This window comes from Microbacterium testaceum StLB037, from assembly GCF_008763945.1.
Taxonomy (GTDB): Bacteria; Actinomycetota; Actinomycetes; order Actinomycetales; family Microbacteriaceae; genus Microbacterium; species Microbacterium testaceum_G.
Window position 1 is genome coordinate 1590637 of record NZ_VTQH01000001.1, and the last position, 55854, is coordinate 1646490.

Consider the following 55854-nt stretch of genomic DNA (forward strand, 5'->3'; position numbering starts at 1 on the left):
GCGACGCCGATCGCGAGCACGCACGAGGCGAGTAGCACGAGCAGCGAGAGCACGGGCTCCCACCACTGCGCGTCGCCGAGGTACATGCGCAGCGGCATCCCCACCGGGGCCGAGAACGGCACGTACGACATGATCGTCAGCACGACGGGGTTGTCGTTGAAGAAGATCACCAAGAAGTACGGCGCCATGATCAGCATCGTGATCGGCGTCGTGGTGGCCCCGATGTCCTCCTGTCGCGAGACCATCGCGGCGGCCGCGGCGAACAGCGCCGCCAGCAGGACGAATCCGAACAGGAAGAAGATCGCGAACCAGGCGATAGGGGCGCCGAGCGCATCGAGTACCCCGGCCTGACCGGTGACTGCGAGTCCCACCACAGCGACGGCGGCGAGCAGCACGATCTGGGCCATCGCGAGGATCGTGTTGCCGAGCACCTTGCCCGCGAGCAACGCCCGCACCGGGATCGCCGAGATGAGGATCTCGACCACGCGCGTCTGCTTCTCCTCCACCACGCTCTGCGCGATCGTCCCGCCGAAGGTGGTCGCCGCGATCAGGAAAACGATGCCGAAGGCCAGCGCGATGAAGTACCGCAGCACGTCAGCGGCGTTCGAGCCGGGTTCGAGCCGGTCGACCGGTGGGGTGTCGCTCAGCATCTGCAGGAGCGTCGAGGGGACGCTGTCCTTCACCACGACGGTGAAATCGAACGACGACTCCGACGATCCCGAGACCAGGGCGGCATCCACCGTCCCCTCTGCCACGAGGGCACGAGCGGCGTCATCGCTGTCGGCGACCGTCACCTCGAGCCCCTCGAGACCCGACACATCGGCCTGCGTCTGAGAGGTGACGGCGACCGGGATGCCGCTGGAGCTGGCATTCGAGGCCGCGAAACCGCCCCAGAGCACCGAGGCGAGGGCGGCGACGATGAGGATCGCGGTCGAGATGACGAAGGCCTTGCTGCGCAGCTTCGAGCCGATCTCGCGCTCGGCGACCAGCCAGATGCTGCGCAGCTCGCCGGGTGCGGGGTGCGGCGTCGTCTTCCGCGAGGGGGCCGGCGCGGTCGTCAGGGTGCTCACTGGATGACCTCCTTGAAGATCTCGGCCAGGGTGGGCCGCTGGGGGGAGAAGCCGGCCACGTCGCCGCGTTCGACCGCCGCGCGCAGGACGCGCTGGGCGGTGGCGTCGTCGTCGGCGTCGAAGAGGGCGTATCCGCCGTCGAAGTCGATCACCCGTACGCCGGGCTCGTCACGAAGCCATCCGGTGTCTCCCCGCGAGACCAGCTCGTAGCGGTGGGACGCGTGCTCGGCGCGAAGGCCCTCGCGGCTGCCGGCCGCGCGGATCGTTCCGTCGGCGATGATGACGAGGTCGTCGCAGAGGCGCTCGACAACGTCGAGCTGGTGCGACGAGAACAGCACCGCCGCGCCCTCCGCCGCCTTCTCCTGCAGGACGCCGGCGACCACATCGACCGCCAAGGGGTCCAGGCCCGAGAACGGCTCGTCGAGGATCAGCACCTCGGGCTCGTGCACGAGAGAGGCGGCGATCTGCGCGCGCTGCTGGTTGCCGAGCGACAGCGTCTCGATGAGGTCGCCGAGGCGCTCGCCGAGACCGAGCCGTTCGAGCAGCGCCGTCGCCTTCGCGTTCGCCTCGGCCTTGCCGAAGCCGTGCAGTCGGGCGAGGTAGGCGATGTGCTCGGCCACCTTCATCTTGGGATACAGCCCGCGCTCCTCGGGCATGTAGCCGAAGCGGCGCCGGTCGGCGGTGGTGACGGCGGCACCGTTCAGCTCGACGGTGCCGGCGTCCGTGCCGAGCACCCCGAGCGCGATGCGCATGGTCGTCGTCTTCCCGGCGCCGTTACCGCCGACGAAGCCGGTCAGTCGCCCGGGGGCGACGTCGAAGCCCACGCCGTCGAGCACGCGGCGTCCGCCGTAGCTCTTGGTGATGCCGTCCAGATGGAGCACGATGCATCCCTTCCTCTCGATGTCTCCCACGCTAGGGATCGAGATGTCGCGCCGCCTCCGCCCCGTGACGGTTCTGCGGCTCCACCCTGAGGGGGAGGGGGGGCGTCAGGCCAGTCCGTGCCGGTGCGCGAGCACGACGGCCTGCACACGGTCGCGCGCGCCGAGCTTCTGCAGGATGTTCGACACGTGCGTCTTCACCGTGGCCTCGCCGATGAACAGGCGCGCGGCGATCTCGGCATTGCTCAGGGCCTCGGCCACCAGGCGTAGCACTTCGCTCTCGCGCTCGGTGAGCGGCTCGGTGAGACGCAGCGGTTCGATCGTGGCGGCGGGGGCGGATGCCGGCACCTCGGCGTCACGCGAGGCGAAGCGCTCGATCACCCGGCGCGTGACCTCGGGGGCGAGCAGCGCGTCCCCGGCGCCGACGATGCGCACGGCGGAGACGAGCTCTTCGGGGCCCGCGTTCTTGAGGAGGAAGCCGCTGGCCCCGGCGGCCAGCGCCGAGAAGAGGTAGTCGTCACGGTCGAAGGTCGTCACGACGAGCACCGCCGCGTCGGACTCGGGGTCCTCGGACAGGCGGCGGGTGGCTTCGAGGCCGTCCATGTCGGGCATCTGCACGTCCATGCAGATGACGTCCGGCCGCAGACGCGCCGCCGCGGTGAGGGCTTCGACCCCGGATGCCGCTTCGCCCACGACCTCGATGTCGGGCTCGAGCGACAGGATCGTGCGGAATCCCGCCCGCATCATGGCGTGGTCGTCGACGAGCAGGACGCGCAGCTCAGACATGCGCCACCTCCGCCGTCGCCAGCGGCACGCGAACGCGCACGAGGTAGCCGCCGCGTGAGCGTGGTCCGATGTCGATCGTCCCCCCGGACACGGCCGCGCGCTCGCGCATGCCGAGCTGTCCGAGACCCGGCACCGACGAACCGCGGCGTCCGGTGTTCGCGACCTCGAGTTCTACGGCATCCGTCTCGAATCGGAGGCGCACGTCGGCGGTGGCGTCGGGGCCCGCGTGGCGACGCGCATTCGTCAACGCCTCCTGGGCGATGCGGTACAGGTTGACCTGCACGAGCGGCGGGGGATCGCAGGCGGGGTCGCCGACGACGGTGAAGGTGGTGGGCAGACCCGCGGCGGTGGCGTCGTCGACAAGGGATCGGATCGAGCTGAGTCCGTGGGTGGTGGGCGCCGTGTCGGGGGCCGCATCGCCGTCGGGCGTCCGCAGGGTCTCGAGCAACTGGCGCAGTTCGTGCAGCGAGGTGCGCGCGGAGCTCTCGACACCTGCCAGCGTCTCGCGAGCGGCGTCGGGGTCGCGGGCCAGCAGTGATCGGGCCACCCCCGCCTGCACGCCCATGAGCGAGACGTGATGGGCCACGACGTCGTGCAGCTCGCGCGCGATGCGGACGCGGTCGAGGGCGACGGCCTGCGCCGCGGTCACCTCGCGCTCGGACTCGAGCTCGGCCGTGCGCTCCTCGAGGGCGGCGCGCTCGCGCATCTGCTGGTACGAGCGATCGCCGAAGTAGTACGCCCCGCCGAAGAAGAGCGCGTTGATGCCGAGCGTCAGCAGTTGCGCCGCGACGAAGGGCGAGAAGGCGCCGACGCGCGAGAAGGCACCCTCGGTCACGCCGTCGACCGGCTGCGTGGCGTCTTGGAACATGACCACGAACAGCCAGACGAACATGCCGACGATGATGGCCACGCGGACGATGGTCGCCCGGCGACGACTCGTCTCCCAGGCGCCGACGGTGTACAGCGCGATGAACATGGCGATGTTGCCGGCGTACACCTCGGGGATGCGGAAGGTCACGGCCAGGAAGTACGCGAGGGAGACGAGGACGGCGGTGACCGAGGGCCACCGCCGGCGCAGCGCGATGGGAGCGGCGAGCACGAACACGTACGCCACGGCGATGGCCAGCGAGTTCTGCTGATCGCCGTAGATCCCCGCGACCGACGACAGCACCGCGCTGAGCAGGCCGCCCAGCAGCAGCACGACCGCGAGCACGATGTCGTTCCGTTGCTGCGCGCGCGTGATCCGTGGCATCCCTCCACGCTAGAGGCGACCACCGACACCTGCATCCCCCGTGAGGCGGAGTCAAGAGGAGCAGGAATACAGGTTCGACCGTGATGCTTGCACGTGAATGAATCAGGGCGCCCGGCGCCCCCGTCGTCTGGAAAGAGGATCACCGTGACCGAGATCGGCTACATCGTCGGCAGCATCTCCAGCACCTCCATCAACCGTCGCCTGGCCAAGGCGCTCGAGAAGGTCGCGCCCGAGGGTGTGACGCTCAAGGAGGTCCCCATCGCAGACCTCCCGTTCTACTCGCCCGACTACGACGGCGACTTCCCCCAGGTCGCGCGCGACTTCAAGAAGGCGATCGAGGACTCCGACGCGATGTTCATCGTGACCCCCGAGTACAGCCGCTCCATTCCCGGCGTGCTCAAGAACGCCCTCGACTGGTCGGCCCGTCCCTACGGCGAGGCGTCGTTCAACGACAAGCCCACCGCCGTCATCGGCACCTCGCAGGGCGGCATCGCCACGGCCGCGGGTCAGCAGCACCTGCGCTCCGTGCTCCTGCACTACAACGCCCTCGTCCTCGGCCAGCCCGAGGGCTACATCCAGTCGACCCCCGGCCTGTTCGAAGAGGACGGCACCGTCACCGACGAGGGAACGGCCGACTTCCTGCGCTCGATCATCGAGGCGCTCGTGACCCTGGCGAAGCGCACCGCTCCCGCCGAGGTTCCCGCGGCCTGAGGCACGTTCGCGACGGGGTCGGGGGTTCGCCCTCGACTCCGTCGTCGTACGTACGAGGCGGCCCGAGTCCCTGAGCCCGTCGAAGGGGCCGCACGCTGCGGTCCCGGTGGCTTCGACAGGCTTACCCCCCCCTCCCGCCTCGGCCGTCGCCCCCGAGCCGCGACACCTCCACCGCGCGTAGGGTTCCGTCATGGCATCCGCCGACGATCTCGCCGCGCAGCTCTACGTCCGCGCCGTCGCGCGGGGTCAGGCCGTCGTGCGGTGCGACGCATCGACTCCGGTCGCCGACATCCGAGAGAGCGTGCGCGCGCGGGCGAAGGCCGACGGCATCCGGGTGCGGACGGGGATGATGCAGGACGTCCTGGTCGTGGCCCGTGCCGACGCCGATCTCTGGAGCGACGACACCCCGACGATGCGCGCCAAGCTCACCGCGCCGGCCGCGGTCGGCGTGGTCGCCTGACGCCGCGCGTCAGTAGCCCAGCGCTTCGGCCTTGCGACGCAACAGCGCCGCCTCGCGTTCGTTTCGCGTGAGGTCGGCGGCCGTCAGGAGCTCCGCCTGCGCCTCGACCGAACGCCCCAGCCGCGACAGCAGCTCTCCGCGCACCGACGGGATGAGGTGCGATCCCCGTAGGGCTCCGGTCGCCGCGAGGGCATCGACCGCCGCGAGACCCTCGAGGGCTCCGGATGCCATGGCCACCGCGACCGCGCGATTCAGCGTGACGACCGGATTGGGGCCGAGCCGACCCAGCTCGTCGTAGAGCTGCACGATGCGCGCCCAGTCGGTAGCCTCCACACTCGGTGCCTCGGCATGACAGAGGGCGATCGCGGCCTGCAGCTGGTACGGCCCGCGGCCGCGGCCGAGCGCCTCCGCCCTCCCGAGCAGAGCCCTGCCGCGCGCGATCGCCGACCGATCCCAGCGGCGGCGGTCCTGGTCGGCCAACAGCACGGCATCGCCGTTCGCGTCGACGCGCACGGCGAACCGCGACGCCTGCAGCTCCATGAGCGCCGACAGCCCGAGCACCTCCGGCTCGCGGGGGAGCAGACGCCCGAGCACCCGCCCCAGCCGCACGGCCTCGTGCGCGAGCTCGGTGCGCAGCACCGCGTCGCCGGTGCTCGCGACGTAGCCCTCGGTGAAGATCAGGTAGACCACCGCGAGCACGGCGGTGCGTCGGGCGGGCCACTCCGACGGCTCCGGCACCTCGAACGGAACTCCGGCCGCACTCAGCGCCTTCTTCGCGCGCACGATCCGCTGCTGCATCGTGGGGACCGGAACGAGGAAGAGCCGCGCGATCGCCTCCGTGTCGAGACCGCCGACGACCTTGAGGGTCAGCGCGACCTGCGCGTCGCGCGACAGCACCGGGTGGCACGCCGTGAACACCAGGCGCAGCACGTCGTCGTCGATGGGCTGCCACGCGGCATCCGTCACCTCATCCAGATCGGCGCCGATCAGGTGATACTTCTCGCCCCGCACCCGCTCGCGACGCCACCCGTCGATCGCGCGGCGCTTGGCGACGGCGGTGAGCCACGCCCCCGGATTGTGCGGGACGCCCTCGCGGGGCCACTGCGCGAGCGCCTCGAGCAGAGCGTCTTGAGCGAGATCCTCGGCGGTGGGCAGATCACCGACCACGCGCGCGAGCGTCGCGACGATCCGGGCGCCTTCGATGCGCCAGATCGCCGCGACGCGTCGCGTGAGATCGTCGGTCACGTGGGGTCAGCGCGCAGCCTGCTCCTCGCGCCAGCCCTCTTCCTTCTGGATGTACTCGTTGTCGGCGAAGGCCGCGAAGTCGGTCTCGTCGGTCACCCGGCGCACCTCGAGCGTGTTGCCCGCGATGAGCGGCGCGCGCCGCGCCCACTCGACGGCCTCGTCCTTGCTCGACACCTCGATGATCCAGAAGCCGTTGAACAGCTCGTGAGTCTCGCCGTAGGGACCGTCGGTGACGACCGGCTCCTCGCCGCCGAACTCGACGACGAAGTTCTGGCTCATGTCCTCGGCGAGGCCGTCGCCGGCGACGAGCACCCCCGCGGTCATCATGGCCTCGTTGTACGCGCCCATCTCGTTGATGACCTGCTCGAACGGGATCTTCTTGTACTCCGCGTACGCCTCGTCGGTGCCGCGCATGATCAGCATGTACTTCATCGTCGTCTTCTCTCGTCGGTGCTTCGGGGAACCGTTCCCCTACTATCGCGTCGAACGACGCACGACGGAATCGACAGGAAGCGAGAAAAGGTTTCCGGATGCCGCTGCCCCGGCGTTCAGCCGAAGATCATGGGCAGATCGTCATCGTCGTCGTCGCCCGAGAGGTCGAGGTCGGCGACGACGGGCACGTGGTCGCTGGGGACCTCGCCCTTGCGCTCGTTGCGGTGGATCTCCGCGCCGTGCACCGCGTCGGCGAAGGCCGGCGAACCGAGGATGAAGTCGATGCGCAGCCCCTCATTGCGCGGGAAACGGAGCTGCTTGTAGTCCCAGTAGGTGTAGCCGGTGGGGATCAGCGGACGCACGACGTCGGTGAGGCCCGCCGACTCGAAGGCGCGGAACGCCTCGCGCTCGGGAGGCGAGACGTGCGTGGTCGCACCCTCGACGACCGTGGGGTCGCCGTTGTCGTCGTCGGTCGGGGCGATGTTGAAGTCGCCGGTCAGCGCGAGCGGCAGATCGGGGCTCTTCTCGAGGGTGTCGGCCGTGTACTGGCGCAGCTTGTCGAGCCAGTCGAGCTTGTAGACGTAGTGCGGGTCGTCGAGCCCGCGCCCGTTGGGCACGTAGAGGCTCCACACGCGCACGCCGTTGACGGTCGCCCCGATCGCGCGGGCTTCCTGCGGCAGGTCGGGGCCCTCTTTGCCCTTCTCGAACCCGGGCATGCCGGGGAAGCCGATCTCGACGTCTTCGAGGGGCTCACGGCTCGCGATGGCGACGCCGTTCCATTGGTTCAGGCCATGCGCGGCGACGTGGTACCCGGCTTCTTCGAACGCCGCGTACGGGAACTGCTCCGTCTTGCACTTGATCTCCTGCATCGCCAGCACGTCGATGTGCTCGCGCACGCAGAATTCGACGGTGCGGGTGACGCGGGCACGGATGGAGTTGACGTTCCAGGTGGCCAGGCGCATGGCATCCAGCCTACTTTCGGCCGCCGATATCGGCGGCCAGCGGACCGCGTGCACAACTGCGGATGCCCTGTGCGACGCGCCGGCCCGGCCGCCCGTGGCGCGGCGTGTCCGCAGATCGGCCCGCCGTTGTGCTCGGCGCGGTGGCGCGCGAGGGCCGAGCACTAAACTCGGGGCCGTGACCACCGCCTCTACGCCCGAGCTCGAAGCCGACCGCCAGGCCCTCATCGGCCTCATCAAGGATGAGGCGGTGTTCCACGGCGACTTCACCCTCTCGAGCGGTAAGAAGGCGACGTACTACGTCGACATGCGCAAGCTCACGCTCGACCACCGTGCCGCGCCCGCGATCGGTCGGCTGGTGCTCGACCTGGTGAAAGACCTCGACGGTGTCGTCGCCGTCGGCGGACTCACGCTCGGCGCCGACCCCATCGCGAACGCGGTCATGCACGAGTCGGTGCACGCCGGAACGCCGCTCGATGCCTTCGTCGTCCGCAAGGAGCCCAAGGACCACGGCCGCGGCCGCCAGATCGAGGGCGCCGACGTGAAGGGCAAGCGCGTCGTCGTCGTCGAAGACACCTCGACCACGGGCCAGTCGGCGCTCAAGGCCGTCGAGGCCCTGCGCCGCGAGGGCGCCGAGGTCGTCGCCGTCGCCGTCATCGTCGACCGCAAGACCGGAGCGCAGGCCGCGATCGAAGCCGAGGGACTGCAATGGCTGGGGTCGATCGACCTCGACGACCTCGGACTCGCTCCGCAGTAGGCGCGACGCGCCGCCAGAACAGGCGGGTGCGTCAAGAACAGGCCGTTTCCTGGCGAATCGCCCTGCTGCCGTCACTTGCCCTGTTCTCGCGACGGGCGCTCGCGCGGGCCCCGGGCGCGACTCGCGTCACCAGAACAGGCGGGTGCGTCGAGAACAGGCCGTTTCCCCGCGAATCGCCCTGTTGCCGTCACATGCCCTGTTCTCGTGACGGGCGCTCGCGCGGGCGCCGGGCGAAACCCGCGCCGCCAGAACAGGCTGGTGCGCTGAGAACAGGCCGTTTCCGCGCGAATCGCCCTGTTGCGGTGAGATGCCCTGTTCTCGTGACGGGCGCTCGCGCGGGCGCCGGGCGCGACTCGCGTCACCAGAACAGGCTGGTGCGCTGAGAACAGGCCGTTTCCGCGCGAATCGCCCTGTTGCGGTGAGATGCCCTGTTCTCGTGACGGGCGCTCGCGCGGGCGCCGGGCGCGACTCGCGTCACCAGAACAGGCGGGTGCGCTGAGAACAGGCCGTTTCCCCGCGAATCGCCCTGTTGCCGTCACATGCCCTGTTCTCGTGACGGACAGGGGATGGATGCCGAGTCCTCGTCGCCCCGAACGGTGCGACAGCCGTGCTCAGGGCGTGCCGTCTCCCGGCCCGTCGAACGGATCGCGCCGATCCCCACCACCGCGTCGGGACCGCCGCCACTGCACGATGAACGCCACGAGCGTGCCCGCCGTGATCAGGAAGGCGACGATGAGCCAGAGCGTGCGGTCGTCCATGATGTCTCCTCGTGGTCACAGACCCGCTTCGAGACCCTCTTCGCCGTCGGCGAGGTCGGTCTCGAGGGGCTCCTGGCGTACCAGCTCGGCGACCGAGCCCAGGATCTCGTCGGGGCGGAAGGGGTAGCGCTCGATCTCGCGCTGGTCGCTGATGCCGGTCATCACGAGCACGGTGTGCAGCCCCGCCTCGATGCCCGCGACGATGTCGGTGTCCATGCGGTCGCCGATCATGCCGGTGTTCTCGCTGTGCGCCCCGATGCGGTTCAGCGCGGATCGGAACATCATGGGATTCGGCTTGCCCACGATGTAGGGCTCTTTGCCGGTGGCCTTGGTGATGAGGGCGGCGATGGCCCCGGTCGCGGGAAGCACACCCTCGGTCGAGGGGCCCGTGGCATCCGGATTCGTCGCGATGAAGCGCGCGCCTCCGCGGATGAAGCGGATCGCCTTGGTGATCGCCTCGAAGGAGTAGTTGCGGGTCTCGCCCACGACGACGTAGTCGGGGGCGGTCTCGGTCATGATGAAGCCCGCCTCGTGCAGGGCGGTGGTCAACCCCGCCTCGCCGATGACGAAGGCGGAGCCGCCGGGCATCTGCGACTTCAGGAAGTCGGCCGTGGCCAGTGCGGAGGTCCAGATCGAGGCCCCGGGGACGACGAGACCGGATGCCCGCAGCCGCGCACTCAGATCGCGCGGGGTGTAGATCGAGTTGTTCGTCAGAACGAGGAACGGCGTGCCCTCGGCGCGCCACTGCGCGAGCAGCTCGGATGCTCCGGCGATGGGGGTGTTCTCGTGGACGAGAACGCCGTCCATGTCGGTCAACCAGCACTCGATGTCGCCTCGGGTCCGCATGCGGCCAGCCTAGACCCGACCTCGGACAGGGCCCCGGATCCTGCGGCGGAAACGAGCGCGGGCGGGCCCGACCGAGGTCGTGGCCCGCCCGTTTCGCGGATGCCGACTTACTTGAAGGTGTCCTTCACGTTCTCGCCGGCCTTCTTCGCGTCGGCCTTGGCCTGATCGGCCTTGCCCTCGGCGGCGAGCTTGTCGTTGTCGGTCGCGTTGCCGATCGCTTCCTTCGCCTTGCCCACGATGTCCTGAGCGGCGTTCTTGATCTTGTCGTCGAGACCCATGATCTGACTCCTTCTTGTCGTGTCGGCGTCGGCGGCGGGAGTATCTCGTCGCGACGGAGCGGGTAGCTCACCGATGAGACGCACGCCACGGCCGAATCGTCACGCGGCGTCGCGGAAAACTTTCCGGCGGGCGGTATTCCGTTCGCGGAATGCACCCGTGACGGACGGCCTCGATCTCGTTAGGGTCGAAGGGTGACGCGAACCGAATGGGATCCCGAGAACCTCCCGAACCTCTCCGGGCGCTCCTACCTCGTCACCGGTGCCACGCGCGGGCTCGGCTTCTTCGCGTGCGAGCAACTGGCCGCCGCCGGGGCCCACGTGCTGCTCACCGGCCGCAACCCCAACAAGATGTCCGCGGCCAAGGCCGCCATCACGCGGTCGACTCCGGATGCCAGCATCGAGACGCTGCTGCTCGACACCAGCAACATGGGCTCGGTGCGCGCCGCCGCCGCCACGGCCCGGGCTCGCGGGCGCCTCGACGGACTGCTGCTGAACGCGGGCATCGTCCACCCGCCGAAGGAGCGCGAGACCGCCGGAGGCCACGAGCTCGTGTTCGCCACGAACGTGCTCGGGCACTTCGCCCTCGCCGGTGAGCTGCTCAAGCCCCTGGCCGCCGCCCACGGTCGAATGGTCTGGGTGGGCAGCATGTCGACCTCGCTCTGGCGGCACGTGCCCACCGATCCCGAGCTGCGCGAGGGGTACTCGCCGTGGCGCGCGTACGTGCAGTCGAAGGCGGCCACGACCGCCCTGGCCCTCGAGGCGCAGAAGCGTCTGCTCGCCCACGGGGTTCCGGTGCAGAGCCTCGTGGCTCACCCCGGCTACTCCACGAGCGGTCGCACGCGCGGCGTGCGCGGAGTCAACGAGCCGAGCCGGCTCACTCGCTTCCTCGACAACCTGCAGGCGCCGATCACGCAGTCGAAGGAGCAGGGCGCCTGGGCGCTCGTCCGCGCACTCGTCGACCCGTACGCCGAAGGCGGGTCGATGTACGGACCCGCGCTCGTTGCCCGCGGGGCCCCGCGCGTGGCGACTCCCGCCCGCCGCACGCGCGGCAGCGAGCTCGGCGCCGACCTCTGGCGCGCCTGCGAGACGGCGACCCACGTGCGCTGGCCCTTCGATCGGGCTCGGCGCGCGGCATCCTGAATCCGCTCCCGCGAGGAAGACCTCGCGGGAGTAGGCCGCCGTCATCCGGCGGCGGGTCTCAGCGCGTGAGCCAGACCGAGCTGCCCGCTCCCGCCGGCAACGTGACCTCGACGCCGTCCGCGCGCACGACCTCGTCGCTCAGCACCTCGAGCTCGTGCCCGACGTCGATGCCGCTCTCGACCAGCGCCCGCAGCAGCTGGGGGTCGCGGTCGCTCACGCGCAGAACGCGTCCGGCATGGCCCGCCGTCGCCTCGGCGAGCAGCACGAAGGGTTCGCGGTGCACCGAGCCGTCGGCATCCGGGATCGCATCTCCGTGGGGATCGAACCGCGGGCGCCCGAGCCGCTCGTCGATGCCCTCGAGCAGCCGATCGCTCAGCGAGTGCTCGAGCACCTCGGCCTCATCGTGCACCTCGTCCCACGAGTAGTCGAACTCGCGCACGAGCCACGTCTCGATGAGGCGGTGGCGGCGGATCACGCCGGCGGCACGGCGTCCCCCCGCGGCGGTCAGCGACACGGGGCCGTACGGTCGGTGCGTCACGAGCCCCTGAGCGGCGAGCTTCTTGACCATCTCGGTCACGCTCGAGGGAGCGAGGCCGAGAACGCCCGCGAGTTGCGACGGCGTGATCGGGCTGTCCTGCCACTCGGTGTGGTGGTAGATCGCCTTGAGATAGTCGTCGGCCACGGGCGATTCCACAGCGCCAGCCTAACCGCCGGTGAACACCAGCCACAGGAGCAGGGCGTTGAGGGCGATGAGGAAGACGGATGCCAGCACCCCGGCCGCCGTGGTCAGCCCGCTATTGCGATAGTCGCCGAGCACGTCGCGACGCCGGGTCAGGGCCACGAGAGGGACGAGCGCGACCGGGATGCCGAACGACAGCACCACCTGGCTGAGCACGAGAGCGAGGGTCGGATCGATCCCGAGGCCGAGGATCACCAGGGCGGGGACGAGGGTCACGAGCCGGCGGGCCAGCAGGGGGATGCGCGCGTGCAGCAGGCCCTGCATGATCTCCGCTCCCGCATAGGCGCCGACGGAGGTCGAGGCCAGGCCGCTCGCGAGCAGACCGACCGCGAAGAGCGTGGCGACGAGGGGGCCGAGACCCGCGCGCAGGGCCGCGTACGCGCCCTCGAGGCTGTCGGTGCCGTCGACTCCGGCGAGGTTCGCGGCGGCGAGCAGCAGGATGGCGAGGTTCACCGTCCCGGCGACGGCGAGGGCGATCGTGACGTCCCAGCGGGTCGCCCGGAGCAGGCGCGGGGTCGAGATGCCCCGCGCGTCGGCGAGGGTGTCGGCGCGTCGCTGGGCGGTCGCCGACTCCGGTGCGTGGGCGTGCGCCGCAGCGATGGCGCCCGAGGTGCCGGCGGGGTCACCGGTGGGCGCGAAACGGTCGCGGGCGAGAGCGGAGTGCGCGTAGATCGCGTGCGGCATGATCGTCGCCCCCAGGATCGAGGCCGCGAGCAGCACAGAGGTGCTGCCCTCGAACCGCGGCACGAGGCCCGCGATCACTCCGGCCGGCTCGGGCGGGGCGAAGAAGAGACCGAAGCTGAACCCCACCGCGATGATCAGTAGCAGCCCGATCAGCACGGTCTCGAACGCCCGCGCTCCGCGTCGCGTCTGGACGAGTAGGAGGCCCATCGAGACGACACCCGTGATGGCGCCTCCCCACACCAGGGGGACGCCGAAGAGCAGGTGCAGGGCGACGGCCCCGCCGATGACCTCGGCGACGTCGGTGGCCATCGCGACGAGCTCCGCCTGCAGCCAGTAGGCGCGGCGCGCCCAGGGCCGACGGATGCGGCGGCCGAGCACCTGGGGCAGGCTCTCGCCCGTGACGATGCCGAGCTTGGCCGAGAGGTACTGGATCAGCCAGGCCATGACGTTTCCGAGCACCACGACCCACACGAGCAGGTAGCCGAAGGTGGCACCCGCGGTCATGTTGCTCGCGACGTTGCCCGGATCCAGGTAGGCGACGCCGGCGACCATGGCGGGCCCCAGCAGCCAGAGAGCGCGTCCCGGCGCGTGGCGACGATCCACGACCTCCATGGTTTTCGGCATCCCGAAACCGTAGCAATCTTTCGGCCTGCCGAAAAGTGGCATCCGGTCGCCGACATCGCACGATTCGCACGAGGCCACGCGTTGCCGACGCGCCGCAGCGCGTGCGATCGGGCGGATCGTGTGTTGTCGCGGCGAACGCCGGTCGTGGGGCGCGCACGGGGCGCGAGGCGACGCGCGGGTAGCCTGAGGCGGTGACGGATGCCCAGAACCCCACGCCGTCGCCGGGCGAGACGACCCAACCCCGACCGACCGGCTCCGCGCCCGCGCAGGACGACCCCACCCCCGCCGCCACCCACGGCGTCGGTCCTTGGCCCGGGGGACCGGACGAGTGGCCCGACGACCCGCGCTACGACCGCGAGCTGCTCGAGAACGGCGATACCCGCAACGTCGTCGACGACTACCGCTACTGGAGCATGGACGCGATCGTCGCGGACCTCGACGAGAAGCGGCACCCGTTCCACGTCGCGATCGAGAACTGGCAGCACGACCTGAACATCGGCTCCATCGTGCGCAGCGCCAACGCGTTCCTCGCGGCCGAGGTGCACATCGTGGGCAAGCGCCGCTGGAACCGGCGCGGGGCCATGGTCACCGACCGCTACCAGCACGTCCGCCACCACGAAGACGTCGCCGCCTTCACCGCCTGGGCGCGAGAGGCGGGACTTCCCGTGATCGCCGTCGACAATGTCGAGGGGTCCGTGCCGGTGGATCGCGCCGAGCTTCCCGAAGCGTGCGTCCTGCTGTTCGGTCAGGAAGGGCCGGGGCTGTCGCCGGAGGCGATCGAGGCGGCCACGGGCGTGGTCGAGATCACGCAGTACGGCTCCACCCGCTCGATCAACGCCGCGTCGGCTGCCGCCGTGATCATGTACGAGTGGTGCCGCCGCTGGGCGTGACCCACCTCGGGCTTCGGGGCCGAGCCGACCGTGGCGCGTCACGGGCCGGCGCCGATCGCGCCGCCGATCCCGTCTCGCGGGAGCGCTCGTCGCGTCAGGTCGGGTCGCCCGCGCTCATCCACGCCTGCCCGCGCACGCGCAGACCGAGGGTGAGCGCTCGCGCCACCATGTAGACGCCGAAGAAGGCCGCGGCCAACCACGCCAGCCCCCCCGCCCCGCCGCCCGCGAACAGCGCCACCAGCACGAGCGCCGGAGCGTAGGGCACGAGGTTCAGCAGCCCCGCGAGGGCGAGATAGCGCGCATCGCCGGCCCCGATCAGCACCCCGTCGAGCACGAAGACGAACCCGGCCAGCGGCTGCGCCACGGCGAGCACGAGCAACGCCGGCTGGATGAGCGCGGCGATCTCGGCATCCCCCGTGAAGATCAGTCCGATCACGCCCGAGGCGGCGGCCAGAACCGCGCCCACCGCGACGCCGAACCAGATGCCCCAGGCGCTCGTCCGCGTGAGGACTCGTCCGACCGTGTCGTTGTCGGCCGCACCCAGGGCGCTGCCGATCAGCGCCTGGGCGGCGATCGCGAGGGCGTCGAGGGCGAAGGCGGCCGTCGAGAAGATCGTGAACGCGATCTGCCATCCGGCGAGCTCGGCCGAGCCGAGCCCCGTCGCCACGGCGACCGTCGCGAGGAACGCCGCGCGCAGGCTGACCGTGCGCAGGAACAGCCACCCGCCCGAGCGGACGGTGCCGCCGAGGCTCTCGCGCGAGAAGCCGAGGGATGCCGTGTGCACCCGCGCCAGTCGCTTGGCGACGAGGACGTAGGCGCCGACCATTCCCCACTGCGCCACGACCGTGCCGATCGCCGAACCCGCGATCCCCCAGCCGAAGCCGTAGATGAACAGGGCGTTCAGCAACGCGTTGGCGCCGAAGCCGAGACCGGCGATCCACAGCGGGGTGACGGTGTTCTGCATTCCGCGCAGCAGGCCCGTGGCAGCGAAGACCACGAGCATCGCGGGCAGGCCCCACATCGAGATCGCGAGGTAGGTGCGCGCGTTCTCGGCGACGTCGGGGGCGGCGCCGAAGAGGTCGACGATGCCGGGGGTCGCGAGCGAACCGGCCGCGGCCAGCAGTGCGCCCAGGCACAGTGCGAGCCACATGCCGTCGATCCCGACGCGTACCGCGCGGCCGTACTCGCCGGCGCCGTAGCGTCGCGCGACCGCGGGCGTCGTCGAATAGGCGAGGAAGACCATGAGTCCGACGATCGTCTGCAGCACCGCCCCGGCGATGCCGAGGCCGGCGAGGGGAGCGACGCCCAGGTGCCCCACCATCGCGGCGTCGACGATGAGGAAGAGCGGTTCCGCGATCAACGCCCCCAGCGCCGGGAGGGCGAGCCGCAGGATGGAGCGGTTCAGCGTCGCGGGCGCAGGGGTAGTCACGGTCCGAGCCTAGGGTGGGCCACCGACACCGCCCGAGCGGCGCACCCGCGGCGGGCTGGCCCTGTTTCGAGCCCGTGTGGATGTGAGGCACATATCCTGTCTCCATGACCGACATCCCCCGCTCCGGTCTCGCGCTCGACGAGCTCAGCGACGAGATCCGCCCGCAGGACGATCTGTTCCGCCACGTGAACGGCAGCTGGCTGGAGCGCACCGAGATCCCCGACGACAAGGCCCGTTGGGGCTCGTTCCACCTCATCGCCGAGCAGGCCGAGGCGGACGTGCGCTCCATCGTCCAGGAGTCGCAGGACGCCGAGCCGGGCAGCGAAGCCCGCAAGATCGGCGACCTGTTCGCAAGCTTCATGGACACCGACCGCATCGAGGCCGCGGGCCGCGAGCCGCTCGCGCCGCAGCTCGACCGCGTCGACGGCGTCACTGACATCCCCTCCCTGCTCCGGCTCATCGGCGAGCTCGAGCGCGACGGGATCAGCGGACTGCTGACGCTGTTCGTCGAGCCCGACCCGGGCGACCCGACCCGCTACGTTCCCGTCGTCTACCAGGGCGGCATCTCGTTGCCCGACGAGAGCTACTACCGGCTCGAGAACTTCGAAGAGACGCGCACCGCCTACCGCGCGCACATCGAGCGCATCCTCGAGCTCGCCGGAGTCGCCGAGGCCGCGGCATCCGCGGATCGCACCTTCGGCCTCGAGACCGACATCGCCCGGCATCACTGGTCGCGCGAAGACAGCCGCGACTCGGTGAAGACCTACAACCTGAAGTCGTGGGACGACACCGTCGCCCTCGCGGGCGTCGACCTCGAGCCGTGGCGTGCGGGGGTCGCCCCGGGCCATGAGGACGCGCTCGCCGAGGCCGTCGTCTACCAGCCGAGCTTCGTCGAGTCGCTCGGTGCCCTGCTCGTCGAGGAGCGCCTCGACGACTGGAAGGCGTGGCTGCGCTTCAAGATCGTGCACGCGGCCGCCGCCTTCCTGTCCGAGGCGTTCGTCGCCGAGAACTTCGCGTTCTACGGCACGCAGCTCACCGGCGTGCCCGTCAACCGCGAGCGCTGGAAGCGCGGCGTGAGCCTCGTCGAGGCGGCGCTGGGCGAGGCGATCGGCAAGGTCTACGTCGAGCGGCACTTCCAGCCCGCGGCCAAGGAGGCGATGGACGGCCTCGTCGCCAACCTCATCGAGGCGTACCGCCGCTCCATTCAGGGGCTGTCGTGGATGACCGACGAGACGCGCGAGCGCGCCCTCGCCAAGCTCGACACCTTCGTTCCGAAGATCGGCTACCCGGTCCGGTGGAAGGACTACTCCGAGCTCGAGATCACCGCCGACGACCTCGTCGGAAACGTCCGTCGCGCGCACGTGTGGGAGCACGACCGCCAGCTCGCCAAGGTCGGCCAGCCGATCGACCGCGACGAGTGGTACATGACGCCGCAGACGGTCAACGCGTACTACAACCCGCTCATGAACGAGATCGTGTTCCCCGCCGCGATCCTGCAGTACCCCTTCTTCGACGCCGACCGCGACGCCGCCGCCAACTACGGCGGGATCGGAGCGGTCATCGGTCACGAGATCGGCCACGGCTTCGACGACCAGGGCAGCCGCTTCGACGCCGACGGGTCGCTGCGGGACTGGTGGACGGATGCCGATCGCTCGGCGTTCGAGGAGCGCACCAAGGCCCTGATCGCCCAGTACGAGGCGCTCGTCCCCCAGGGGCTGAGCGAGGAGCACCACGTCAACGGCGCGTTGACGATCGGCGAGAACATCGGCGACCTCGGCGGTCTCGGGATCGCGATCGCCGCCTACCGCCTCTTCCTCGAGAGCCAGGGCGAGAGCGATCTCGACGGGCCGGTCGTGGACGGGTACACCGGCATCCAGCGGCTCCTGCTCAGCTGGGCGCAGATCTGGCAGCAGAAGGGTCGGGATGCCGAGACCATCCGCCTGCTCACGATCGACCCGCACTCGCCGAACGAGTTCCGTTGCAACCAGATCGTGCGTAACATCGACGCGTTCTACGACGCGTTCGAGGTCACCGAGGGCGATGCCCTCTGGCTCGACGCCGACAAGCGCGTCACCATCTGGTGAGGCTCTGTTTGTTGCTCTTCTGACGCGGAAGGAGCCACGCTCGTGGGCATGCCCCCGGTTCCCGAGCCCAGCACGCCCGACCCCGTCGGCGGGCCGGTGGAGTCGTCTCGACGCGACGCCCCGGCCCTCCGCGGGGCGGGGCGCAAGGGTCCGAAACGCCTGCCCCGCCGCGCGGCTGCGGGTCGTCGGTCGTTCACGGCGACCCTGCGCTCGCTCGACGAGCTCGCCGCGTCGGGGGCGAAGGTGTCGGTGCGCATCGACGACCTCGACGGGGGTTCGACCGAGGTTCTCGCGGGCGACGATTTCCTCACGCTTCCGGTCGGCGGACTGGGCGTGGTTCCGCTGCTCATCGAGGCGGCGGCCGCCTTCGAGTCGGGCCGCCTCGACCCTCTCGAGATCGTCGATCGCGCGTCCGTGCACGGCGCGGCCCACGGCGGGGTGTGGCAGCACCTGAAGGCTCCCGCCCTGCCCCTGACCGATGTCGCGATGCTCGCGGCTTCGTCGGGCGATGCCCTCGCCGTCAACGCTTTGCTGCATCGGGTCGGCCTGCAGTCGGTGCGCGCTCGCGTCGAGCAGCTGGGGTTGCGCCGCACGGCCCTGCTCGACCGCTTTCGCGACGACCGCGGACCCGACGACGCCCCGCACCTCGCGCTGTCGACGGCGCGCGAGATGGCGAAGGTCTTCGCGGGGCTCGTGAACTCCACGATCGTCTCGCCCGGGGTGAGCGCCCAGGTGGCCGAGTGGCTGAGCCTCAACCACGACCTCTCGCTCGTGGCATCCGCCACCGGTCTCGATCCCTTCGCGCACGAGAACGACCAGCACGGGCTGCTCTTCATCAACAAGACGGGGCGGGCCGCGGGCGTGCGTGCCGAGGCGGGCGTGCTCGGCGGACCCCGCGCGGGGATCTCGTACGCGCTGATCGTGAACTTCGACGATCTCTCGATCGCGCACCGCCTGCGCGCGCACGACGCCTTCCGCGTGCTCGGCGTCGAGCTGATGGAGTACGTGTACTGAGGCCCGGACCGGGAATGGTGCCGCACCCGACGCCGGAGCGCAATCCCTCCTTTCGAGCCCCGACCCGCTGGGACGCTGGTGGCCTCGAAACGAAAGAAGGGACCGAAGCCATGTCGGACACCACTCCCACCAACGACCCGTTCGCCGCCTCGAGCGGACCCGAGGGGCACTCCATCACCGATTGGACCGACCTCGGTCGCGAGATGTGGTCGTACCTGACCGGTCGCGGCGCCGCCGTCAATTACTCGTTCGTCGACATGACCGTCGAGGTGCCGCGCGACATCGGCCCTGACGCGCCCCGCGCGACCTGGAAGCTCAACGGCACGCTCCGCGTCACCACGAGCGACGACACCGCGGCCGGGTCCGACCCGTACCGCGGCAACTGAGGGCAGGCGCCATCATGGTGCGCCTCGACATCGACCTCGCCTTCTCCGAGACGGAGGAGGGGGCGGATGCCGGCACCCCGCCGTTCGAGGGGACGATCACCGCCGCGGGCACCGAGGTGCGCATCGTCGTCAGCGACCCCTCGCGGTTGCCCGGCAACGGTCGACGGACGCTGGCCGAACTGTCCACGGTCGCCGAGGCCCTGGCATCCCGAGGCATCTCGGTGAAGCTCGAGGGACCGGACGGGCCGATCCTGCAGCTCGGCGCGGTCAAGAGCGGTGCGCTGCAGCGGGTCATCACGGGGTCGAAGCACATCCGGCTCGGCTCGGTCTCGGCGGTGGCGCCCCTGCTGGTGCGTCGCAACGGCGATCGGACGCTCACCTTCCCCATCCCGCCCGAGACGCCGCTGCCCCTCGTGCCGACCGTCAACCGCACGGTGCGACGGCGCATCACGACGACGCACTACACGCCCGGATCCGGTCGTCCGCGCCTGATCTTCGCCGTCGGCGACTCGTCGTGGGACGGCTCGCGACCGCGCGAGTTCGACCTGCTACCGACGAAGACGACGATCGGCTCGGGTTCCGACGTCGATCTGCGGCTTCCCGGTCTCGCGCCGTTGCACGCCGAGATCCGGCACGAGGGCGACGACGAGTACGTGCTGTACGGCTTCGACCAGGTCGGCGGTGGCGGTGCCCGCGAGCAGGGCCCCGGCCGCGATCGCGGAGGACGCATCCTCCGCACCGGCGCGCGTATCGAGCTGGGCGACTGGCGCCTGGCGTACTTCCGCGCCGAGTTCGCCGACCACGGCCGCCCCTACGGCGGTCGTCAGGGCGGCGAGTTCTCGGATCAGCGCAAGCAGCCGCCGCGCGGCGGCACCGGCCCGCTCAGTCGCGCGACCGACCCGGAGTGATCCCGCGCGCGTGAGGGGTCGTCTTCTGCCGCCTGGCGTGACCGCAGGCGACAAGAAACGACCCCTCACATCTGCGCGCGGGCGTCTCGCCCCCCCTGTGACGCCGAGACTCGTGCCCGGCATTATCACGGGCGCCGGGCTGGCCGCGGCGGCCGGGGCCCCGGCATCCGGGATCTAGAAGACGATCGTGTGGTTGCCGTGGCGGATGATGCGGTCTTCGGCGTGCCACAGCACGGCGCGCGAGAGCACCTGGCGCTCGACGTCGGCGCCGCGGCGGGCGAGCTCGGCCGAGGAGTCGGCGTGGGTCACGCGCACGGTGTCCTGCTCGATGATCGGACCCTCGTCGAGGTCGCTCGTGACGTAGTGCGAGGTCGCGCCGATGAGCTTGACGCCGCGCTGCTTGGCCTTCTTGTACGGCTCGGCGCCGATGAAGGCCGGCAGGAACGAGTGGTGGATGTTGATCACCGGCACGCCGATGTTCTCGAGGAATTCCGGCGAGAGGATCTGCATGTAGCGCGCCAGCACGATGAAGTCGACGTTGCCGACCAGCAGTTCGAGGATTCGAGCCTCGGATGCCGACTTGTCGGGCCCCGGCGTCGACGGGACGTGGAAGAAGGGAACGCCGAACGAGCGCACGTCTTCGGCGGCGGTGGTGTGGTTCGACACGACCATCGGGATGCTGACGGGCAGGTCGCCGCGGCGGTGACGCCACAGCAGGTCGAGCAGGCAGTGGTCCTGCTTCGAGGCGAGGATCGCCATGCGCTTGGGGGTCGAGAGGTCGGTGAGCGTCCACTCGAGCTCGAAGCCGTCGCCGAGGGTCCTGGCGAGGTCGGCCTCGATCTCGGGGAACGCCGCCGAGAGGTCGGGGCGGTGGAAGACCACGCGCTGGAAGTACGCCCCGCCGCGCGGATCGTCGGAGTACTGGTCGAAGGCGACGATGTTGCCGCCCTGACGCGCGATGAGCGCCGAGACCGCGGCGATGATGCCGGGGGTGTCACTGCCGTGCACGATGAGACAGGCGTGATCGGGCTGCAGGTGGGGGCTCGCGGAGACCATCGGACCATTATTCCGTGCGCGGGTGGCGTCTCCGACCACGCGGGGCGTCGTTTCGGGGCGTCGTCGGTGGCCCCGGGGCCACTTCGGTCGCCCCGGGGCCACGTCAGCCGCCCCGCCGCCGGCCGACCACGCGCGGGGGACCGAGCCCGGCGCCACCCCCGCGCCGATGTCGGTGGCCGGGGATAGCCTGGAACGCGTGACCAGCACCCTCCGCCTCGACCGGCCGGGGTGGCGCACCTGGACGCTGTGGGGCGTGGGCGTGCTCGCCTATGTCGTGTCGATCATCAACCGCACCTCGCTCTCGGCGGTGGGCGTCGATGCCGCCGTGCGCTTTGGCGCCGACGCCTCCGCGCTGTCGATGTTCGCCGTCATCCAGCTCTTCGTCTACGGCGCGATGCAGATCCCCGTGGGTCTCCTTCTCGACCGCTTCGGCGCGCGGCCGATGATCGCGATCGGCATGGTGCTGATGGCCGTGGGCCAGCTCGTCATGGCATTCGCGGATGCCGTGGGGATCGGCATCCTGGCCCGTGTCCTCATCGGCGCGGGAGACGCGGCGATCTTCCCGAGCGTGCTGCGCGTGATCGCGACGTGGTTCCCCGCGCAGCGGGCTCCCGTGCTCGTGCAGCTGACCGGGATCATCGGCCAGCTGGGGCAGATCGTCGCCGTGGTCCCGCTCGCCGCCCTCCTGCACGCCACGAGCTGGAGCGTCGCTTTCGGCAGCGTCGCGGGCCTCGGCCTGCTGTTCGCGGTGCTGACCTTCCTCATCATCCGCAACCGTCCCCCCGAACGCCGGTCCGATCCGGTCGACACCTCGGTCGACACGCAGACCGGCGCGATCCGCGTCGTGCGGTCGTCGCCCGACCTCCGGCAGGGGTTCCGCGAGTCGTGGGCGCACCCCGGCACGCGCCTCGGGTTCTGGTCTCACTTCGCCACGCCCTTCGCGGGGACAGCGTTCATGCTGCTGTGGGGCTTCCCGTTCCTCACCGCGGGCGAGGGGCTCGAACCGGCCACCGCGTCGCTCGTGATGACCTCTCTCGTGCTGTTCAGCATCCTCAGCGGTCCGGTGATCGGGGCGCTGTCGAGTCGGCATCCCACCCGTCGCTCGCGCTGGCTCGTGCTGCCGACCGTCGTGTTCCAGGCCGTGGTGTGGATCGTCGTGATCGTCTGGCCCGGGCCCGCACCGGTGTGGCTTCTCGTCGTGCTCATGTTCGCGCTGTCGACCGGGGGACCGGCGTCGATGATCGCGTTCGACCACGCGCGCACCTTCACCCCCAGCCATCGCCTCAGTACCGCCACCGGCATCGTCAACGGCGGCGGCTTCCTCGCCGCGCTCCTGGCCATCCTGTTCATCGGCATCGCGATGGACGTGCAGGGGGCGGGCAGCCCCGAGACGTACTCGCTCGACGCCTTCCGCATCGCCTTCCTGACCCAGGTGCCACTGTGGCTCGTCGGTGGGATCGCGATCGTCGTCGAGCGTGGGCGCACCATCCGCCATGTCGGGGGCGTGCTGCCGCGCTGACGACCCGACGCGGCGGTGCGAGACTCGAGAGCATGAGCGAGATCGACATCCGCACCCTCGACACCGTCGAGGCCATCCACGAGGCCGCGGGTGTGCTGGACCGGGTGTGGGGTGAGCACGGGACCATGCCGGCGAACATCCTGCGCGCGCTCGAGCACGCCGGAAACTACGTCGTGGGCCTGTTCGACGGCGACGAGATCATCGGCGCCTCGGCCGCGTTCTTCGGCCCGCCGGCCGAGCGGTCGATGCACTCCCACATCACGGGCATCGTCCCCGGATACCAGGGCCGCGGCCTCGGGAGACAGCTCAAGAACCACCAGCGTGAGTGGGCGCTCGAGCGCGGCGTCGGCCGCATCACCTGGACCTTCGACCCGCTCGTCGGCCGCAACGCCCACTTCAATCTCGCGGTGCTGGGCGGGCGCGTCATCGACTACCTCGTGAACCAGTACGGCGAGATGGCCGACGCCGTCAATCGCGGCGACGAGTCCGACCGGCTCCTGGTGTCGTGGGCACTGGCCGAGCCTCCCGCGCCCACCCCGACGGATGCCGAGATCTCGGCCGTCGTACCGGTGCCGGACGACATCGAGGGTCTGCGGTCGACCGACCCGGCGGCAGCCGCCGAGTGGCGTCGGCGCGTGCGCGACGAGCTGCGGGGGCACCTGGCATCCGGTCGCCGGATCGGCGGCTTCGACCGGCGCGGCTACCTCATCGTCGGCTGAGCGAGGGGTCGCGGGGGCGTCACTGTTCGGTGATCGGGGTGTCCTTCTCGGCTGCCGGGTCGCCCGGGCCGGGGCCCGGTCGCACGGCCGCGTCATCGCGCACGTCGATGCGCGTCACGCCGTCGTGCTCCGAGACGTCGAAGCGCGGGGCCGCGTCTTCCTCCGTCGCCTTCGGGGCACTCGTCAGCTGGTCGTGGCGGTTCTCGTCGAAGCTCTTCTCGTCGCTCATCGCGCTCACTCCTCGCCGGCCGAACGCCAGGCGTCCGACTCCATGTGCGAGCCCGCCTGCGGGCCCATGTGCAGCATTCCGCCGTCGACGACCCAGCTCGCGCCGGTGACGTACGCGCTCGCGGGGGAGGCGAGGAAGCGGATGACGTCGGCGACCTCGTCGGGCTTGCCCGGACGACCCAGCGGGATGCCGGGGCGGTGGGTGCGCTCGGCATCCTCGGCCGACATGTCGTTGATGGGGGTGGCGATCTCGCCGGGAGCGACAGCGTTGGCGGTGATGCCGTACTGACCGAGCTCGAGCGCCATGGTCTTGATGAGTCCACCGACGCCGTGCTTGGCGGCGACGTAGGGGGCCGAGCCGACGCGGGGCTGGTGCTCGTGCACGCTCGACACCACGATGAGCCGTCCGCCGCTACCGGCCTTCACCATGCGTCGGGCCGCGGTGTGCAGGGCGAGGAACGCGCCGTCGAGGTTCAGCGAGATGTCGGTGCGCCAGGTGTCGAAGTCGAGGTCGAGGAAGCTCCCGCCGATCCCGCCGCCGGCGTTGTTCACGAACACGTCGAGGCCGCCGAGCTCGTCGGCCATGGCGTTCACGGCATCCGGGACCTTGTCGAACTCCGTCGCATCGAACTGCGCGACGACCGCGCGCACGCCGCGCTCGCGGACGGCTGCGGCGGTCTCTTCGGCACCGTCCTTGTCGGAGTGGTAGGTCACCGCGACATTCATCCCGGCGTCGGCGAGGGCAAGGGCGGTGGCCGCGCCGATGCCCGAGTCGGAGCCGGTGACGATCGCGTTGCGGGGGGTGAAGTCGTCGCTCATGCGGCCGACGCTACGCGCGGCGGCCCCGCGTGCCCGGTCCCTTGCCACCGCGCGCGGCGGGCGTTACGGTCGCGGACGCTGCCCGCTAGCCTGCCGTCATGTCGCTGATCCGCCCCGCCGCGCCCGTGACCCTCGATGCCGTCGAACTGCGCGTGCTGCACATGCCGCTCGTGTCGCCCTTCACCACCTCGTTCGGCACCGAGACGGTGCGTGAGGTGATCATCGTGACCGCCGAGACGCCCGACGGCCGCGGCTGGGGAGAAGTGGTGACGCAGTCCGAGCCGTCGTATTCCAGCGAGTACACGCAGGGCGCGTGGGACGTGCTGACCCGCTTCCTCGCTCCGGCGCTGCTGGCGCGTCGGACCGTCGTGCCCGAGGAAGTGGCCGGAGCGCTGCACCACGTCGTCGGTCACCGCATGGCGAAGGCCGGTCTCGAGCTCGCGGTGATCGACGCGGCCCTGCGCGCCGAGAACCGCAGCTTCGGTGAGTACCTCGGTGCAGAGAAGGACAGGGTGCCCTCAGGCGTCTCGGTCGGTATCCAGAGCGACCCTCAGGCGCTCGTCGCGGCCGTCGGCGGCTACCTCGACGAGGGGTACGTGCGCATCAAGATCAAGATCAAGCCCGGTCGCGACATCGACGACACGGCCGCCGTGCGCGCGGCCTTCGGCGGCATCCCGCTGCAGGTCGACGCCAACTCCGCCTACACGCTTCAGGATGCCGACACCCTCGCCGAACTGGACCACTTCGACCTGCTGCTCATCGAGCAACCCCTGCAGGAGGACGACCTGGTCGATCACGCGACCCTCGCGAAGCGCCTGTCGACGCCCGTCTGCCTCGACGAGTCGATCGTGAGCGACAAGGCCGCCGCCGACGCCCTGGCCCTGGGGGCGGCGGCGATCCTGAACATCAAAGCCGGCCGCGTCGGCGGCTATCTCGAGGCCGTCGCGATCCACGACCGCGCGCTCGCGGCGGGCGTTCCCGTCTGGTGCGGCGGCATGCTCGAGACGGGGATCGGCCGTGCCGCCAACGCCGCTCTGGCCGCGCTGCCGGGTTTCACGCTGCCGGGCGACATCTCGGCATCCGCCCGCTTCTACGATCGCGACATCGTCGCCGAACCGGCCGTGCTGGAGGACGGGTACGTGCGCGTGCCGACCGGCCCGGGCCTGGGCGTCGAGATCGATGCGGCGGCCCTGGACGCCTTCACCGTGCACCGGGAACGCCTCACGCGGTGAGGCCCGGCGGCGCTCGATAAACTGGATGCCGCGCACTCGCGCTCGATCCCCATAACTTTCCCGACCATTGGAGCCACCGTGGCCGAACAGTCCCGCCTCGACAAGGTCATCGCCCTCGCCCGCCATCGCGGGTTCGTCTTCCAGGCCGGTGAGATCTACGGCGGTTCGCGCTCCGCGTGGGACTACGGCCCCCTCGGCACCGAGCTCAAGGAGAACATCCGTCGGCAGTGGTGGCAGACCTTCGTCCGCGGGCGCGGCGACATGGTGGGGCTCGACTCGAGCATCATCCTGCCCAAGCGCGTGTGGGAGGCCTCGGGTCACGTCGCCACCTTCACCGACCCGCTGGTCGAGTGCCTCAGCTGCCACAAGCGTTTCCGCGCCGACACCCTCATCGAGGACTTCGAGGCCCGCAAGAACCGCAAGGCCGAGAACGGCCTCGCCGACATCCCCTGCCCCAACTGCGGTACCAAGGGCCAGTACACCGAGCCCAAGTCGTTCTCGGGCCTGGTCAAGACCTACCTCGGTGTCGTCGACGACGAGTCGGGCCTGTACTTCCTGCGCCCCGAGACCGCGCAGGGCATCTTCGTGAACTTCTCGAACGTGCTCACGGCATCCCGTCGCAAGCCCCCGTTCGGCGTCGGTCAGGTCGGCAAGGCGTTCCGCAACGAGATCACCCCGGGCAACTTCATCTTCCGCACGCGCGAGTTCGAGCAGATGGAGATCGAGTACTTCACCCCTCCGGCCGAGGCGAACGAGTGGTTCGAGCACTGGGTCGAGGCGTGCTGGAACTGGTTCATCGAGCTCGGTATCGACCCCGAGAACATGAAGCGCTTCGACGTGCCCGAAGACGACCGTGCGCACTACTCCGCCGGCACGATCGACGTCGAGTACCGCTTCGGCTTCCCGGGCAAGGAGTGGGGCGAGCTCATGGGCGTCGCCAACCGCACCGACTACGACCTCAAGAGCCACTCCGAGGCGTCGGGCCAGTCGCTCACGTTCTTCGACCAGGCCTCGGGTGAGAAGTACACGCCCTACGTCATCGAACCCTCGTTCGGCCTGACGCGCGCGATGATGGCCTTCCTCGTCGACGCGTACCGCGAAGAAGAGGTGCCCAACGCCAAGGGCGGCACCGACACCCGCACGGTGCTCAAGCTCGACCCGCGCCTCGCACCCGTCAAGGTCGCCGTGCTCCCGCTCTCGCGCAACGAGCGCCTGTCGCCGCTGGCCCGCGAGGTCGCCGACACGCTGCGTGCGGCCGGCTGGAACATCGACTTCGACGACGCCGGCGCGATCGGCCGCCGCTACCGCCGCCAGGACGAGATCGGCACCCCGTTCTGCGTCACGGTCGACTTCGACTCGCTCGACGACAACGCCGTGACCGTGCGCGACCGCGACACCATGGGCCAGGAGCGCATCGGCCTCGACGCGCTGCAGGGCTACCTCGCGGAGCGCCTGCGCGGAGCCTGACCCGCTGGATCGAGAGACCGGATGCCGTGGCCCGAGGCCGTGGCATCCGGTCTTCGTCGTTCCGAGAGGCGTGACAGCGCCGTGACAGCGCGGCCTCGCCCGTGACAGCGGCGCGGCAGAGCCCGCGGCGCATGCTGTCGTCATGACCACTTCATCCACCCGCTCTCCCGCGGTCCGCGCCGAGGGGCTCGTCAAGACGTTCGGCTCGAACCGCGCCGTCGACGGCGTCGATCTCGTCGTCGAAGCCGGCACGGTCTACGGCGTGCTCGGCCCCAACGGCGCCGGCAAGACCACCACCATCAGCATGCTCACCACGCTGCTGCGCCCCGACGGGGGCCGCGCCGAGATCTTCGGCCACGACGTCGCCCGCGAGCCGCACGTCGTCCGTCAGCTCATCGGCCTCACCGGGCAGTTCGCCTCGGTCGACGAGAAGCTCTCGGCGACCGAGAACCTCATGATCTTCGGCCGGCTGCTGGGCCTGTCGCGCGGTGACGCCCGCCGCAAGGCGAGCGAGCTCCTCGAGGAGTTCGGCCTGACCGAGGCCGCCGCTCGTCCTCTGGCCAAGTTCTCCGGTGGCATGCGTCGCCGGCTCGACCTCGCCGCCTCGCTCATCGCCCAGCCGCCGCTCATCTTCCTCGACGAGCCGACCACCGGTCTCGACCCCCGGACCCGCGGACAGATGTGGGACACGATCCGCCGGCTCGTGGCATCCGGATCCACCGTCGTCCTCACCACGCAGTACCTCGACGAGGCCGACCAGCTCGCCGACCGCATCGCCGTGATCGACCGCGGTCGCGTGGTGGCCGAGGGCACCGCGCTCGAGCTGAAGGCCTCGGTCGGTCAGGCGTCGCTGGTGCTGCGCCTGCAACCGGGTTCCGACCTCGACGTCGCTCGGACGACCGTCGGACGGGTGCTCGACACCACCGCGATCGTCTCTCCCGAGGCCGCGCGTCTGACGGTGCCGATGTCGGATCCCGACCGGGTCACCGATCTGCTCGTGGCCTTCCGCGAGGCGGGGGTGCACCTGAGCGAGTTCAGCGTCCAGCAGCCCACCCTCGACGAGGTCTTCCTCACTCTCACCGGCTCGGGCGTCCCGAGCGACGACATCCCGGCGTCCGACGGCGCCGACACCCTGGAAGGAGTCCGCTCATGAGCGCCCTCACCCTGGAACGCGACCTGCCCCGCACCGCGAGCCTGACCCAGACGCTGCAGAACACCCTGACCATGGCGGGCCGCGGCCTCGTCAAGATCCGCCGCACGCCCGAGCAGCTCATCGACGTCACTCTGCAGCCGATCCTGTTCACCCTGATGTTCACCTACATCTTCGGGGGAGCGATCGCGGGCGACGTGCAGAACTACCTGCCGATCATCATCCCCGGCATCCTCGTGCAGACCGTCATCACCACCTCGGTCGTGACCGGCACGCAGCTGCGCGAAGACATGGACAAAGGCGTGTTCGACCGGTTCCGGTCGCTGCCGATCGCGCGCATCGCGCCGCTGTCGGGGGCTCTTCTGGCCGACACCGTCCGCTACGCCATCGCGACGACCCTGACCTTCACGATGGGCTACATCATGGGCTTCCGTCCCGAGGGTGGCCTGGGCGCGGTGATCACCGCGGGCGTGCTCGTGATCGTGTGTTCGTGGGCGATCAGCTGGATCTTCGCGTTCTTCGGGGTCATCGCCCGCAGCGCCTCGAGCGTTCAGGGGATCTCGATGCTGGTGCTGTTCCCCCTCACCTTCGTCTCGAACGCCTTCGTGCCGGCGAACACGATGCCCTCGTGGTTGCAGTGGTTCGTCGACATCAACCCGGTGTCGCACCTCGTGACCGCCGTGCGCGATCTGGTCAACAACGGCACGATCGGCTCGGACGCGGTCATCTCGCTCCTGGGCGCCGCGGTGATCGTCGCGGTCTTCGCCCCGCTGACGGTGCGCGCCTACATGCGCAAGGCCTAGTCGAGCAGGGCCAGGAGGGTCTCGGCATCCACGTCCGTAAGGGCGGGACGGATGCCGGAAGCGGGCGTCGGGTTCCCCTCGGCGCCCGCTTCCCCGTGCGCGCGGACCCACACGAAGAACGGGTCGAGCTCGTCGGCGGCCCCCCGGACGGCGTTCGCGCGCGCCAGGGCCTCCGCCGCGCGATCCGGGCGTCCTGCGGCCGCGTTCCACCCGGCCACCGTGAGCAGCACCGTCGCGATGATCGGGTGATCGCGGGAGTCGGAGGCGCGGGCGAGCCCGATGCGCAACGACTCGCGGGCCTCGTCGATCCGCCCGAGCAGCAGGAGCGACTGCGCCCGCTGCGCGTCGATCCAGGCGAGGAACTGATCCGGGATGCCGGGCTGGCCGGCCAACTCGATGCGCTCGACCTCGCGCAGGGCGGCGGCTCCGTCGCCGGCGGCGATCTCGACCTGGGCGGCGGTCATGCGCGCCTGGCCGAGGGAGCGGACCGACCCGTCCGCGGTGGCGGCGCGGTCGATCTCCGCCGCTCGGCTCCGTGCCTCGTCGAGTCGCCCGAGTCGCAGCAGGATGCCGACGGCCTGGGCCTCTTGCTGGAGGAGATCGGGCACGGAGGTGAGGCCGCGGATCGCCGCGCCGGAGCGGTCGGTGACGGCGAGGGCGTCGTCCAGTCGACCGGCCAGCACGAGCCATTCCGAGCGGAGCTGGCTGGCGAAGCCCGTGCCCCAGGGGTCGCCGATCCGCTCGAACATCTCGAGCGCGAGCGCGCTCTCCGCGCCGAAGGCGGCCATGTCGCCGGAGTTCTGCGCGGCCCCGGCTCGCAGGGCGTGCAGGATCGCGCGTGCCCATGGGGGAGCGGCGGCGAACTCGTGGTCGGTGACGTCGACGTGCCAGGTGCGGGCTGCCTCGCCCTCTCCGGTCTGCAGCACGGTCTCGGCCAGCCGGAGGAGGGGGGCGATGAGACCGGTGACGTCCGAGGGGAAGAGGGCCGCGGCGGTCTCGAGTTCGACGCGGCGGGCGGCGAAGCGGCTCGGAGTCACGGCCGACGTTCTTCCGTGCTCCGGGAAGGCCTCGGCGAACAGCGCCACCGCCTCGATCACGACGCGCGCTTCGTCGTCGAGCGGGGCGTCGGGGTCGGCGAACTCGCCCACCCCGCGACGCAGGTCGTCACTGCGTTCGCGCACCGCCCACGGCCACAGCAGACTCCTCAGCAGCCGCACCCCGCCGCGACGATCGTCCGCATCGGCGCGCGTGCGCAGGGCTGCGGCGAGGTTCTCGTCATTGGCGTCGAACCAGGCCAGAGCGTCGCGCAGGCCCGGACCGCGCACGGTCTGCTCGCGCTCGGCGGCCAGATCGCTGAGCACGTCCGCGGCCCGGGCGCGGAAGTCGGCCTCCCGTCCGTCGGTCCGGAGGCGGTCGCGGCCGTACTCGCGCACGGTCTCGAGCATTCGGAAGCGTCCCTCTCGCCGCACGAGCAGCGAGCGGTCGACGAGGGCGTCGAAGGTGTCGGCATCCACGTCGAAGCGACGGGCGATCGCGCTCGCGTCGTCCGCTCCGATGCCGTCGGGGAAGACGGCGGCGGCGCACAAGGCCGACCGCTCGCCCTCGGTCAGGGTGTCCCAGCTCCAGTCGATCAGGGCGCGGAGGGTGCGGTGCCGCTCCGAGCTGAGCCGCGGCCCGTTCGACAGCAGGGCGAAACGGTCGTCGAGGCCGCGGTCGATCTCGACGAGGGTCAGGGTGCGCGTGCGGGCGGCGGCCAGCTCGATCGCCAGGGGCAACCCGTCGAGGCGCCGCACGATGCGTTCGGCCGTGGAGCGCTCGTCCTCGTCGGGAACGCGTCCGCGAGCGGAGCGCACGCGCTGGGCGAAGAGCGCGTCGGCATCGGCGGGCGGGAGCGGCCCGAGATCGACGAAGGCCTCGCCCGGGATGCCGAGCGGTTCACGACTGGTCGCCAGAACCCGCGCGGCGGGACTCATTCCGAGCAGCGTGAGCGCCGCCTCGGCCGCCTCGCCGACGACGTGCTCGCAGTTGTCGAGCACGATGACGACCGAGCGCCCGGCGATGGCCTGGGCCACGCGTTCCGGCCCCGACAGAGGTGTGGTCGAGGATTCCGGCAGCCGCAGGCGCCGACCGACCGCGCCCGCGATCGCGGTCCAGACGTCGCCCGGCGCCGCGGGAGCCAGCTCCACCACGATCGAGTCCGCCACCGCTCGAGCGGTCTCGACCGCGAGGGTGGTCTTACCGGCGCCGCCGGGACCGAGCACGGTGACGAGCCGATCCGTCGTGAGACGTTCGCGAATGGCGTCGAGTTCGTCCCCGCGCCCGACCAGGGGGTTCAGAGCCGCCGGATAGAGCGGAGAGGCCGGCGCGAGGGGCTCGCTCGCCACGATCCGCTCGGCGTGCGCGCGGTCTTCGAGCAGATCGCGCACGAGCCAATCGAAGCCGTCGTGTGGCACCCAGACCTCTCCCGTCCACAGCGCGAGGGCCTCTCGCGCGCTCGCGGCGTCGCGTGTTTCGCGGGCACGGGCGACGAGGTCTTGGAACAGGGCGATGTCGACATCGGTCCGCTCCAGCTCGAGCCGGTAACCGCCCGGCGTCGACGAGATCGCGCCCGCCGGCAGCGAGCGGCGCAGGCGCGAAACGAGCGATTGCAGCGCGGCGCGGGGGTCGTCGGGGGTGTCGAGACCCCAGACGTCCTCGGCCAGCGCCCGGTACCCCACGGTCGTGCCGGCGTCGACGGCGAGCCGCAGGAGCAGAGCCTGCTGACCGCGCCCGGATACGATCCCCGGCACGGTCGCAGCGCCCCCGTCCTGAGACACGGCCAGGCCACCGAAGAACCGCACGCGCACGATACCCACCCTAGGCCGCGGGGTGCCGCGCTCCGGCGGGTTTCGCGCCCCGCTCCGGTCGCTCCGCCTGTGGAGGAGGGTCGTCGGTGGATAACCCGGCACACCGCCCGCTCTTCGCTAGCCTGGATCGACGACCGACGCCGAGGGGGCACGATGACGGAAGTCGACGGTGGGGCAGACCTGTCCGGACTCGCATGGCCGCCGGACCCGGGGGCACTCGTCGACACGTCGCGCTGCCCCTCGTGCTTCGCGACCATCACGGTCTCGCCGTGCGCCTCGTGCGGACTGGATCTCACCGACGCGCGCACCGCACACGTGCTCGCACTCTCGCAGCGGATCGTCGCCCTCGTCGACGAACGCGCCGACATCCTCTTTCGGGTGCACCGCGACGCCGAGGCCGCTGCCGCGACAGTTCTCGCAGAAGACGAGGGGATGCCGGACCCCCCGGCGCCCGAGCTCCACCCGGTGCTGCCGCGCCCGGTGTCGGCATCTCCGCCGGTGACGCCCCCTCCGACCGACGACGTCCCCGCGACGCCTGTGTCCTCGCCCGGCGCGGCCGCCGCCGTGCCCGCGGCTTCCGTCGACGTGGCGTTCGCGCCGCCGTCCGGGCCGGCGATTTCCCGGGGTCCGCTCGCCCCGGCGGAGGTGGTCGCGCCGGCGTCCGAGAGCGTGCCCCCGGTCGGGCCGTCCGCGTCCGTTCCGGCGGAGCCCTCGGCGCCGCGCCGCTCGAGCGTCCAGGTCTTCCTCCTGTCGGTCGGCGTGGTGCTTCTCGCCGTCGCGGCGGCCTTCTTCCTCACCGTCGCCTGGATCAGCGGCGGCCTCGTGCTGCGCTCCGTCATCATCGGGCTCGTCACCGCGGGGGTCATCGCCACCGCGTCGTTCCTGCGCCGACGCGGTCTCGGGGCCACGGCCGAGGGCATCGCTCTGCTCGGCATCGCCTTCGTCGCCCTCGACGTGTGGGCCGTCCGCGCCAATGATCTGGGCGGGGCGGCGAGCGTCGAACCGAGCGTCTACTGGGGCGCCACGACGGTGGCCGCGGGCGCCGCGTTCGTCGGCTGGGCGCGGCTGTCGCGCCTGCGCGCCCCGCTGTCGGCTGCGGTCGTGGCGCTCGCCGTCGGGCCCGCGATGCTGGTCGCCGGACTCTTCACGCACGATGCGGCCCTCGGCTGGTACGCCTGGGGGCTCGTCCTACTGCTCCTCGCGCTCGCGGCCCCGCTCGCACCGGCACTCGCGGGGCCTCCGCGTCCGCGGCTGACGATCGAGATCGCGGTCGTCCGGGGTGTGGCCGGTCTCGGTGCGATGGTCGCACTGACCGCCGCCCTGATCGTCGACCCGGGTTCCGCGGCGACCCCGGCGGTCTTCGGGGCCGTGCTCGCCGCCGTTCTCGCCCTGCACTCCTGGTCGTTCGCGCGCCGGGGGGACGCGGCTCTCGCCCCGACGGCCGCGGTGGCGGCGGTCCTCGTCCTCGGGGTGGGAGTCGCCGCCACGATGGTCCGTGCGGCCGACGCCACCCTGTCGGTCACCGTGCCGGTGCTCGTCGCGTCCGCGCTCGCGCTCGCGCTCGACGTCGCCGCGAATCGGACGCGTCCCGGCCTCGGGCGGACGACCGTGGTCGTCGCGTCCCTGGCAGCCGGGTGCGTCGCGGCCGTCGCGGCGATCCTCCCGCTGATCGGCGCTCTGGCGGCGTTCGGGAGGGTGCTTCAGCGGGCGGTCGGCGTCTTCGGTCGCTCGGCCGTCGAGATCGATGTCCCGGATGCCACCAGCACCTCCGCCGTGATCGCGCTCGCGGCCATCGTCGTTCTCGCCGTCGTCGTCTGGCACCGGTCGGGGTCGTGGGCTCAGCGTCGCACGCCGTGGCTCATCGCGGCAGCGGCCGTCGCCCTGCTCGCGGGCCCGCAGCTGAGAGTCGTGATCGTCGTGGTCGCGTGGTACCTCGCCCTGGCCGTCGTCGCCGTTCTCGTCCTGAGGCGCCGACGCGGCGACATCGCCCTCGCCGCCGTCGGAGGCTCCCTGGCCCTGGGCGCGGGGTGGCTGCTGTCGTTCTCCTCGCCGCTCGCGTGGGCGGTGGCGACCCTCGTGGTCGCAGGCGTCCTCGCCGCCGCGGCCGGAGCGCACCCGGGTCTGCGGGTGCCGTCGACGGCCGGGGTCGTGGTGTTCGTCTCGGGGAGCGCCGCGCTCGCGCCCGGGGCTTTGCGCGCGGGCGCCAATCTCACCGTCGTCGGAGCCACCGCGCTGACGGTTCCTCTCGCGGTGGCATCCCTGTGTCTTCTCCTCATCGTCGCCGCCGTGTCTCGACGGCTGGGCCTCGATGACGGGCAGCGAAGCGCCGGGGCGGTCGCCGCCCTGGCGGTGATCGTGGTGGCCGCGGTCCCTGCCCTCTGGTTCCGTGCGGGTGCCGCGACCGACGTCTGGATGCTCGCGGCGGCGCTGGTCTCGGCCGGCGCGTCGACTGTCGTGCTCACTCCGCGGTACCGGTCGTGGCGTGTCGCCCGACCCTTCGCGGCGGTCATGGCACCGCTGCTCGTGGCGGGGGCGGCCGGTGCCGTGCTCCGGCTGATCGATGCTGCGCCGGAGGTGACGGCACCCGTCTTCGCTGCGGTCGCTCTGGTCGTCGCGGCGCTTGCGCTCCGCCTTCTCGGTGTCGACCCGTCCATCCGGGCCTGCGTCGACGCGGGTACGGCGCTCGTGGCGGCACTGGCCGTCACCGTCCCGTCGCAGGGCGACCGGTGGGTCCCCCTTCTCGTCGTGGCCGTCACGGTCGTTCTGTGGGCGAGCGACACCGACGGTCTCTTCCGCTCGAGCAGTCCGCGCCGGCACCTCATCTGGCTCGCGCTCGTGATGGGCACCCTCGCCCTGTGGACGCGCCTGTTCTGGCAGCAGACCGACACGGTCGAGCTCTTCACCGTGCCGGTGGGTGTCGCGCTGCTCGCCATCGCTGCGGGACACGAGCGGGCTCGGCGCACGGTCGAGGGGCGTTCCGCCGCCGTTCCGGCGGTGATCGCTGCGGCGGGGGTCACCGTCGCGCTCGCGGCCTCCGCCCTGTCCGCTTCCGACGACCTCGTGCGCGTCGTCGTGGTCGCCGTGGTGTCGGTCGCCGTGCTCGTGACGGGGGCGTGGGTGCGCCCCTCGCGGACTCCCGACGAACTCCCCGTCGCCGTCGCCGCGGCCGGTGCCCTGTCGCTCGTGCTGCTCACGGCGGCGCGGCTCGTCCACGGCGCGAGGCAGGGCGGCGTCGGTGTCGCCGATCTCGTCGTGGTGGTCTCCGCTGTCGCGATCGGAGCGGCTGCGCTCGGCGTCGCTCGACGGCGGGCGGCCTGGGGGCCGGCGGCGGCGCGCACCTCCGTCATCGGTGCCACCGCGCTCCTCGCGCTCGGTTCGACCGTGCTCGTCGCCGCTGACGGGGGTCCGATCGTGCGCATGGTGGCCGCGATCGTCGTCCTCGGCGCGCTGGGCGTCGCCGCCCTCCGCGGGCATCACACCCTGCTCGAGACCCCGTTCGCGATCACCGCGCTTTCGGGAGCGGGCCTGGTCGCCGTCGTGGGAGTCGGTGCGGACGTCCGTCCCGTCGAGTGGGCCACCGTGCCGCTCGCGCTCGTGCTCATCGCCGCCTCGATCCTCGACCGCCGCCGCCCGGGCGCGAAAGCGTCGGTTCTCTTCGCCGCCGGCGGTCTCGCGGTGGGACTCCTGCCCTCGGCGGTGCTCGCCGATGCGTCGCTGCCGCGGGCTCTCGCCGTCACGGTCGCGGCGATCTCTGCGCTGGTGGTCGCCGCGGTTCTGCTGAGGGGCTCGCTCGCCCCCCTGGTGGTACCCGTCACCGTGGTCGCGTCCGTGGGGCTGGTCGTCGCCGCGTCGCTGCGCGCCCTGCACGAGCTGACCACCGGACTCTTCGACGTCTGGATGCTCGCGGCGACGCTCCCGCCGGCGGCCGTCGCGGTGATCCTCCGTCTGCGGCGCGCGGACACCGCGCGGTGGGTGCCGACCTCTCTCGCGATCGTCGCCCCCGCGGTCGCCGTGGTGCTTGCCGGTGCCCGGCTCTCGGCGACCGGCGAAGGTCCGCTGCGTCTGATCGTGACGCTCGTCGCCGTCATCGGCTTCGGGCTGTGGTGGCAGCGCCCGGTCGTGTTCTGGGCCGCGGTCGGTCTCGCATCCGCGCTCGCGCTGGTGGCGATCGTGATCGGCAGCGCCGACCCCGTCGAGGCGGCGACGGTGCCCGTCGCGGCGGGGCTGCTGGCCCACGGCATCCGGGCTCTCCGCCGGCGTCCCGAGCTGCGCACGTGGCCGGCGCTGGGCCTCGCTCTGACCCTGCTCCTCGTACCGTCTGTGCTGTTCGACTTCTCCGGGGGCAACGCGCTGTGGCGTGTCATCGCGCTCGGAGTCGTCGCTCTCACCACGCTCCTGGTCGGGGTGCGGTGGCGCTGGCAGGCGCCGGTGCTTCTGGGAGGCGTGGTGCTTCTCGTCCACGCCGTCGCCCAGCTCTGGCCGTGGATCGCATCGCTCTACGAGAGCGCGTCCGGCCTCTGGTGGCTGTGGCTCGGAATCGCGGGGGTGCTCCTCATCGTGATCGCGGCGACCTACGAACGGCGCATCCGTGAGGTGAGGGCGGTAGCGCTGGCGATCCGCGCGCTGCGCTGAGGCGCGCGCTGCGCGGGGGCGTGCGCTGCGCGGGGGCGTGCGCTGCACCTACGGCGCCCCGCCCGGAGCCAGCCCGCGGTCGTACTCGCCCGAAGCCAGCCCGCGGTCGTACGCGCCCGAAGCTAGCCCGTGCGCGCCCCGCCCAGAGCCTGCCCGATCGCGCCCCCGGACCAGCCGGGCCTCAGATGAGCGGGCCGTGCGCGGCGAGGGGAGTACTCGCCGACGGCGTCCGCCAGTTCGAGCGGCAGAGCACGACGAGGATCGCGGTGATCGCCACGGCGTAGATCGCGACGGCGATCCCACCGGGGGCGCCCAGCACCGTGCAGGCGGGGAACACGAGCATGAAGCCGCCGACCAGCAGCGAGACGAGGACCAGTGCGCGATCGATGGAGGCACCCCGTTCGGTCTGCGCACCCCGGCGGGCGAGGAGGAACGAACGGATCGCCACCACGGCGAAGAGCACGGCGACGATCAGATTGCCCGGCAGGGCGATGAATGCAGCACCGACCGAGGCGACCCACACGTCGAGGGCGACGAGAAGCATCACGAGCGTCGTGGGGACGAGGACGGCGGCGACGACGCCCCGCCAGAGGGCGGAGCGGGTGATCGCACTTTTCACGGGAGCGATTATCGCGCGGCCGCTTTCGCGGCCGCTTTCGCGGCGCGCTTGTGCTCACGCACTTTGGTGAGCGACTCCGGGCTCACGATGTCGGCGACCGAGCGGAACGATCCCTCCTCGCCGTAGGGCGCGGAGGCCTCGCGCCACCCAGCGCCATCGAAGCCGCACTGCTTACCGAGCAGGGCCAGGAAGATCTTCGCCTTCTGCTCGCCGAAGCCCGGCAGAGCCTTGAGCCGCTTGAGCACGGTCTTGCCGTCGGGCTCGTCGCGCGTCCACAGGTTCTCGGCCCGGCCGTCCCAGTCCTGCTCGATCGCGGCACAGAGCGCCTGCACCCGCCCCGCCATCGACCCCGGGTAGCGGTGCACCGCGGGGGACTGCGAGAACGCGGCGGCGAAGTCGTCGGGGTCCTGGTGCGCGATCGCGCCGGCATCCATCGATCCCGTCCGCTCCTGGATCTTCAGGGGCCCCGCGAACGCGGTCTCCATCGCGACCTGCTGGTCGAGCAGCATGCCGATCAGCAGAGCGAGCGGGTTGCTCGACAGCAGCTCGTCGGCGGCGGGGTCGTCGGTGATGCGCAGGCTCATGCGTCCATTCTCGCGCCCTGGCCCACCCGTCCGCACCGAGACTGCATCCCGCTGACGAACCGGCGTCACCCTGCCGCGGGGATGTCAGCGAGATGCAGTCTCGCGCTCCCCGCCGCCCCACGGCCCAGCGGCCGTCACGCCCAGCCGCCCCACGGCCCAGCCGCCCTCACCCCCCGGCGGCGATCCACTTTCGCGCGAAGGACACGGCATCCATCGATCCGAGGTCGGCGGTGACCTCCGAGATCTGCTTCTCGAAGTGCGAGACGCTGCCCGGCTTGAGCCGCGTGACGAGCGATCCGTCGACCCGACGGATCACCGTTTCCGACACCGATGGAGCGTCCTCCTCCATCTGCAGGAGTCCCATGACGAGCGTCGCCGCCCACCGCGGGGCGTTGCCGCGCCGATGTTCCCCCGCGACGACATAGACCTCGGATGCCGATGTACTCACGGCATCCATCCTGCCCGAGGGTCGGGAAGGGAGCGGGGTCAGCCCGCGTCGGCGATGTCGCGGCGTGCGGCGGCAGCGGGGTCGGCGACCTCGATGCCGAACAGCGCCGACAGAGCATCGATGTACTCGTCGGCGCGGCCGGTCTCGGCGAGCTCGTGCGCGCGCGTGGTCGGGGTGTGCAGCAGAACGCCGACGAGGTGGCGCAGCGCCTGCTCGGTCTGTCCGCCCTCGTCGCCGCGGGCGCGCACGCGGGCGACCTCGGCGTCGAGCACACCGAAGACGTGGGCGCGCAGGGCCACGACGGCCGGGGTGATGTTCTTGCGCTCGCCGACGGAGGTGAAGCGGCGGGCGGCGTCGCGCACGAGATCGCGCGCGGCGTCGGTGGCCTGCAGTTCTTCGAGGGGCGCGTGCAGGCGGATCGTCTCGAGGTCGAGCAGGTCGACGCCCGGCACGGTGGCGACGTCGGGGTCGACGTTGCGCGGCAGACCCAGGTCGATGACGAGGCGGCGCGCGGTGTGGTCGACGGGGCAGACTCCTGCGGCGTCGTCGACGGCCGTCTCGTACGCGCCCCGGCCCGCGGCGAACGTCGCCGCGCTGAGCACGTGGTTCTCGCTGGTCGTGCAGGTGATGACGAGGTCGGCGTGGGCGACGGCGCGCGGGTAGGTCTCGGCCGAGACCGCCCGCAGCCCGTGCTTGAGCGCGAACTTGGCGGCGCGACCCGAGGGCGAGTACACCGAGACGTCTTCGGCGCCCTGGTCGCGCAGGGCGGCGACCGTGGCCGCGGCGTAGGCGCCGGTGCCGACCAGCAGCACGCGCTGGGTCGACCAGTCGGCGATGCGGCTGTCGGCGAGCTCGAGACCGAGGCGCACGAGCGAGCGCCCGGCGCGGCCGATCGCGGTGGAGTTCTTCACGCCGCGCTGGGCCTCGGAGGCGCGCTGGAACAGACGCTCGAGCTCGGCGGAGGTGGTGCCGAGCTGACGGGATTCATTGAGCGCGCGGCGCACCTGGCCGGCGATCTCGCCCTCGCCGACGACGACGGATTCGAGACCGGATGCCACCGAGAACAGGTGCTCGGCGACGTCGCTGCCGCCGAGGACGGTGTACGAGCCCTCGAGGTCGCTGGCGGGGACCCCGGTGGCGGACTCGATCGCGGCGAGAGTGGCCTCGATGCCCAGGGCGACCGCGGCGGTGACGGGCTCGTCCATGTCGACGTAGGCCTCGAAGCGATTGCAGGTCGCCACGACGACGGCGCCCTGGACGCACTCGTCGTGCTCGGCGATCAAGGGGGCGACCGGTGTCGCGGGTACGCTGAGCCGCTCGAGGAGATCGAAGGACGCGGTCTTGTGACTCGCGCTGACGCACAGCAGCACGTCCATATTCTACGCCCGGCTTCCCCGGGGTGTTCCGGGCGGCCTCTCGACGTCAAGGCATCCCCGTGGTTCTCCAGGGACGAATGGAAGGATGGATGCCATGGCCTCCCTCGACGCGCCCCTGCTCCGTGCCCTCCGCGGCGATCGCCCCGAGCGGCAGCCGGTGTGGTTCATGCGCCAGGCGGGGCGCTCGCTGCCCGAGTACCGCGAGCTCCGCGTCGGCACCCGCATGCTCGACGCGTGTCTGACCCCCGACCTCGCGGCGGAGATCACGCTCCAGCCGATCCGTCGGCACCGGGTGGATGCCGCGATCTTCTTCAGTGACATCGTGGTGCCCCTGCGCCTGGCCGGTGTCGACGTGGTGATCGAGCCCGGTCGCGGGCCGGTCTTCGCCGATCCGGTGCGCACGGCCGACGACGTCGCGCGGATCACGGCGATCGACCCCGACGAGGTCGCCGCGGCGGCCGAGCCGGTGCGCGAGGCCGCCCGCCGCGTGACCGCCGAGCTCGACGACGCCGTCCCCCTCATCGGCTTCGCCGGTGCGCCCTTCACCCTCGCGGCGTATCTCGTCGAGGGCGGCCCGAGCAAAGAGCACCTGCGGGCTCGCGGCATGATGCACGCCGACCCGGAGTCGTGGCACCGCCTCGCCGGGTGGCTCTCGAAGGTCTCGCGCGCCTTCCTCGACGCGCAGATCGACGGCGGAGCCCAGGCCGTGCAGCTCTTCGACTCGTGGGCCGGTTCGCTCTCGCCCGCGACGTTCCGCGAGTTCATCGCCCCGCACTCTCATGCCGCCCTCGAGGGCATCGAGGTGCCCCGCATCCACTTCGGCGTGGGCACGGGCGCGTTCCTCGACGACATGCGCCTGGGCGGCCTCGCCGACGCGGTGGGCGTCGACTGGCGCATGCCGCTCGATGAGGCCGCTGCGCTCGTCGGCCCCGACGTCACGCTGCAGGGCAACCTCGACCCGGCTCTGCTGGGCGCTCCGTGGCCGGTGCTCTCCGCCCACGTCGACGACGTGCTCGCGCGGGGCCGCGCGGCGCGCGCGCACATCCTCAACCTCGGTCACGGCGTGCCGCCCGACACCGACCCCGACGTGCTGACCCGCATCGTCGCCCGCGCCCACGGCGAGGACGCGTGAGCGAGCCCCTCGACCGGCTCGTCCGTCACGCCCACGAGACGCGGGTCGTCGTCGTCGGCGGCGGCATCTCGGGTCTCGTGGCGGCGCGCGAGTGCGCGAAGGTGGGTCTGCAGGTCACGGTCCTCGAAGCCTCCGAGGTGTTCGGCGGCGTCCTGCGCTCGGCCGAGGTGGGCGGCATGACCCTCGACGTCGGCGCCGAGAGCTTCGCCACCCGCGGCGGCGTCGTGCGCCGACTGCTCGACGAGCTCGGTCTGGCCGACGACATCGTCTCGCCCCACCCCGCGGGCGCGTGGGTCGCGGGCGTGCCGGGAGTCGGGGCGGCACCTCTTCCGAAGGGTGGGGTGCTCGGCATCCCGGACAATCCCTTCGCCCCCGACGTACGACGCGTCATCGGCTGGTCGGGTTCGTGGCGCGCGTACCTCGACCGCCTCCGGCCGCCGCTCACGATCGGTCACGCGCACAGCCTCGGAAAGCTCGTGCGCTCGCGCCTGGGCGCCCGCGTGCTCGACCGCCTGGTCGCCCCCGTCACGAGCGGGGTGTACTCGGCGCGTCCCGACGACATCGACATCGACCTGGCGGCTCCCGGCTTGAACGCCGCGCTCACGCGGACCGGGTCGCTCACGGGCGCCGTCGCCGACCTCCGTGCGAGCCGGGCGATGGCGCGCCCCGCGGATGCTCCGGCATCCGACGTTCCGGTCGTGGCGGGCGGCGCCGCGAAGACCCCCGCCCCGGGTGGCGCGGTCGAGGGGATCGCGGGCGGGATGTCCCGTCTCGTCGACGCCCTCGTCGCGGGCCTGCGCGAGAACGGTGTCGACCTGCGCGCGGGGGTCTCCGCCCGCTCGCTGGCCCGGACCGACGACGGGTGGACGGTCATGACCTCCGCCGACGACGAGCCGGTGCCCGCCCGCGCCGTGATCGTCGCTCTCCCCGAGGGGCCGGCGCGCGACCTGCTCGCGCCCGTCGTCCCCGGCCTGAGCGTGGGCGATCCGGTCGCCCCCGTCGTCGAGGTCGTCACCCTCGTCGTCCACGCCCCCGCCCTCGACCGGGCACCGCGCGGCACCGGGGTGCTAACCGTTCCCGGCAGCCACGTCGCGAAGGCGCTCACGCACTCCTCCGCGAAGTGGGACTGGGTTCGGGATGCCGCTGAGCCCGGCGTCCACGTCGTGCGGGTCTCGTTCGGCGCTCAGGGCGAAGAGCCCGCGACCGCGGCCCTCGACGATGACGCGGCCGCCGCTCTGGCGCTGTCGGAGGCGTCCTCGTTGCTGGGTGTCGAGGTGCCGGCATCCGCTCTGCGCGACGCCCATCGCGTGCGCTACGTGCAGTCGCAGCCCGCGGCCACCATCGGGCGGGCGGCCGAGACCGCCGCCGCCCGCGGTGCCGTGCGGGCGGTCCCGGGCCTCGGCGTGACCGGCGCTTGGATCTCGGGAACGGGCCTGGCTCAGGTCATCCCCGATGCGCGCGACGAGGCCGATCGCGTGCGCAGCGACGCTCTCTGGTCGAGCTGACCGCGTTCCTGCCTCGACCATGTCGTCGCGGCTGTCAAGGGCGGATGCCGATCGCGGCATACATGACTACTGTGAGACTCGACCAGCACTCGATCGAGCGTGAGGAGACCCCATGAGGGGCAAAGCAGCACTCGTCGTCGGACTCGTGGCGGGCTACGTGCTCGGCGCACGCGCGGGCCGCGACCGGTACGAGCAGATCAAGACTCAGGCCGGCAAGGTCTGGGACCAGCCCGTCGTCCAGGGACAGGTCGAGAAGGTGAAGGCGTTCGGCGTCTCGGCCCTCAAGTCCGTTCCCGGCGTCGTGTGGAAGGGCGCGAAGTCGGTCACCGGCGCGGCGTCCGGATCCGGCACCGTTCAGGAGCGCGCCGAGCGCGCGGGACGCGCCGCCAAGCAGTCGGCCCACGAGGTCGCCGACGCCGTCGAGGACTCCGTCGACGACGCCGAGCAGGCGGAGAAGTCGGCCACGGCGCGCGCCAAGGCCAAGAGCGGCTCCACCTCGTCCGGGAGCTGAGGCATGACCACTCCGCGCGGATTCCGCGATCGTTCCGACGACAGCCTGTTCACCCTCATCGGTGACATCCCCGAGTTGGTGCGCAACCTCGTCGTCGCCGAGATCAACGGGGCGAAGGCGTGGGCGCAGCGCACGGCGAAGGATGCCGGGATCGGCGCCGGATGGTTCGTCGGCGCCCTCATCGTGGTGTTCTGGGCCGTTCCGGTCTTCTTCGCCTTCGTGATCGCGGGGCTGTCGTCGTGGTGGCCCGTCTGGTTGTCGGCGCTCGTCGTCTTCGGCGTGATGATCGTCATCACCGCGATCCTCGCCCTGCTGGGCTACCTCCGCTTCAAGAAGCTCTCGAAGCGGGAGAACCCCGGCCGGGCCATCTCCGAAGACGTCCGCATCGTGAAGGAGGCCCGCGATGAGTATTGATCGTCCCGTCCCCGTCCCGCGCACGGCGGTGCCCCTGGGCATCACCGACCCGGTGAAATCGGCTCGCGCCGAGCTCAAAGCCGCTCTCGCGGCGATCGAGGTCAAGGCCAACGCCCCGCGTCGCGCGAGCGAGGCCGTCGACCGCAAGGTCCACGAGGTCCGCGAGAAGGCGCAGCAGAACCCCGGTGCCGCCGCGGCGGCCGTCGCCGGTGTCGCGGCCCTCGTCGGTTTCGCCGTCTGGGGCATCGTCCGCGCCTACACGCGCTGAATTCTCGCGAAGCGGCCCGCCTCCTCGCGGAGACGGGCCGCTTCGTCGTTCGGTGCTCGGGCGGCGCCTACGGCTCGTTCGCGAAGAGGCCCCGCAGCAGGTCCTCGAAGTACTCGGGCGTCACGGCGATCGGGCCGGCGTACGCGTGGTCGAAGCCGGCGATCGCGTAGAGCAGCAGCGCGACGAACAGCGCGAGCATGCTCGACATCAGCAGGTGCACCCGGAGGTTTCGCACCTCGATCAGTCCGATGAGGATGGCGTTGAGCACCGCTCCCACCCCGAGGACGATCCACAGCACGCTCGGCAGCGCGAGGTGGGTGAGGGCGATCCGGTCGCGGCGGTTCTCCACCAGCAGCTGGAACTGATCGAGCGACTGCTGCACGTACAGCGTCTCGGCGGCCGTCGTCGGCTGGACGGCGCCGATCGTGCGCTGCATGGCGGAGATGCTGGCATCCGTCTCCGCGGGGATCTCGAGCCGGCGCTGCTGGGGCCAGTCCAGGTCGATGACGTTACGGGCGTACTGCGTGATCTGCTCCTGCAGCTCGTCGCCCTGGGGATCGGGGAGCAGCGCCGCTGTGCGGTAGAGCGAGGCGAGCGACGACGACTCCTCGAGCACGACGCCGTCGACCTCGGTGAAGTTTCCGTAGGCCGCCGCCGCGATGAGGGCGAGGGTGACGCCGTAGAACACGCCGTAGACCCCGACGGCGTAACTGAGGACGCGGTCCCACTCCTCTCCGCGCGGGGCGGACTTGCGCACCCACTTCCTCAGCGCCAGCAGGATCGCGCACGATCCGCCCACCACCAGGACGATGAACAGCGGCAGCCCCAGGTACATGGGGAGGTCGTACAACCACATCGGCGCGCCTCTCGCGCGGCATCCCCCGATGCCGTCGACGCACAGTACCAACGGGCACCCCTTCTGCGCACCCGCCGGGTGGTTCATCGACGAGTCAACCGGTTTGGACCGCCGCCCGGACCGGACGAGACTGGAGGCATGTCCGACGACAGCTCCTCCTCCGTGTACACGCTGTGGGCGGTTTTCCGCCGCGATCCCGAGAACCCGGTCACCGCCGCCGACGCGACCGAACTCGCCGACCTCGTCTCGCTCATCGAGGCCGACGGCGTCACCGTCCGCGGCTTCTACGACGTGAGCGGCCTGCGCGCCGACGCCGACCTGATGGTCTGGATGTACGGCGAAGACCCGCAGGCGCTCCAGCGCGATCTGCGCCGCCTGCGCCGCACCGACCTGCTCAAGAACCTCCTCCCCACCTGGAACGCGATGGGCGTGCACCGCGACGCGGAGTTCAACCGCTCGCACGTGCCCGGCTTCCTCCGCGGGATCGAGGCGCAGCAGTGGCTGTGCCTGTACCCCTTCGTGCGCAGCTACGAGTGGTACCTCCTGCCCGAGGCGGAGCGTCGCGAGATGCTCATGGAGCACGGCAAGAAGGGGTCGGCGTACAAGGGCGTCATCGCCAACACGGTCGCCTCGTTCGCCCTCGGCGACTACGAGTGGCTCCTCCCCATGGAGGCCGACGTGCTCACCGACCTCGTCGACATGATGCGCGACCTGCGCTACACCGAGGCCCGACGCCACGTGCGCGAGGAGGTGCCGTTCTACACCGGCCGGCTCGTCACGCTCGACGAGATCCCCGAGATCCTTCAGTGAGTGCGCCCCTGCGCCTCGGCACTCGCCGCAGCACCCTGGCGATGACCCAGTCGCAGATGGTGGCCGACGCGGTGTCCGCGGCTTCCGGACGATCGGTGGAGCTGGTGCCGATCGTCTCCGAGGGCGATGTCAACCGCGCCTCGCTGTCGCAGCTCGGTGGCCGGGGGGTTTTCGCGAACGGTCTGCGCGAGGCTCTCGCGGCCGATCGGTGCGACTTCCTCGTGCACTCGTTGAAAGACCTGCCGACGCAGCAGCCCGACGGTCTCGTCATCGCCGCGACGCCCGCGCGAGAAGACGCGCGCGACGTCGTGGTGACGCGCGACGGCACCCCCCTCGGCTCGCTCGCCGCCGGATCGCGCGTGGGAACCGGATCGCCGCGGCGCATCGCCCAGGCGCTGCGGCACAACCCCCGGGTGGATATCCGCGACATCCGCGGCAACGTCGACTCACGTCTCGCGCGGGTGCGTGAGGGGGAGCTGGATGCCGTGATCCTCGCGGCCGCGGGCATCTCACGGCTGGGCGGGGACCTCGGTGGCCTGATCGCCGAGGAGCTCGGTCTGGCGGAGTGGCCGACCGCACCGGGTCAGGGTTCGCTCGCCGTGGAGACGCGTGACGACATCGACCCCGAGATTCTCGCGGCGCTCGCCCAGCTCGACGACGAGAGCACGCGGGTGGCGATCACCGCCGAGCGCACGGTCCTGTCCGCCCTCGACGCCGGATGCAGCGCACCGGTCGGCACGCACGCCGCTCTCGCCGACGGCGATCTGCGTCTGCGCGCCGTCGTCTACGCCCTCGATGGGACGCAACGGATCGGTTTCGACCGGACGGTGCGTCTCGACCCGGGGTATGGTGGGGACACTACGGGCAGTGGCAATGGAGCGGATGCTGCCGACGACGGGGGGCCGATCGCGCGAGCGGCGCGAGCGGGCCAAGAAGCCGCGCGTCGGTTGCTCGAACGCGGGGCGGCCGACCTGGTACCACGAGAGTCGACCACATGAACGAAGGCCAGCAGCACACGCCGAACCCCTCGACGGGCAGCGTGCCGAAACCGCTTGCCGGTCGACGCGTCCTCGTCCCGCGCGGGGGCCCCTGGGGCGACGGCGTCGCCGCGAGCCTGCGACAGCTCGGTGCGGTGCCCGTCATCGCTCCGCTGATCAACTTCGCGCCCACGAACGATCAGGCGACCCTCGATCAGGCCCTCGCCGATCTCGCCGCCGGTGCGTTCGACTGGCTGACGCTGACGAGCGCCACGACGGTCGACGTCCTGTACGCCTACAAGGCCGTCATCCCCGCCGAGACGAAGGTCGCCGTCGTCGGTGAGACCACCGCGGCCGCGATGCAGGCCGTGGGGTACCGCGTCGACCTCGTTCCCGAGCGCGACAACTCCGCCCAGGGCATGGCCGAGCAGATGATCGAGCTCGAGACCGAGCCCCGCAAGGTGCTCACCCTCCGCAGCGAGATCGCCAAGCCCGTGCTCACGCGCCTGCTCATCGAGGCCGGACACGACGTCCGCAGCGTCGTCGCCTACCGCACGGTCGGTGTCCCGGTCGCCGAGAAGATCGCCGGCGACGTCCAGTCGGGGCGCATCAACGCGATCCTCATTACCAGTGGCTCCGTCGCCGAGCAGGTGGTCGAGCAGTTCCCCGAGATCCCGGCATCCACCGTCATCGCCGCCATCGGCCCGCGTACGGCCAAAGACGCCAAGCGCGCCGGCCTGAGCGTCGATGTGGTGGCCGAGACGCAGACCGTCGACTCCCTCATCGATGCCGTCGCCCGCTTCCCCCTGAACACCGACGAATCGACCCCATGAGCTTTCCCGAGCACCGCCCGCGGCGTCTGCGTCGCACCCCCGCCGTCCGTCGTCTCGCCCGCGAGACACACCTCGTCCCGTCGCAGCTCGTCCTGCCGATGTTCGTGCGCGAGGGCATCACCGAGCCGAGCCCGATCGGTTCGATGCCCGGGATCGTGCAGCACTCTCTCGACTCCCTGCGTCGATCGGTGGCCGAGGCCGCGGAGCAGCGCATCGGGGGCGTCATGCTCTTCGGCGTGCCCGAGACGCGCGACGCCGTGGGTTCCGGCGCCGACGACCCGAACGGCATCCTGAACCTCGCCACCGAGGCCGTGGTGGCCGAGGTCGGCGATGCGCTGGTCGTGCAGACCGACCTGTGCCTCGACGAGTTCACCGACCACGGGCACTGCGGCGTCTTGCGCGAAGACGGGGCCGTCGACAACGACGCGACCCTCGAGCGCTACACCGCGATGGGTCTTGCCCAAGCCCGTGCGGGCTCGGCGATGCTCGGTCTGTCGGGCATGATGGACGGCCAGGTCGGCGCAGTGCGCGAGGCGCTGGATGCCGAGGGCTTCACCGACACGCTGATCCTCGCCTACTCGGCCAAGTACGCCGGCGCCTTCTACGGCCCGTTCCGCGAGGCCGTCGACTCGCAGCTGAAGGGCGATCGCCGCTCGTACCAGCTCGATCCCGGCAACGGCCGCGAGGGCGTGCGCGAGGCGCTGCTCGACGTCGAAGAGGGTGCAGACGTCGTCATGGTCAAGCCGGCCCTGCCGTACCTCGACGTGCTCGCCGATGTGAAGGCCTCCGTCGATGTTCCCGTGTGGGCGTACCAGGTGTCGGGCGAGTACGCGATGGTCGAGGCCGCTGCCGCCCACGGCTGGATCGACCGCCGCGGCGCGATCATGGAGAGCCTGCTCGGCATCCGTCGCGCCGGCGCCGACGCGATCCTGACGTACTGGGCGGTCGAGGCCGCCCGCTGGCTCCGCGCCGAGCTCTGAGCCCTCCCCGCTCCTCTCACGCGTGAGGGGTCAATTTCTGTCGCCCAGGCGGCGCCGAAGCGACACTTTTCGACCCCTCGCACAGGGGCGCCCGGAAGAATGGATGCCATGACCGATCTCAACGACCAGTGGTTCGCCCGTGCGAAGGACGTCATCCCGGGCGGCGTCAATTCGCCCGTGCGCGCGTACGGCTCCGTGGGCGGCACGCCGCGGTTCGTGCAGTCGGCGTCCGGACCTCGAATCACGGATGCCGCGGGTCGAGAGTACGTCGACCTCGTCGCATCGTGGGGGCCGGCCCTGCTCGGCCATGCGCACCCCGAGGTGGTCGGGGCGGTGCAGTCCGCGGCATCCCGTGGTCTGTCCTTCGGTGCTCCGACGGGCGCCGAGGTCGAGCTCGCCGACCTCGTCGCGCAGCGCGTGCAGGTGGGCGATCTGAAGCCGATTGAGAAGGTGCGACTGGTCTCGACCGGCACCGAGGCGACGATGACGGCGATCCGTCTCGCGCGCGGCGTCACCGGCCGCGACCTGTTGATCAAGTTCGCCGGGCACTACCACGGCCACTCCGACGGCCTGCTGGCCGCCGCAGGCTCGGGGGTCGCGACCCTCGCCCTGCCCGGATCGGCGGGTGTTCCCGCGCCGATCGCCGCGCAGACACTGGTGCTGCCCTACAACGACCTCGACGCGGTGCGCGAGGTGTTCGAGGTGCACGGCGAGAACATCGCCGCGATCATCGTCGAGGCGGCCTCGGCCAACATGGGCGTCGTTCCGCCGCTGCCGGGCTTCAACGCGGCGCTGGCCGACATCGCGCACAGCCACGGCGCTCTGCTGATCATGGACGAGGTGCTCACCGGCTTCCGGGTGCACCCCGCCGGTTTCTGGGGCCTGCAGGCGTCGCAGGGCGAGCGCTACCTGCCCGACATTCTCACCTACGGCAAGGTCATCGGCGGCGGCATGCCGCTGGCTGCCCTCGCCGGCCGCGCCGAGATCATGGACCACCTCGCGCCCCTCGGCCCCGTGTACCAGGCGGGCACGCTGTCGGGGAACCCGCTGTCGGTGGCCGCGGGCCTCGCGACGCTGCGGCTCGCCACTCCCGAGGTCTACGCGGCGGTCGACGCCGCGGCCGCTCAGGTGTCGGAGGCGCTGGATGCCGCGCTGACGGCCGAGGGCGTCGTGCACACCGTGCCGCGCGCGGGCTCGCTGTTCGGTGTCGCGTTCCTGCCCGAGGTGCCCCTCGACTACGCGACGGCCCTTACGCAGCAGTCGTACCGGTACGCCCCGTTCTTCCACGCGATGCTGGATGCCGGTGTCTCCCTGCCCCCGAGCGTCTTCGAGGCCTGGTTCCTCACCGCCGCCCACGACGACGTCGCCCTCGATCGCGTGCTCGAGGCGCTGCCGGTCGCGGCGAAGGCGGCCGCGGAGGCGCTGGATCCGACGCTGCTCGCGCAGTAGCGGAGATCATCCTCCAGGCGGATACGTTTCGTCCTTCGCGATGATGCGCGGGGCCGGCCCGGTCGCGAGGCTGGAGTCATGCTCCCCGCACGCCCCCAGCCGTCCGCCGTCTCGTCGCTCATGTCGCGGCTCGTCGCGTGGTGGCCGACGTCGATGGCTCCGCGGCGCCGTCGCGCGACCTGGCGCCCGTGCCCGCGTGGTCAGGCTTGAGGTCAGCGCCACGTCCAGCTGAGGAGGGCGGAGAGGGCCCGGATGCCGGCTTCGCCCACGTCATCGCGCTCGGCCACGAGCGCGCGGACGGTGCGGTCGGACCACGCGGCCAGGTCTGTCGCGTCGTCGCCGGGGGTGATGGCATCCATCCGTTCGATCAGGCCCTCGACGCGCGTGCGCAGGGCTCGGTCGGGGACGGCCTCGGGATGCCGACCGGGGACGGCGGAGCCGTCGGCCCAGATGTAGGCGGTGAGGGCGGTGTCGAAGGTCATGGGTCCTTGCGAGAGGTCTAGAACGGGGAGGTTTGCGGTACCACGAAGGGCCAGCGCCAGGTGAGGGCGTCCAGCGCGTCATCGGAAAGACGCGGCATGATCAGCCCGAGACGTGCCCGGACCCGACCGAGAAGCCCATCGTCGGCGGGCGCGACCTCGTGGAACACGAGCAACGCGGACCCACGGACGATAGCGGCCAGTACCGGCTCGAGGGCTCGAAACTCCTTCGGGAATCGAGCCTCCGCACGGGTGACGTCGTCGATCGGTTCCGGCGTCACGCCCCACCCGGTGAAGAGCACGATCGCCTCATTCAGCTGCGCATCGTCGACCGCCGGCGAGGACGTTATTCGCTGCTCGGGGAAACGCGCCTGCGCGTCAACGGCCGTAGCGGGGTTGTTGAACCTGCTGTTGCCGGTCCACCAGGTCTGGCAGTAGTCGCAGCGGTAGAGGAAATCGTCCGGTGACGTCGCGATGAGGAAGGTGGGCTGAGCCTCGCGCATCGCCAGGTCGAGGCACGCGGGGCACCCGAGGGGTCTCGATTCCACGGAGCCACGTCCGTGGGAGAAGAACGGGCGCATCATGACCGCCTTGCCGTGCGTGCGGGCAACTTCAACTCGCCGTCCCTTCGTTGGCGGACTTCCACTCGCGGAGTCGCTGCTCCATCCGCGCACGCTGTCGGTCGCCGCTCGCTAGCGCCTCCCGTTCGTCCGCGGCGGAGGAGGAGGGCGTTTCGCCCAGTCCACGCCCCGGCGCACGCCTCTTGCTCATCCGCGAATCGCATGTCCTGGCCGGTTGCATCCAGGACAGGGCGTGCGATGGTTCGGAGGTCGCCACGCATGACAGTCACCGTGCCATCGGGGTGCTGCACGAGGCAGGGAACCGTGGGAATGGGGCGTCCGTCGCGCGCCGTCGAGACGATGTAGGGAACCGTCTCGGGTCCGACTCTCTCCCGGATGCGTGACTGCAGATGCTCGTAATCCATGACCCTCGCTCTGGCGGGTTCGGCGGGACCAGGCGCCCGCCGCGTGACGACGATGCCCGGAAGCATGCTGTCTGCTTTTTCTGGAATGCTCGGCCGACGCCTGCAGTCACCCTCCGCCTGGCGACGGCGCAGGTTGTCCATGGCGGCTTGAGATTTCGCTCGATCCTCAGCGAACAGCCCGGGAGCTATTTCGTCGAAATCCTCCGTCGTCACCGTCCCAGAACGCTCCGCAGTTTCGCGTCGAAGTCGCGAGTGATGCGGTCGGACTCCGCCTTCTCTGCAGGAGCGAGGTGCACCCCCGGGCGGTGACTCTGCCGCACCTGGTCGAGGATGAAGGCACACGCCTCGGACTCCGAAGAAAATCGTGAGAGTTCCGACCACTGTCCTCGATCGTGCACACCCACGATGAACGAGGACGGCCCGTCCTCCCGGAAGATCAGATCTCCCCTCACGGGGTCGCCATCGCCTACTCGTGGGTGCTGGGGACTTGAGACGGGAGCGGAGCCAAATTCTCCACGGAGTACATCACACAGGTCCTTTAAGGCGAGGTCTTGCATGCTCACGTGTGGGCGCTCCATCGTCTTTCTGCTCGCGTCACGCATCGTCGAGAAAGAAGAGAGCCTCGACGAACTTGCCACGCGTGGTGATGGGAACGTCCGGAGACTCCAGTCCGCTCTGGAGCATCTGCTGCACTTGCTCGACGAGCGCATCGAGCGTCGGGGGGAGAGACGCCGACGGATCCTGCTCGGCGAGTTGCTCGATGATCATGACCGGGCGGCCGTCCGGGAGCGAGGTTCGGGCCACCTCGAGGAGGACGACCTCGGGCGGGAGGACGATCTCCTGCTCGGCGGGGTTGGCCGAGAATGCAGTAATGTCGCGTCCCGTTCGACTGACGATGGCGGCAACGGCTGGCGTCGAAAAGTTTTCCGTCGCAATTCGCGGGTCCTTGCTCGTGGCGGTTAGGCCGCGTGTCCAGCGCGCAGGCTTGAGGGCAGGAATACCGGGTAGGCCATGAAAAACGACACCCGTGTGTGCGGGTAACCGCTCAAGCGCGCGAAGGAATGCAAGAGCAGCTTCAGCAGCGTCAACCATGCGCCGATTCTTCCGACTCGTCGCTTCCTACAGGTTCGGCGGGACCGGGAGCCGGTCGCGTCACGACGATGCCCGGAAGCATGCTGTCGGCCTTTTCTGGGATACTCGGCCGAATCCTGTAGTCATTTTCCGCCTGGCGGCGGCGAAGGTTGTCCATGGCGGCTTGAGATTTTACTCGATCTTCGGCCGACAGTCCTGGGGCAATCTCGTCGTAATCCATCACGGCACCTCCCGCATGTAAATCTGAATTTGGCCATTCGTCTCACTGCGACGGATTACCTCAAAGCTCGTTCCGGGCTTGAAGAGAACTTCATTCTCCTCGCCCGCAAATTGGCTGAGATGCTGAACGCTCTTGCCGTGTACCGATTCAATCTCATACTGCACCTGTCCAGCGAATGCGCGATCTATATCTGCGCTGGTGAAAGACTTATTCGTCACGATCTGGCCGGGCTGATACGCATCGATATATGTCGCCCCGGGATCCAGCCTTTCTCCTCGTAGGACGACACCGTGATGGTCGGGGAGTCGATCCAACGCTCTGACTGCGCCTTCAATCGTATTTTTCAGTTCTGGTGTCATCGGAATCTGTCCACGCAATGCCTTGTTGATATCCACATAGAGTGGCCCCGTGTAGTCTCGCAGCGCTTGCTCGTCAGCCGCGATTTGCTCAGGAGTGGCTTCGTCGAGGCGCGACGAAGTCTCCGTGTCGTCATCACCGCGACGCGCGGATGCGCCATCTGCATTGTTGCCACCGTGGGGTGGCGCGTCGTCCGCATGCGAGCCTGGGTTGCGAGACTCCGCGCTATCACGGAGATGAGGCGTTGGTGCCTCTGTAGCGCGGCGTGGGACGCGGCGGAACATTTCCTCTCCCCGGCTCATCAGCGCCCGCAGCTCGCTCAGCAGGTCGCCGAGCTTGCCGCACGAGCGCAGCAGGCCGGTGAGTTTGCCGCTAATCTTGGCGGTCCAGCTCGCGACGCGGGAGGAGACCTGGGAGATGATCCAGGGGGTGGCGATGCCGACGGTGACGACGGCTTCGGTGGCCCACGAGATGGCGGATCCGACGAGCTGGGAGAGGATGTCGCGGACGAGGTCGTGGACGACCTGGACGATGGTCGAGGCGATCTGCAGGCCAGTGGCCATGGCCCCGGCCCACTGGCCCGAGGCGCGGATGTGGGCGGCGGCGTCGGTCTGGAAGCGGCGGTAGGCCTCGATGGCTTCGCCGGCCATGTCGTCGAGGTCGGTGACGACGCGGTCGAGGTAGTCAGCCGTGCTGTCGAGCTGGGTCTGGACGTTGGTCCACGTCTGCGAGAACCCGGCGACGGCGCCGGCGTCACCGGTCAGGTCGTTGAACCAGCCCTTGATGGGCTCGAAGTGGTCGATCAGCCAGCCGAGGCCGGCGGCGATGAGCGATCCGAGGGGGTCGATGGCGGTGGCGACGGTGTCGACGACCGTGCTGAACGCCGCAAGGCCCCCTTCGACCCAGTTGCCGGATTCGATGGCGTGGGCGAGCTGCGTCCCCGAGTCGAGGAGTCCCGCCCCGCTGAGGGGCGTCGCGGTGTCGACGGGACCTGCGACGAGGGCGTTGCTCACAGACCCGTCTCCAACGCGCGGATCGATTCGAGGACCTTCTGCTCGTACGCGTCCATATCGCTTCCGACGCCGACGATCTCGGTGGCGGAGCGGCGCACCATGTCTTCGGCGGCTCCGATCAGGGAACGGGCGGCGTCGGCCACCATCGTCGCGGGCGGCACGAGGAACGAACACAACACCCCGAACGCCTCGGCGTTCAACCCTCCGGAGGACCCGGCGTCACGGGCGACGGAGATGTCGGATGCCACGGCATTGAGCCGCGAGGCGTGCGAGCCGATCAGTTCGGAGTCGACGGCGATACGGTCGGCCACGCGCGTCAGACCCGGAAGCCCAGGGGCTGCGACGGCGGCTCACGATCGAGCTCACCCGCGAGATGACCGACGATCGGAGAATCCGCGCCGAACGCGACCCGCGTGATCTCCAACGCCTGCTCACCCGCCAACACCTGAGCGCGCCCCGCAGTCTCGACGATCAGCCGCTCCAACGCGTCAGAACGCAGTTCGTAAGCGGCGTCGGCGAGACGGATGCCAGCCAGGCGCCCCGCCGCATCGACGGTCACCGTGACCTCGCGGCGGGGCGACGTCGCCGATGCGCGAACAGCGTCGATGTCCGCCTGCACCTGCTGCGCTTGGGCGGCCCGCACCTGAGCCTCGGCCACCTGCTGCTCGATGCGGGCGATGGCCGCCTCGGCTTCACGAGAGGAGAAGAGGTCTGTCACTCGGGTGATGGTAGTCCCCGACCCCATGACCTGGGTCAAAGATGTGAGAACTTTCATTTTCGCGCCGTTCGTGCTGGCGCCGCCGGGGGAGGCGTCTCACCGACGGCGAGCACTCCGGATCGGGTGGAAGACTGAACGAATGCTTCCTCCCCAGCCCCGTGTCGTCGTGCTCGCCGGTGGAGTCGGGGGGTCGAAGTTCACCCTCGGCGTCCGCGCCGCCCTCCGCCGTCTGGGTGCCCCCGAGGCCACGGTGATCGTCAACACGGGCGACGACCTGTGGCTCTCGGGCGTGCGGCTGCAGCCCGACGTCGACTCGATCACGTACGCCCTTGCAGGGGTGAACGACACCGAGCGCGGCTGGGGTCGGGCAGGCGACACCGAGCGCGTCAACGAAGAACTCCAGGCGTGGGGCGCGGGCTGGCCGTGGTTCACGCTCGGCGACCTCGACCTGGGCACCCACCTCGCTCGCACGGGGTGGTTGCGCGATGGACTCACCCCGACCCAGGTGCTCGAACGCATGGCGCAGCGGTGGCCGCTCGGCATCCGGATGCTCCCCATGACCGACAGCGAGGTCGACACCCACGTGCTGCTCGAGGACGGCGGGCGTCTGCACTTCCAGGAGTGGTGGACGCGCCATCGCGCGAAGCTCACGCCTCGCGCCTTCGAGAACCCCGGGGTCGCGGATGCCGTGCCCGCCCCGGGCGTCGCCGAGGCGATCGCGGGGGCCGATGTCGTCCTGATCGCGCCGTCGAACCCGGTCGTGTCGATCGGTCCGATCCTGTCGGTTCCCGGTATTCGGGATGCCGTGCGGAAGACGTCGGCGAAGGTCGTCGGTGTCTCGCCGATCATCGGTGGGCGGGTCGTGCGGGGCATGGCCGACGTGTGCCTGACCGCGATCGGGGTCGAGACCTCCGCCGCGGCCGTGGCTCGGCACTACGGCGCGCGGTCCGCGGGCGGTGTGCTCGATGCCTGGCTGCTGGCGGAGGAAGATGCGGCCGCGGCTACGGACGTTGAGATCGCCGGGCTCCGCGCGGTGGTCGCCCCGCTGTGGATGCGCGACGAGGAGACCTCCGCGGCGATTGCCGAGGTGGCGCTGCGCGCGTAGGGGGCGCGGGCTCTCAGGTCGGCGCGAAGCTCGCATCCTGGCATCCGGAATCTGCGAGAAACGTGCGTTTCTGCGACATTCGCGCCGCGGCGCGGGGTCGTGCAGCGCGGCGGCACCGGTGGCCGCGGAGGCCGGAACCCTCAGGCCGCAGCCGCAGCCAGCACCGCCGACGTCCGCGGACCCACGCCCAGCGCCACGGCCTCGGACAGCTGGGCGGCGGTGTCGACGTCGCGGTGCAGCGTCGAGTCTCGAGCGACGCCTAGGTCGGTGCAGCCGAGGAGGCGGTGGCGCGCGGCGGAATCGGGGCCGAAGGCCGAGACCC

Annotated in this window: 57 protein-coding genes (2 of these 57 cut by a window edge); 27 read left to right on the top strand and 30 right to left on the bottom strand. The window is 71.0% G+C overall.

The genetic code is table 11. The features are described from left to right. The 4 genes from F9B98_RS07445 to F9B98_RS07460 all read right to left on the bottom strand — a co-directional run. Positions 1–1061, bottom strand: partial view of an ABC transporter permease gene (locus F9B98_RS07445; RefSeq protein ID WP_150955996.1) — the 5' portion only. It extends 73 nt beyond the left edge of the window; the window shows 1061 of its 1134 coding nt (coding positions 1–1061); its start codon is at positions 1059–1061; its stop codon lies off the left edge, out of view. A gap of 5 nt (positions 1062–1066) precedes the next feature. Beyond that, positions 1067–1951: an ABC transporter ATP-binding protein gene (locus F9B98_RS07450; protein WP_150955006.1), complete on the bottom strand. Its 885-nt coding sequence runs from the start codon at positions 1949–1951 to the stop codon at positions 1067–1069. A 105-nt stretch (positions 1952–2056) separates the two neighbouring features. Continuing rightward, positions 2057–2734 (bottom strand): response regulator, encoded by a 678-nt coding sequence (locus tag F9B98_RS07455; protein ID WP_150955008.1) that lies wholly within the window; start codon positions 2732–2734, stop codon positions 2057–2059. Beyond that, positions 2727–3986 (bottom strand): sensor histidine kinase, encoded by a 1260-nt coding sequence (locus tag F9B98_RS07460; protein ID WP_150955011.1) that lies wholly within the window; start codon positions 3984–3986, stop codon positions 2727–2729. Before F9B98_RS07460 ends, F9B98_RS07455 begins: the two co-directional genes overlap by 8 nt. 138 nt (positions 3987–4124) lie before the next feature. On the opposite strand from F9B98_RS07460, the gene F9B98_RS07465 reads away from it, so the two are divergent. Both F9B98_RS07465 and F9B98_RS07470 read left to right on the top strand, forming a co-directional pair. Beyond that, the gene (locus F9B98_RS07465; protein WP_150955999.1) at positions 4125–4697 is read left to right on the top strand and encodes an NADPH-dependent FMN reductase; all 573 of its coding nucleotides are present in this window, start codon (positions 4125–4127) and stop codon (positions 4695–4697) included. A gap of 190 nt (positions 4698–4887) precedes the next feature. Further along, complete coding sequence (locus F9B98_RS07470; RefSeq protein WP_150955014.1) at positions 4888–5157, top strand: hypothetical protein; 270 nt, start codon at positions 4888–4890, stop codon at positions 5155–5157. Positions 5158–5166: 9 nt separating this feature from the next. On the opposite strand, the gene F9B98_RS07475 is transcribed toward F9B98_RS07470, so the two are convergent. From F9B98_RS07475 to F9B98_RS07485, 3 genes are all read right to left on the bottom strand, one after another. Then, the gene (locus tag F9B98_RS07475) at positions 5167–6402 is read right to left on the bottom strand and encodes an RNA polymerase sigma factor (protein ID WP_150955017.1); all 1236 of its coding nucleotides are present in this window, start codon (positions 6400–6402) and stop codon (positions 5167–5169) included. Positions 6403–6408: 6 nt separating this feature from the next. After that, positions 6409–6834, bottom strand: coding sequence for a YciI family protein (locus F9B98_RS07480; RefSeq protein WP_150955019.1), 426 nt, complete (start codon positions 6832–6834; stop codon positions 6409–6411). A 116-nt stretch (positions 6835–6950) separates the two neighbouring features. Then, the gene (locus F9B98_RS07485; protein WP_150955022.1) at positions 6951–7796 is read right to left on the bottom strand and encodes an exodeoxyribonuclease III; all 846 of its coding nucleotides are present in this window, start codon (positions 7794–7796) and stop codon (positions 6951–6953) included. 175 nt (positions 7797–7971) lie between these two features. On the opposite strand from F9B98_RS07485, the gene pyrE reads away from it, so the two are divergent. Further along, on the top strand, positions 7972–8550 hold the full coding sequence (pyrE, locus tag F9B98_RS07490; RefSeq protein ID WP_150955024.1) for an orotate phosphoribosyltransferase: 579 nt from the start codon (positions 7972–7974) through the stop codon (positions 8548–8550). Positions 8551–9161: 611 nt separating this feature from the next. Here the strand turns inward: pyrE and F9B98_RS15925 are convergent. From F9B98_RS15925 to F9B98_RS07500, 3 genes are all read right to left on the bottom strand, one after another. Beyond that, positions 9162–9308: a hypothetical protein gene (locus F9B98_RS15925; RefSeq protein WP_191966709.1), complete on the bottom strand. Its 147-nt coding sequence runs from the start codon at positions 9306–9308 to the stop codon at positions 9162–9164. A 15-nt stretch (positions 9309–9323) separates the two neighbouring features. Further along, a complete protein-coding gene (locus tag F9B98_RS07495; protein ID WP_150955027.1) occupies positions 9324–10154 on the bottom strand; it encodes an HAD-IIA family hydrolase in 831 nt (276 codons plus the stop codon). A gap of 107 nt (positions 10155–10261) precedes the next feature. Next, positions 10262–10432 carry a CsbD family protein gene (locus F9B98_RS07500; RefSeq protein WP_150955030.1) on the bottom strand — a complete coding sequence of 57 codons (171 nt, stop codon included), beginning with the start codon at positions 10430–10432 and terminating at the stop codon, positions 10262–10264. A 192-nt stretch (positions 10433–10624) separates the two neighbouring features. On the opposite strand from F9B98_RS07500, the gene F9B98_RS07505 reads away from it, so the two are divergent. Next, a complete protein-coding gene (locus F9B98_RS07505; RefSeq protein ID WP_150955033.1) occupies positions 10625–11572 on the top strand; it encodes an SDR family NAD(P)-dependent oxidoreductase in 948 nt (315 codons plus the stop codon). 58 nt (positions 11573–11630) lie between these two features. Here the strand turns inward: F9B98_RS07505 and F9B98_RS07510 are convergent, their stop codons facing one another. Together F9B98_RS07510 and F9B98_RS07515 are read right to left on the bottom strand one after the other, a co-directional pair. Then, positions 11631–12266, bottom strand: coding sequence for a metal-dependent transcriptional regulator (locus F9B98_RS07510; RefSeq protein ID WP_150955036.1), 636 nt, complete (start codon positions 12264–12266; stop codon positions 11631–11633). Positions 12267–12275: 9 nt separating this feature from the next. Next, entirely contained in the window at positions 12276–13619 is a 1344-nt protein-coding gene (locus F9B98_RS07515) for an Nramp family divalent metal transporter (protein ID WP_191966710.1), read from the bottom strand. A 191-nt stretch (positions 13620–13810) separates the two neighbouring features. On the opposite strand from F9B98_RS07515, the gene F9B98_RS07520 reads away from it, so the two are divergent. Next, entirely contained in the window at positions 13811–14509 is a 699-nt protein-coding gene (locus F9B98_RS07520) for a TrmH family RNA methyltransferase (RefSeq protein WP_150955039.1), read from the top strand. Positions 14510–14603: 94 nt separating this feature from the next. Here the strand turns inward: F9B98_RS07520 and F9B98_RS07525 are convergent, their stop codons facing one another. Next, positions 14604–15938 (bottom strand): MATE family efflux transporter, encoded by a 1335-nt coding sequence (locus F9B98_RS07525; protein ID WP_150955042.1) that lies wholly within the window; start codon positions 15936–15938, stop codon positions 14604–14606. Positions 15939–16042: 104 nt separating this feature from the next. Here F9B98_RS07525 and F9B98_RS07530 point away from each other — a divergent pair, with 104 nt between their 5' ends. The 4 genes from F9B98_RS07530 (at position 16043) to F9B98_RS07545 (ending at position 20330) form a co-directional block, all read left to right on the top strand. Next, positions 16043–18022 (top strand): M13 family metallopeptidase, encoded by a 1980-nt coding sequence (locus F9B98_RS07530; RefSeq protein ID WP_150955047.1) that lies wholly within the window; start codon positions 16043–16045, stop codon positions 18020–18022. A gap of 48 nt (positions 18023–18070) precedes the next feature. Continuing rightward, positions 18071–19036 (top strand): serine hydrolase, encoded by a 966-nt coding sequence (locus tag F9B98_RS07535; RefSeq protein ID WP_150955050.1) that lies wholly within the window; start codon positions 18071–18073, stop codon positions 19034–19036. Positions 19037–19146: 110 nt separating this feature from the next. Continuing rightward, a complete protein-coding gene (locus tag F9B98_RS07540; RefSeq protein ID WP_056224661.1) occupies positions 19147–19422 on the top strand; it encodes a hypothetical protein in 276 nt (91 codons plus the stop codon). A gap of 14 nt (positions 19423–19436) precedes the next feature. Beyond that, on the top strand, positions 19437–20330 hold the full coding sequence (locus tag F9B98_RS07545) for an FHA domain-containing protein (protein WP_225310255.1): 894 nt from the start codon (positions 19437–19439) through the stop codon (positions 20328–20330). 174 nt (positions 20331–20504) lie between these two features. Here F9B98_RS07545 and purU read toward each other — a convergent pair whose 3' ends face one another. Then, complete coding sequence (gene purU, locus F9B98_RS07550; protein WP_150955054.1) at positions 20505–21386, bottom strand: formyltetrahydrofolate deformylase; 882 nt, start codon at positions 21384–21386, stop codon at positions 20505–20507. Positions 21387–21582: 196 nt separating this feature from the next. Here purU and F9B98_RS07555 point away from each other — a divergent pair, with 196 nt between their 5' ends. Further along, a complete protein-coding gene (locus F9B98_RS07555; RefSeq protein WP_150955057.1) occupies positions 21583–22905 on the top strand; it encodes an MFS transporter in 1323 nt (440 codons plus the stop codon). Positions 22906–22937: 32 nt separating this feature from the next. Continuing rightward, positions 22938–23624 (top strand): GNAT family N-acetyltransferase, encoded by a 687-nt coding sequence (locus tag F9B98_RS07560; RefSeq protein WP_150955061.1) that lies wholly within the window; start codon positions 22938–22940, stop codon positions 23622–23624. A 19-nt stretch (positions 23625–23643) separates the two neighbouring features. On the opposite strand, the gene F9B98_RS07565 is transcribed toward F9B98_RS07560, so the two are convergent. Next, positions 23644–23853 carry a multidrug transporter gene (locus F9B98_RS07565; RefSeq protein ID WP_150955064.1) on the bottom strand — a complete coding sequence of 70 codons (210 nt, stop codon included), beginning with the start codon at positions 23851–23853 and terminating at the stop codon, positions 23644–23646. Positions 23854–23858: 5 nt separating this feature from the next. Then, complete coding sequence (locus F9B98_RS07570) at positions 23859–24671, bottom strand: SDR family oxidoreductase (protein WP_150955067.1); 813 nt, start codon at positions 24669–24671, stop codon at positions 23859–23861. Positions 24672–24769: 98 nt separating this feature from the next. On the opposite strand from F9B98_RS07570, the gene menC reads away from it, so the two are divergent. The 4 genes from menC (at position 24770) to F9B98_RS07590 (ending at position 29323) form a co-directional block, all read left to right on the top strand. Continuing rightward, positions 24770–25903 carry an o-succinylbenzoate synthase gene (gene menC / locus F9B98_RS07575; RefSeq protein ID WP_150955071.1) on the top strand — a complete coding sequence of 378 codons (1134 nt, stop codon included), beginning with the start codon at positions 24770–24772 and terminating at the stop codon, positions 25901–25903. A 78-nt stretch (positions 25904–25981) separates the two neighbouring features. After that, positions 25982–27370 carry a glycine--tRNA ligase gene (locus tag F9B98_RS07580; protein ID WP_150955074.1) on the top strand — a complete coding sequence of 463 codons (1389 nt, stop codon included), beginning with the start codon at positions 25982–25984 and terminating at the stop codon, positions 27368–27370. A gap of 142 nt (positions 27371–27512) precedes the next feature. Further along, positions 27513–28523, top strand: coding sequence for an ATP-binding cassette domain-containing protein (locus tag F9B98_RS07585; RefSeq protein WP_150955077.1), 1011 nt, complete (start codon positions 27513–27515; stop codon positions 28521–28523). After that, positions 28520–29323, top strand: coding sequence for an ABC transporter permease (locus F9B98_RS07590; RefSeq protein ID WP_150955080.1), 804 nt, complete (start codon positions 28520–28522; stop codon positions 29321–29323). The genes F9B98_RS07585 and F9B98_RS07590 overlap by 4 nt, the downstream gene beginning before the upstream one ends. Here the strand turns inward: F9B98_RS07590 and F9B98_RS07595 are convergent. Next, entirely contained in the window at positions 29320–32169 is a 2850-nt protein-coding gene (locus F9B98_RS07595; RefSeq protein WP_150955083.1) for an ATP-binding protein, read from the bottom strand. The two genes, F9B98_RS07590 and F9B98_RS07595, sit on opposite strands and share 4 nt — an antisense overlap. Positions 32170–32322: 153 nt before the next feature. On the opposite strand from F9B98_RS07595, the gene F9B98_RS07600 reads away from it, so the two are divergent. Beyond that, positions 32323–36801 carry an SCO7613 C-terminal domain-containing membrane protein gene (locus F9B98_RS07600; protein ID WP_150955086.1) on the top strand — a complete coding sequence of 1493 codons (4479 nt, stop codon included), beginning with the start codon at positions 32323–32325 and terminating at the stop codon, positions 36799–36801. Between the two features lie 181 nt (positions 36802–36982). On the opposite strand, the gene F9B98_RS07605 is transcribed toward F9B98_RS07600, so the two are convergent. The 4 genes from F9B98_RS07605 to F9B98_RS07620 form a co-directional block, all read right to left on the bottom strand. Further along, positions 36983–37420, bottom strand: a complete 438-nt coding sequence (locus tag F9B98_RS07605; RefSeq protein ID WP_150955089.1) for a hypothetical protein — start codon at positions 37418–37420, stop codon at positions 36983–36985. A gap of 8 nt (positions 37421–37428) precedes the next feature. Beyond that, positions 37429–38004 carry an HhH-GPD-type base excision DNA repair protein gene (locus F9B98_RS07610; RefSeq protein ID WP_150955092.1) on the bottom strand — a complete coding sequence of 192 codons (576 nt, stop codon included), beginning with the start codon at positions 38002–38004 and terminating at the stop codon, positions 37429–37431. A gap of 166 nt (positions 38005–38170) precedes the next feature. Then, entirely contained in the window at positions 38171–38452 is a 282-nt protein-coding gene (locus tag F9B98_RS07615) for a hypothetical protein (protein WP_150955095.1), read from the bottom strand. 38 nt (positions 38453–38490) lie between these two features. Continuing rightward, the gene (locus F9B98_RS07620) at positions 38491–39822 is read right to left on the bottom strand and encodes a glutamyl-tRNA reductase (protein ID WP_150955099.1); all 1332 of its coding nucleotides are present in this window, start codon (positions 39820–39822) and stop codon (positions 38491–38493) included. Between the two features lie 100 nt (positions 39823–39922). On the opposite strand from F9B98_RS07620, the gene hemE reads away from it, so the two are divergent. From hemE to F9B98_RS07645, 5 genes are all read left to right on the top strand, one after another. Continuing rightward, positions 39923–40960, top strand: coding sequence for a uroporphyrinogen decarboxylase (gene hemE / locus F9B98_RS07625; protein ID WP_150955102.1), 1038 nt, complete (start codon positions 39923–39925; stop codon positions 40958–40960). Further along, positions 40957–42465 carry a protoporphyrinogen oxidase gene (hemG, locus tag F9B98_RS07630; protein WP_150955105.1) on the top strand — a complete coding sequence of 503 codons (1509 nt, stop codon included), beginning with the start codon at positions 40957–40959 and terminating at the stop codon, positions 42463–42465. Before hemE ends, hemG begins: the two co-directional genes overlap by 4 nt. 112 nt (positions 42466–42577) lie before the next feature. Then, a complete protein-coding gene (locus F9B98_RS07635; RefSeq protein WP_150955108.1) occupies positions 42578–42976 on the top strand; it encodes a hypothetical protein in 399 nt (132 codons plus the stop codon). A gap of 3 nt (positions 42977–42979) precedes the next feature. Next, entirely contained in the window at positions 42980–43390 is a 411-nt protein-coding gene (locus F9B98_RS07640; RefSeq protein ID WP_150955111.1) for a phage holin family protein, read from the top strand. After that, positions 43380–43658: a hypothetical protein gene (locus F9B98_RS07645; RefSeq protein ID WP_150955115.1), complete on the top strand. Its 279-nt coding sequence runs from the start codon at positions 43380–43382 to the stop codon at positions 43656–43658. The genes F9B98_RS07640 and F9B98_RS07645 overlap by 11 nt, the downstream gene beginning before the upstream one ends. A 67-nt stretch (positions 43659–43725) precedes the next feature. Here F9B98_RS07645 and F9B98_RS07650 read toward each other — a convergent pair whose 3' ends face one another. Continuing rightward, entirely contained in the window at positions 43726–44514 is a 789-nt protein-coding gene (locus F9B98_RS07650) for a DUF4239 domain-containing protein (protein WP_150955118.1), read from the bottom strand. A 138-nt stretch (positions 44515–44652) separates the two neighbouring features. Between F9B98_RS07650 and hemQ the strand changes: the two genes are divergently transcribed. The 5 genes from hemQ to hemL all read left to right on the top strand — a co-directional run bounded on the left by hemQ (position 44653) and on the right by hemL (position 49563). Next, positions 44653–45324 carry a hydrogen peroxide-dependent heme synthase gene (gene hemQ / locus F9B98_RS07655; RefSeq protein WP_150955121.1) on the top strand — a complete coding sequence of 224 codons (672 nt, stop codon included), beginning with the start codon at positions 44653–44655 and terminating at the stop codon, positions 45322–45324. Continuing rightward, on the top strand, positions 45321–46322 hold the full coding sequence (hemC, locus tag F9B98_RS07660; protein ID WP_150955124.1) for a hydroxymethylbilane synthase: 1002 nt from the start codon (positions 45321–45323) through the stop codon (positions 46320–46322). The genes hemQ and hemC overlap by 4 nt, the downstream gene beginning before the upstream one ends. Continuing rightward, entirely contained in the window at positions 46319–47134 is an 816-nt protein-coding gene (locus F9B98_RS07665) for a uroporphyrinogen-III synthase (protein WP_150955127.1), read from the top strand. The genes hemC and F9B98_RS07665 overlap by 4 nt, the downstream gene beginning before the upstream one ends. After that, positions 47131–48114: a porphobilinogen synthase gene (gene hemB, locus F9B98_RS07670; protein WP_150955130.1), complete on the top strand. Its 984-nt coding sequence runs from the start codon at positions 47131–47133 to the stop codon at positions 48112–48114. The genes F9B98_RS07665 and hemB overlap by 4 nt, the downstream gene beginning before the upstream one ends. Positions 48115–48222: 108 nt before the next feature. Next, a complete protein-coding gene (gene hemL, locus F9B98_RS07675; RefSeq protein WP_150955133.1) occupies positions 48223–49563 on the top strand; it encodes a glutamate-1-semialdehyde 2,1-aminomutase in 1341 nt (446 codons plus the stop codon). Between the two features lie 212 nt (positions 49564–49775). Here the strand turns inward: hemL and F9B98_RS07680 are convergent, their stop codons facing one another. From F9B98_RS07680 to F9B98_RS07710, 7 genes are all read right to left on the bottom strand, one after another. After that, a complete protein-coding gene (locus F9B98_RS07680; protein ID WP_150955136.1) occupies positions 49776–50045 on the bottom strand; it encodes a hypothetical protein in 270 nt (89 codons plus the stop codon). Between the two features lie 17 nt (positions 50046–50062). After that, a complete protein-coding gene (locus F9B98_RS07685) occupies positions 50063–50626 on the bottom strand; it encodes a hypothetical protein (protein ID WP_150955139.1) in 564 nt (187 codons plus the stop codon). Positions 50627–51621: 995 nt separating this feature from the next. After that, the gene (locus F9B98_RS07690) at positions 51622–52119 is read right to left on the bottom strand and encodes a hypothetical protein (RefSeq protein ID WP_150955142.1); all 498 of its coding nucleotides are present in this window, start codon (positions 52117–52119) and stop codon (positions 51622–51624) included. After that, positions 52112–52339, bottom strand: a complete 228-nt coding sequence (locus F9B98_RS07695) for a hypothetical protein (RefSeq protein ID WP_150955145.1) — start codon at positions 52337–52339, stop codon at positions 52112–52114. The genes F9B98_RS07690 and F9B98_RS07695 overlap by 8 nt, the downstream gene beginning before the upstream one ends. Then, positions 52339–53709 carry an ADP-ribosyltransferase domain-containing protein gene (locus F9B98_RS07700; RefSeq protein ID WP_150955148.1) on the bottom strand — a complete coding sequence of 457 codons (1371 nt, stop codon included), beginning with the start codon at positions 53707–53709 and terminating at the stop codon, positions 52339–52341. Before F9B98_RS07700 ends, F9B98_RS07695 begins: the two co-directional genes overlap by 1 nt. Next, positions 53706–54020, bottom strand: a complete 315-nt coding sequence (locus tag F9B98_RS07705) for a hypothetical protein (protein ID WP_150955152.1) — start codon at positions 54018–54020, stop codon at positions 53706–53708. Before F9B98_RS07705 ends, F9B98_RS07700 begins: the two co-directional genes overlap by 4 nt. Positions 54021–54025: 5 nt before the next feature. Beyond that, positions 54026–54427: a YbaB/EbfC family nucleoid-associated protein gene (locus F9B98_RS07710; RefSeq protein ID WP_191966712.1), complete on the bottom strand. Its 402-nt coding sequence runs from the start codon at positions 54425–54427 to the stop codon at positions 54026–54028. 139 nt (positions 54428–54566) lie between these two features. On the opposite strand from F9B98_RS07710, the gene cofD reads away from it, so the two are divergent. Next, complete coding sequence (gene cofD / locus F9B98_RS07715; protein WP_150955158.1) at positions 54567–55532, top strand: 2-phospho-L-lactate transferase; 966 nt, start codon at positions 54567–54569, stop codon at positions 55530–55532. Between the two features lie 140 nt (positions 55533–55672). Here the strand turns inward: cofD and cofC are convergent, their stop codons facing one another. Beyond that, a protein-coding gene (gene cofC / locus F9B98_RS07720; RefSeq protein WP_150955160.1) for a 2-phospho-L-lactate guanylyltransferase crosses the window boundary here: on the bottom strand, positions 55673–55854 show its end. The gene runs 454 nt beyond the window's last position; the window shows 182 of its 636 coding nt (coding positions 455–636); the start codon falls outside the window, past its right edge; it ends in the stop codon at positions 55673–55675.

Bases quoted from the DNA above. Each gene is read 5' to 3' on its own strand.
- F9B98_RS07515 (WP_191966710.1), bottom strand. From the start codon at position 13,619: ATGCCGAAAACCATGGAGGTCGTGGATCGTCGCCACGCGCCGGGACGC.
- F9B98_RS07565 (WP_150955064.1), bottom strand. From the start codon at position 23,853: ATGAGCGACGAGAAGAGCTTCGACGAGAACCGCCACGACCAGCTGACG.
- F9B98_RS07560 (WP_150955061.1), top strand. From the start codon at position 22,938: ATGAGCGAGATCGACATCCGCACCCTCGACACCGTCGAGGCCATCCAC.
- F9B98_RS07545 (WP_225310255.1), top strand. From the start codon at position 19,437: ATGGTGCGCCTCGACATCGACCTCGCCTTCTCCGAGACGGAGGAGGGG.
- F9B98_RS07590 (WP_150955080.1), top strand. From the start codon at position 28,520: ATGAGCGCCCTCACCCTGGAACGCGACCTGCCCCGCACCGCGAGCCTG.
- purU (WP_150955054.1), bottom strand. From the start codon at position 21,386: ATGGTCTCCGCGAGCCCCCACCTGCAGCCCGATCACGCCTGTCTCATC.
- F9B98_RS07495 (WP_150955027.1), bottom strand. From the start codon at position 10,154: ATGCGGACCCGAGGCGACATCGAGTGCTGGTTGACCGACATGGACGGC.
- F9B98_RS07470 (WP_150955014.1), top strand. From the start codon at position 4,888: ATGGCATCCGCCGACGATCTCGCCGCGCAGCTCTACGTCCGCGCCGTC.
- F9B98_RS07600 (WP_150955086.1), top strand. From the start codon at position 32,323: ATGACGGAAGTCGACGGTGGGGCAGACCTGTCCGGACTCGCATGGCCG.
- hemB (WP_150955130.1), top strand. From the start codon at position 47,131: ATGAGCTTTCCCGAGCACCGCCCGCGGCGTCTGCGTCGCACCCCCGCC.
- F9B98_RS07500 (WP_150955030.1), bottom strand. From the start codon at position 10,432: ATGGGTCTCGACGACAAGATCAAGAACGCCGCTCAGGACATCGTGGGC.
- F9B98_RS07690 (WP_150955142.1), bottom strand. From the start codon at position 52,119: ATGGTTGACGCTGCTGAAGCTGCTCTTGCATTCCTTCGCGCGCTTGAG.
- F9B98_RS07695 (WP_150955145.1), bottom strand. From the start codon at position 52,339: ATGGATTACGACGAGATTGCCCCAGGACTGTCGGCCGAAGATCGAGTA.
- menC (WP_150955071.1), top strand. From the start codon at position 24,770: ATGTCGCTGATCCGCCCCGCCGCGCCCGTGACCCTCGATGCCGTCGAA.
- F9B98_RS07540 (WP_056224661.1), top strand. From the start codon at position 19,147: ATGTCGGACACCACTCCCACCAACGACCCGTTCGCCGCCTCGAGCGGA.
- hemL (WP_150955133.1), top strand. From the start codon at position 48,223: ATGACCGATCTCAACGACCAGTGGTTCGCCCGTGCGAAGGACGTCATC.
- F9B98_RS07455 (WP_150955008.1), bottom strand. From the start codon at position 2,734: ATGTCTGAGCTGCGCGTCCTGCTCGTCGACGACCACGCCATGATGCGG.
- hemQ (WP_150955121.1), top strand. From the start codon at position 44,653: ATGTCCGACGACAGCTCCTCCTCCGTGTACACGCTGTGGGCGGTTTTC.
- F9B98_RS15925 (WP_191966709.1), bottom strand. From the start codon at position 9,308: ATGGACGACCGCACGCTCTGGCTCATCGTCGCCTTCCTGATCACGGCG.
- F9B98_RS07570 (WP_150955067.1), bottom strand. From the start codon at position 24,671: ATGAGCGACGACTTCACCCCCCGCAACGCGATCGTCACCGGCTCCGAC.
- F9B98_RS07685 (WP_150955139.1), bottom strand. From the start codon at position 50,626: ATGATGCGCCCGTTCTTCTCCCACGGACGTGGCTCCGTGGAATCGAGA.
- F9B98_RS07640 (WP_150955111.1), top strand. From the start codon at position 42,980: ATGACCACTCCGCGCGGATTCCGCGATCGTTCCGACGACAGCCTGTTC.
- F9B98_RS07585 (WP_150955077.1), top strand. From the start codon at position 27,513: ATGACCACTTCATCCACCCGCTCTCCCGCGGTCCGCGCCGAGGGGCTC.
- F9B98_RS07535 (WP_150955050.1), top strand. From the start codon at position 18,071: ATGCCCCCGGTTCCCGAGCCCAGCACGCCCGACCCCGTCGGCGGGCCG.
- F9B98_RS07610 (WP_150955092.1), bottom strand. From the start codon at position 38,004: ATGAGCCTGCGCATCACCGACGACCCCGCCGCCGACGAGCTGCTGTCG.
- F9B98_RS07665 (WP_150955127.1), top strand. From the start codon at position 46,319: ATGAACGAAGGCCAGCAGCACACGCCGAACCCCTCGACGGGCAGCGTG.
- F9B98_RS07635 (WP_150955108.1), top strand. From the start codon at position 42,578: ATGAGGGGCAAAGCAGCACTCGTCGTCGGACTCGTGGCGGGCTACGTG.
- F9B98_RS07480 (WP_150955019.1), bottom strand. From the start codon at position 6,834: ATGAAGTACATGCTGATCATGCGCGGCACCGACGAGGCGTACGCGGAG.
- F9B98_RS07680 (WP_150955136.1), bottom strand. From the start codon at position 50,045: ATGACCTTCGACACCGCCCTCACCGCCTACATCTGGGCCGACGGCTCC.
- F9B98_RS07460 (WP_150955011.1), bottom strand. From the start codon at position 3,986: ATGCCACGGATCACGCGCGCGCAGCAACGGAACGACATCGTGCTCGCG.
- cofD (WP_150955158.1), top strand. From the start codon at position 54,567: ATGCTTCCTCCCCAGCCCCGTGTCGTCGTGCTCGCCGGTGGAGTCGGG.
- F9B98_RS07650 (WP_150955118.1), bottom strand. From the start codon at position 44,514: ATGTGGTTGTACGACCTCCCCATGTACCTGGGGCTGCCGCTGTTCATC.
- hemE (WP_150955102.1), top strand. From the start codon at position 39,923: ATGGCCTCCCTCGACGCGCCCCTGCTCCGTGCCCTCCGCGGCGATCGC.
- F9B98_RS07485 (WP_150955022.1), bottom strand. From the start codon at position 7,796: ATGCGCCTGGCCACCTGGAACGTCAACTCCATCCGTGCCCGCGTCACC.
- F9B98_RS07530 (WP_150955047.1), top strand. From the start codon at position 16,043: ATGACCGACATCCCCCGCTCCGGTCTCGCGCTCGACGAGCTCAGCGAC.
- F9B98_RS07645 (WP_150955115.1), top strand. From the start codon at position 43,380: ATGAGTATTGATCGTCCCGTCCCCGTCCCGCGCACGGCGGTGCCCCTG.